Origin of the sequence: Nonomuraea basaltis, assembly GCF_005893125.1 — a bacterium.
Classification (GTDB): domain Bacteria; phylum Actinomycetota; class Actinomycetes; order Streptosporangiales; family Streptosporangiaceae; genus Nonomuraea; species Nonomuraea basaltis.
This window is the reverse complement of the sequence record NZ_VCJS01000016.1, coordinates 1-54,028: the sequence shown is the minus strand read 5'-3', so window position 1 is coordinate 54,028 and position 54,028 is coordinate 1. Positions and strand designations below refer to the sequence as shown.

Annotated in this window: 63 protein-coding genes and 4 tRNA genes (1 of these 67 cut by a window edge); 34 read left to right on the top strand and 33 right to left on the bottom strand. The window is 67.9% G+C overall.

The features are described from left to right. Nucleotides 1-87, bottom strand: the 5' portion of a protein-coding gene (locus EJK15_RS10235; RefSeq protein WP_138710140.1) for a helix-turn-helix transcriptional regulator. 501 nt of this gene lie to the left of the window's left edge; the window shows 87 of its 588 coding nt (coding positions 1-87); the start codon lies at nt 85-87; its stop codon lies off the left edge, out of view. Nucleotides 88-218: 131 nt separating this feature from the next. After that, complete coding sequence (locus EJK15_RS10230) at nt 219-515, bottom strand: DUF3817 domain-containing protein (protein ID WP_138710139.1); 297 nt, start codon at nt 513-515, stop codon at nt 219-221. A gap of 436 nt (nt 516-951) precedes the next feature. Between EJK15_RS10230 and EJK15_RS76225 the strand changes: the two genes are divergently transcribed. Then, on the top strand, nt 952-1,086 hold the full coding sequence (locus tag EJK15_RS76225) for a hypothetical protein (RefSeq protein WP_276615375.1): 135 nt from the start codon (nt 952-954) through the stop codon (nt 1,084-1,086). Between the two features lie 43 nt (nt 1,087-1,129). Continuing rightward, nucleotides 1,130-2,185, top strand: coding sequence for a dihydrodipicolinate synthase family protein (locus tag EJK15_RS10220; RefSeq protein WP_206060759.1), 1,056 nt, complete (start codon nt 1,130-1,132; stop codon nt 2,183-2,185). Nucleotides 2,186-2,260: 75 nt separating this feature from the next. Here the strand turns inward: EJK15_RS10220 and EJK15_RS10215 are convergent, their stop codons facing one another. Continuing rightward, a complete protein-coding gene (locus tag EJK15_RS10215) occupies nt 2,261-3,466 on the bottom strand; it encodes a response regulator (protein ID WP_138710137.1) in 1,206 nt (401 codons plus the stop codon). A gap of 439 nt (nt 3,467-3,905) precedes the next feature. Here EJK15_RS10215 and EJK15_RS10205 point away from each other — a divergent pair, with 439 nt between their 5' ends. From EJK15_RS10205 to EJK15_RS10180, 6 genes are all read left to right on the top strand, one after another. Further along, nucleotides 3,906-5,153 carry an ABC transporter substrate-binding protein gene (locus EJK15_RS10205; RefSeq protein WP_138710136.1) on the top strand — a complete coding sequence of 416 codons (1,248 nt, stop codon included), beginning with the start codon at nt 3,906-3,908 and terminating at the stop codon, nt 5,151-5,153. Nucleotides 5,154-5,211: 58 nt separating this feature from the next. Next, nucleotides 5,212-6,078, top strand: a complete 867-nt coding sequence (locus EJK15_RS10200) for a carbohydrate ABC transporter permease (protein ID WP_138710135.1) — start codon at nt 5,212-5,214, stop codon at nt 6,076-6,078. Next, the gene (locus tag EJK15_RS10195; protein ID WP_138710134.1) at nt 6,075-6,935 is read left to right on the top strand and encodes a carbohydrate ABC transporter permease; all 861 of its coding nucleotides are present in this window, start codon (nt 6,075-6,077) and stop codon (nt 6,933-6,935) included. The genes EJK15_RS10200 and EJK15_RS10195 overlap by 4 nt, the downstream gene beginning before the upstream one ends. Before the next feature lie 107 nt (nt 6,936-7,042). After that, entirely contained in the window at nt 7,043-7,741 is a 699-nt protein-coding gene (locus EJK15_RS10190) for an amidohydrolase family protein (protein ID WP_138710133.1), read from the top strand. Continuing rightward, nucleotides 7,738-8,484: an amidohydrolase family protein gene (locus tag EJK15_RS10185; RefSeq protein ID WP_138710132.1), complete on the top strand. Its 747-nt coding sequence runs from the start codon at nt 7,738-7,740 to the stop codon at nt 8,482-8,484. Before EJK15_RS10190 ends, EJK15_RS10185 begins: the two co-directional genes overlap by 4 nt. Continuing rightward, on the top strand, nt 8,481-9,668 hold the full coding sequence (locus EJK15_RS10180) for a DegT/DnrJ/EryC1/StrS family aminotransferase (RefSeq protein ID WP_138710131.1): 1,188 nt from the start codon (nt 8,481-8,483) through the stop codon (nt 9,666-9,668). The genes EJK15_RS10185 and EJK15_RS10180 overlap by 4 nt, the downstream gene beginning before the upstream one ends. 36 nt (nt 9,669-9,704) lie before the next feature. Here EJK15_RS10180 and EJK15_RS10175 read toward each other — a convergent pair whose 3' ends face one another. From EJK15_RS10175 to EJK15_RS10165, 3 genes are all read right to left on the bottom strand, one after another. Continuing rightward, complete coding sequence (locus EJK15_RS10175; RefSeq protein ID WP_171074211.1) at nt 9,705-11,171, bottom strand: BTAD domain-containing putative transcriptional regulator; 1,467 nt, start codon at nt 11,169-11,171, stop codon at nt 9,705-9,707. Nucleotides 11,172-11,215: 44 nt separating this feature from the next. Continuing rightward, nucleotides 11,216-14,026, bottom strand: a complete 2,811-nt coding sequence (locus tag EJK15_RS10170) for an AfsR/SARP family transcriptional regulator (protein ID WP_171074210.1) — start codon at nt 14,024-14,026, stop codon at nt 11,216-11,218. 300 nt (nt 14,027-14,326) lie between these two features. Continuing rightward, nucleotides 14,327-14,968 carry a class I SAM-dependent methyltransferase gene (locus EJK15_RS10165; protein ID WP_206060758.1) on the bottom strand — a complete coding sequence of 214 codons (642 nt, stop codon included), beginning with the start codon at nt 14,966-14,968 and terminating at the stop codon, nt 14,327-14,329. Between the two features lie 309 nt (nt 14,969-15,277). On the opposite strand from EJK15_RS10165, the gene EJK15_RS10160 reads away from it, so the two are divergent. Beyond that, a complete protein-coding gene (locus EJK15_RS10160) occupies nt 15,278-15,748 on the top strand; it encodes a hypothetical protein (RefSeq protein ID WP_138710127.1) in 471 nt (156 codons plus the stop codon). Nucleotides 15,749-16,088: 340 nt separating this feature from the next. On the opposite strand, the gene EJK15_RS10150 is transcribed toward EJK15_RS10160, so the two are convergent. From EJK15_RS10150 to EJK15_RS10120, 7 genes are all read right to left on the bottom strand, one after another. Beyond that, complete coding sequence (locus EJK15_RS10150) at nt 16,089-16,496, bottom strand: Rossmann-fold NAD(P)-binding domain-containing protein (RefSeq protein WP_138710125.1); 408 nt, start codon at nt 16,494-16,496, stop codon at nt 16,089-16,091. Between the two features lie 5 nt (nt 16,497-16,501). Continuing rightward, nucleotides 16,502-16,663, bottom strand: coding sequence for a transposase (locus tag EJK15_RS77475; protein ID WP_138710124.1), 162 nt, complete (start codon nt 16,661-16,663; stop codon nt 16,502-16,504). A 506-nt stretch (nt 16,664-17,169) separates the two neighbouring features. Beyond that, nucleotides 17,170-17,826 (bottom strand): hypothetical protein, encoded by a 657-nt coding sequence (locus tag EJK15_RS10140; protein WP_138710123.1) that lies wholly within the window; start codon nt 17,824-17,826, stop codon nt 17,170-17,172. A 257-nt stretch (nt 17,827-18,083) separates the two neighbouring features. Next, nucleotides 18,084-18,521: a hypothetical protein gene (locus tag EJK15_RS10135; protein WP_138710122.1), complete on the bottom strand. Its 438-nt coding sequence runs from the start codon at nt 18,519-18,521 to the stop codon at nt 18,084-18,086. A 115-nt stretch (nt 18,522-18,636) separates the two neighbouring features. Further along, nucleotides 18,637-19,083, bottom strand: coding sequence for an SCO4402 family protein (locus tag EJK15_RS10130; RefSeq protein ID WP_138710121.1), 447 nt, complete (start codon nt 19,081-19,083; stop codon nt 18,637-18,639). Nucleotides 19,084-19,394: 311 nt separating this feature from the next. Beyond that, nucleotides 19,395-19,754, bottom strand: coding sequence for a hypothetical protein (locus tag EJK15_RS10125; RefSeq protein WP_206060757.1), 360 nt, complete (start codon nt 19,752-19,754; stop codon nt 19,395-19,397). A 75-nt stretch (nt 19,755-19,829) separates the two neighbouring features. Next, nucleotides 19,830-20,207: a hypothetical protein gene (locus EJK15_RS10120; protein ID WP_138710120.1), complete on the bottom strand. Its 378-nt coding sequence runs from the start codon at nt 20,205-20,207 to the stop codon at nt 19,830-19,832. Nucleotides 20,208-20,435: 228 nt separating this feature from the next. On the opposite strand from EJK15_RS10120, the gene EJK15_RS10115 reads away from it, so the two are divergent. The 12 genes from EJK15_RS10115 (at nt 20,436) to cutA (ending at nt 27,605) form a co-directional block, all read left to right on the top strand. Next, nucleotides 20,436-20,735, top strand: a complete 300-nt coding sequence (locus tag EJK15_RS10115; RefSeq protein WP_138710119.1) for a hypothetical protein — start codon at nt 20,436-20,438, stop codon at nt 20,733-20,735. A 164-nt stretch (nt 20,736-20,899) separates the two neighbouring features. Beyond that, on the top strand, nt 20,900-21,556 hold the full coding sequence (locus EJK15_RS10110; RefSeq protein ID WP_138710118.1) for a GntR family transcriptional regulator: 657 nt from the start codon (nt 20,900-20,902) through the stop codon (nt 21,554-21,556). Between the two features lie 100 nt (nt 21,557-21,656). After that, on the top strand, nt 21,657-22,136 hold the full coding sequence (locus tag EJK15_RS10105) for an NUDIX hydrolase (protein ID WP_138710117.1): 480 nt from the start codon (nt 21,657-21,659) through the stop codon (nt 22,134-22,136). A gap of 272 nt (nt 22,137-22,408) precedes the next feature. Further along, nucleotides 22,409-22,726 (top strand): RNA-binding protein, encoded by a 318-nt coding sequence (locus EJK15_RS10100; RefSeq protein ID WP_206060756.1) that lies wholly within the window; start codon nt 22,409-22,411, stop codon nt 22,724-22,726. Next, nucleotides 22,683-23,210: a DUF6879 family protein gene (locus EJK15_RS77130; protein ID WP_138710116.1), complete on the top strand. Its 528-nt coding sequence runs from the start codon at nt 22,683-22,685 to the stop codon at nt 23,208-23,210. Before EJK15_RS10100 ends, EJK15_RS77130 begins: the two co-directional genes overlap by 44 nt. Before the next feature lie 46 nt (nt 23,211-23,256). Further along, on the top strand, nt 23,257-24,123 hold the full coding sequence (locus tag EJK15_RS10090) for a helix-turn-helix domain-containing protein (RefSeq protein WP_138710115.1): 867 nt from the start codon (nt 23,257-23,259) through the stop codon (nt 24,121-24,123). A 61-nt stretch (nt 24,124-24,184) separates the two neighbouring features. Next, entirely contained in the window at nt 24,185-24,589 is a 405-nt protein-coding gene (locus EJK15_RS10085) for a hypothetical protein (protein WP_138710114.1), read from the top strand. After that, on the top strand, nt 24,586-24,819 hold the full coding sequence (locus tag EJK15_RS10080) for a hypothetical protein (RefSeq protein ID WP_138710113.1): 234 nt from the start codon (nt 24,586-24,588) through the stop codon (nt 24,817-24,819). The genes EJK15_RS10085 and EJK15_RS10080 overlap by 4 nt, the downstream gene beginning before the upstream one ends. Then, nucleotides 24,816-25,109, top strand: a complete 294-nt coding sequence (locus EJK15_RS10075; RefSeq protein WP_138710112.1) for a hypothetical protein — start codon at nt 24,816-24,818, stop codon at nt 25,107-25,109. Before EJK15_RS10080 ends, EJK15_RS10075 begins: the two co-directional genes overlap by 4 nt. A 1,074-nt stretch (nt 25,110-26,183) precedes the next feature. Continuing rightward, complete coding sequence (locus EJK15_RS70390; protein WP_171074209.1) at nt 26,184-26,357, top strand: hypothetical protein; 174 nt, start codon at nt 26,184-26,186, stop codon at nt 26,355-26,357. Between the two features lie 293 nt (nt 26,358-26,650). Continuing rightward, on the top strand, nt 26,651-27,160 hold the full coding sequence (locus EJK15_RS10070) for a hypothetical protein (RefSeq protein WP_138710111.1): 510 nt from the start codon (nt 26,651-26,653) through the stop codon (nt 27,158-27,160). Nucleotides 27,161-27,335: 175 nt separating this feature from the next. After that, the gene (cutA, locus tag EJK15_RS10065; RefSeq protein ID WP_338089857.1) at nt 27,336-27,605 is read left to right on the top strand and encodes a divalent-cation tolerance protein CutA; all 270 of its coding nucleotides are present in this window, start codon (nt 27,336-27,338) and stop codon (nt 27,603-27,605) included. Nucleotides 27,606-27,937: 332 nt separating this feature from the next. Here cutA and EJK15_RS10060 read toward each other — a convergent pair whose 3' ends face one another. From EJK15_RS10060 to EJK15_RS10030, 8 genes are all read right to left on the bottom strand, one after another. Then, nucleotides 27,938-28,132, bottom strand: coding sequence for a hypothetical protein (locus EJK15_RS10060; protein ID WP_206060755.1), 195 nt, complete (start codon nt 28,130-28,132; stop codon nt 27,938-27,940). An 87-nt stretch (nt 28,133-28,219) separates the two neighbouring features. Continuing rightward, nucleotides 28,220-28,609: a type II toxin-antitoxin system VapC family toxin gene (locus EJK15_RS10055; RefSeq protein WP_138710109.1), complete on the bottom strand. Its 390-nt coding sequence runs from the start codon at nt 28,607-28,609 to the stop codon at nt 28,220-28,222. Further along, nucleotides 28,606-28,851, bottom strand: a complete 246-nt coding sequence (locus EJK15_RS10050; RefSeq protein WP_138710108.1) for a hypothetical protein — start codon at nt 28,849-28,851, stop codon at nt 28,606-28,608. Before EJK15_RS10050 ends, EJK15_RS10055 begins: the two co-directional genes overlap by 4 nt. 73 nt (nt 28,852-28,924) lie before the next feature. Continuing rightward, nucleotides 28,925-29,185, bottom strand: a complete 261-nt coding sequence (locus EJK15_RS77470; protein ID WP_206060754.1) for an Lsr2 family DNA-binding protein — start codon at nt 29,183-29,185, stop codon at nt 28,925-28,927. Then, on the bottom strand, nt 29,067-29,738 hold the full coding sequence (locus tag EJK15_RS72680) for a DEAD/DEAH box helicase (protein ID WP_138710107.1): 672 nt from the start codon (nt 29,736-29,738) through the stop codon (nt 29,067-29,069). The genes EJK15_RS77470 and EJK15_RS72680 overlap by 119 nt, the downstream gene beginning before the upstream one ends. Before the next feature lie 8 nt (nt 29,739-29,746). After that, nucleotides 29,747-29,908, bottom strand: coding sequence for a hypothetical protein (locus EJK15_RS70385; RefSeq protein WP_171074208.1), 162 nt, complete (start codon nt 29,906-29,908; stop codon nt 29,747-29,749). Between the two features lie 869 nt (nt 29,909-30,777). Continuing rightward, nucleotides 30,778-32,394: a serine/threonine-protein kinase gene (locus EJK15_RS10035; RefSeq protein ID WP_171074207.1), complete on the bottom strand. Its 1,617-nt coding sequence runs from the start codon at nt 32,392-32,394 to the stop codon at nt 30,778-30,780. 423 nt (nt 32,395-32,817) lie between these two features. Continuing rightward, the gene (locus tag EJK15_RS10030; protein WP_138710105.1) at nt 32,818-33,384 is read right to left on the bottom strand and encodes a DUF4188 domain-containing protein; all 567 of its coding nucleotides are present in this window, start codon (nt 33,382-33,384) and stop codon (nt 32,818-32,820) included. Between the two features lie 62 nt (nt 33,385-33,446). Between EJK15_RS10030 and EJK15_RS10025 the strand changes: the two genes are divergently transcribed. Next, nucleotides 33,447-34,031, top strand: a complete 585-nt coding sequence (locus EJK15_RS10025) for a TetR/AcrR family transcriptional regulator (protein ID WP_138710104.1) — start codon at nt 33,447-33,449, stop codon at nt 34,029-34,031. Nucleotides 34,032-34,361: 330 nt separating this feature from the next. Here EJK15_RS10025 and EJK15_RS70380 read toward each other — a convergent pair whose 3' ends face one another. Then, the gene (locus tag EJK15_RS70380) at nt 34,362-35,324 is read right to left on the bottom strand and encodes a helix-turn-helix transcriptional regulator (protein ID WP_206060753.1); all 963 of its coding nucleotides are present in this window, start codon (nt 35,322-35,324) and stop codon (nt 34,362-34,364) included. On the opposite strand from EJK15_RS70380, the gene EJK15_RS10015 reads away from it, so the two are divergent. Further along, complete coding sequence (locus EJK15_RS10015; protein WP_206060752.1) at nt 35,286-35,918, top strand: phosphotransferase; 633 nt, start codon at nt 35,286-35,288, stop codon at nt 35,916-35,918. The genes EJK15_RS70380 and EJK15_RS10015 overlap by 39 nt on opposite strands. Before the next feature lie 23 nt (nt 35,919-35,941). On the opposite strand, the gene EJK15_RS70375 is transcribed toward EJK15_RS10015, so the two are convergent. Continuing rightward, nucleotides 35,942-36,100 (bottom strand): hypothetical protein, encoded by a 159-nt coding sequence (locus EJK15_RS70375; protein ID WP_171074205.1) that lies wholly within the window; start codon nt 36,098-36,100, stop codon nt 35,942-35,944. A gap of 83 nt (nt 36,101-36,183) precedes the next feature. Here EJK15_RS70375 and EJK15_RS10010 point away from each other — a divergent pair, with 83 nt between their 5' ends. Further along, a complete protein-coding gene (locus EJK15_RS10010; protein ID WP_138710101.1) occupies nt 36,184-36,609 on the top strand; it encodes a hypothetical protein in 426 nt (141 codons plus the stop codon). Between the two features lie 418 nt (nt 36,610-37,027). On the opposite strand, the gene EJK15_RS10005 is transcribed toward EJK15_RS10010, so the two are convergent. Continuing rightward, on the bottom strand, nt 37,028-39,829 hold the full coding sequence (locus tag EJK15_RS10005) for an AfsR/SARP family transcriptional regulator (protein ID WP_138710100.1): 2,802 nt from the start codon (nt 39,827-39,829) through the stop codon (nt 37,028-37,030). 184 nt (nt 39,830-40,013) lie between these two features. Here EJK15_RS10005 and EJK15_RS10000 point away from each other — a divergent pair, with 184 nt between their 5' ends. Together EJK15_RS10000 and EJK15_RS09995 are read left to right on the top strand one after the other, a co-directional pair. Beyond that, a complete protein-coding gene (locus tag EJK15_RS10000) occupies nt 40,014-41,078 on the top strand; it encodes a ThiF family adenylyltransferase (protein WP_138710099.1) in 1,065 nt (354 codons plus the stop codon). Continuing rightward, the gene (locus EJK15_RS09995; protein ID WP_138710193.1) at nt 41,075-42,259 is read left to right on the top strand and encodes a PqqD family protein; all 1,185 of its coding nucleotides are present in this window, start codon (nt 41,075-41,077) and stop codon (nt 42,257-42,259) included. Before EJK15_RS10000 ends, EJK15_RS09995 begins: the two co-directional genes overlap by 4 nt. 37 nt (nt 42,260-42,296) lie before the next feature. Here the strand turns inward: EJK15_RS09995 and EJK15_RS09990 are convergent, their stop codons facing one another. The 3 genes from EJK15_RS09990 to EJK15_RS09980 form a co-directional block, all read right to left on the bottom strand. Then, nucleotides 42,297-42,596 (bottom strand): hypothetical protein, encoded by a 300-nt coding sequence (locus EJK15_RS09990; protein WP_138710098.1) that lies wholly within the window; start codon nt 42,594-42,596, stop codon nt 42,297-42,299. A gap of 209 nt (nt 42,597-42,805) precedes the next feature. Next, nucleotides 42,806-44,407 carry an MDR family MFS transporter gene (locus EJK15_RS09985; RefSeq protein WP_138710097.1) on the bottom strand — a complete coding sequence of 534 codons (1,602 nt, stop codon included), beginning with the start codon at nt 44,405-44,407 and terminating at the stop codon, nt 42,806-42,808. A 2-nt stretch (nt 44,408-44,409) separates the two neighbouring features. Then, nucleotides 44,410-45,354, bottom strand: a complete 945-nt coding sequence (locus EJK15_RS09980) for an NAD(P)/FAD-dependent oxidoreductase (protein WP_138710096.1) — start codon at nt 45,352-45,354, stop codon at nt 44,410-44,412. Nucleotides 45,355-45,415: 61 nt separating this feature from the next. Between EJK15_RS09980 and EJK15_RS09975 the strand changes: the two genes are divergently transcribed. Further along, nucleotides 45,416-45,844 carry a MerR family transcriptional regulator gene (locus EJK15_RS09975; RefSeq protein ID WP_240776874.1) on the top strand — a complete coding sequence of 143 codons (429 nt, stop codon included), beginning with the start codon at nt 45,416-45,418 and terminating at the stop codon, nt 45,842-45,844. 235 nt (nt 45,845-46,079) lie between these two features. On the opposite strand, the gene EJK15_RS09970 is transcribed toward EJK15_RS09975, so the two are convergent. Further along, on the bottom strand, nt 46,080-46,664 hold the full coding sequence (locus tag EJK15_RS09970) for a recombinase family protein (protein ID WP_138710095.1): 585 nt from the start codon (nt 46,662-46,664) through the stop codon (nt 46,080-46,082). Nucleotides 46,665-47,007: 343 nt separating this feature from the next. Here EJK15_RS09970 and EJK15_RS09965 point away from each other — a divergent pair, with 343 nt between their 5' ends. Continuing rightward, nucleotides 47,008-47,403 (top strand): tyrosine-type recombinase/integrase, encoded by a 396-nt coding sequence (locus EJK15_RS09965; protein ID WP_138710094.1) that lies wholly within the window; start codon nt 47,008-47,010, stop codon nt 47,401-47,403. Between the two features lie 109 nt (nt 47,404-47,512). Here EJK15_RS09965 and EJK15_RS09960 read toward each other — a convergent pair. The 3 genes from EJK15_RS09960 to EJK15_RS09950 all read right to left on the bottom strand — a co-directional run bounded on the left by EJK15_RS09960 (nt 47,513) and on the right by EJK15_RS09950 (nt 49,161). After that, a tRNA-Lys gene (locus EJK15_RS09960) sits at nt 47,513-47,588 on the bottom strand. A gap of 56 nt (nt 47,589-47,644) precedes the next feature. Then, nucleotides 47,645-47,935 carry a TOBE domain-containing protein gene (locus tag EJK15_RS77125; RefSeq protein ID WP_138710093.1) on the bottom strand — a complete coding sequence of 97 codons (291 nt, stop codon included), beginning with the start codon at nt 47,933-47,935 and terminating at the stop codon, nt 47,645-47,647. A gap of 71 nt (nt 47,936-48,006) precedes the next feature. After that, the gene (locus EJK15_RS09950) at nt 48,007-49,161 is read right to left on the bottom strand and encodes an acyl-CoA dehydrogenase family protein (RefSeq protein ID WP_138710092.1); all 1,155 of its coding nucleotides are present in this window, start codon (nt 49,159-49,161) and stop codon (nt 48,007-48,009) included. A 91-nt stretch (nt 49,162-49,252) separates the two neighbouring features. Between EJK15_RS09950 and EJK15_RS09945 the strand changes: the two genes are divergently transcribed. Continuing rightward, complete coding sequence (locus EJK15_RS09945) at nt 49,253-49,549, top strand: PspC domain-containing protein (RefSeq protein ID WP_138710091.1); 297 nt, start codon at nt 49,253-49,255, stop codon at nt 49,547-49,549. Here the strand turns inward: EJK15_RS09945 and EJK15_RS09940 are convergent, their stop codons facing one another. Together EJK15_RS09940 and EJK15_RS09935 are read right to left on the bottom strand one after the other, a co-directional pair. Next, a complete protein-coding gene (locus tag EJK15_RS09940) occupies nt 49,550-50,833 on the bottom strand; it encodes an MFS transporter (protein ID WP_338089856.1) in 1,284 nt (427 codons plus the stop codon). Nucleotides 50,834-50,942: 109 nt separating this feature from the next. After that, nucleotides 50,943-51,293 (bottom strand): metallopeptidase family protein, encoded by a 351-nt coding sequence (locus EJK15_RS09935; protein WP_206060751.1) that lies wholly within the window; start codon nt 51,291-51,293, stop codon nt 50,943-50,945. Between the two features lie 87 nt (nt 51,294-51,380). Here EJK15_RS09935 and EJK15_RS09930 point away from each other — a divergent pair, with 87 nt between their 5' ends. The 5 genes from EJK15_RS09930 (at nt 51,381) to EJK15_RS09910 (ending at nt 53,674) form a co-directional block, all read left to right on the top strand. After that, entirely contained in the window at nt 51,381-52,886 is a 1,506-nt protein-coding gene (locus EJK15_RS09930; RefSeq protein WP_240776873.1) for a metallophosphoesterase family protein, read from the top strand. Further along, a tRNA-Glu gene (locus tag EJK15_RS09925) sits at nt 52,887-52,959 on the top strand. A 90-nt stretch (nt 52,960-53,049) separates the two neighbouring features. Next, nucleotides 53,050-53,124: transfer RNA gene (locus tag EJK15_RS09920), tRNA-Asp, on the top strand. Between the two features lie 5 nt (nt 53,125-53,129). Further along, nucleotides 53,130-53,203 (top strand) — tRNA-Phe (locus EJK15_RS09915). Nucleotides 53,204-53,311: 108 nt separating this feature from the next. Then, nucleotides 53,312-53,674 (top strand): hypothetical protein, encoded by a 363-nt coding sequence (locus EJK15_RS09910; RefSeq protein WP_240776872.1) that lies wholly within the window; start codon nt 53,312-53,314, stop codon nt 53,672-53,674. Nucleotides 53,675-54,028: the final 354 nt, after the last annotated feature.

The following is a 54,028-nucleotide window of genomic DNA, read 5'->3' as shown; positions in this document are numbered from 1 at the left end:
CGCCTCGACGACGGCCAGCGGCGGCAGTGCCGCCAGCAGCCGGCCGGGCACGCCGCCGTCCACGGTGTACAAGCCGTTCAGCAGCACCGTGCACTTCTCCGACTACGCCCAGACCGCCGCCGCGCAGGGCGCGTGGGGCACATGACCGTACTCGGGCAGGCTCCGCGAGCTGACTTCCCTCGCTGCTCGCCCGGTGGTGGCCGCAGCGGAGCGCCGGGTCAGGCCAGTTGACCGGCCGCCGTACGCGCCGCCATCCGCCGTTCGAACCACAGCGAGGCGAACGGCGGTACCGCGCACGCCAGGCCCAGCACCACTGCGCCTCGGCTCCAGCCCGCCTCCCGCGCCGAGAGCATCACTCCGACCGCGAACAGCACGAACAGCGCCCCGTGGATCGGCCCGAACACCTTCACCCCGAGCTCACCGGTCGCGGTCACGTACTTGAAGAACATCCCGACCAGCAGGCCCGCCCACGAGCACGCCTCGGCCATCGCCACGACTCGGAACCAGCGCAGCATGCTCCACCCTTCACCCGAATACCGCGCACACTCTACAGGCTGTAGAGGACGACGGCGCAGGAGGAGGGCACGATCACCGACCTCGGCCCGGCCGGCGTCGCCAGCCCCCTGGGCACCGACGTCTAAGTCGGCACCCACTCCAAGTCCGACCTCTACAAGATCGACACGCTCGCAGGATCGACCACCAAGCTCGCCGAGTACCCGGACCACTTCATCTGGACCATGGCCGCCTCGCCTGACGGCAAGATCTACATGGGCATGTCGGAGCGCGGGCGGGTCGTGGAGTACGACCCCGCCTCCGGTGCCAGCCGCGACCTGGGCCATCCTCGACGTCCTCATCTCCGCACGCGAGAGCACCTGAGCGATGCCGTAGCCGTTGACAGCCGAAGTCTCGTCAAGTTACGGTCTGGACCGTAAATGACGGAGGGGAGAGTGCGTGCGCACGACGGCGGAACTCGAGGAGCGGCTGGCGCGGAAGGTCCTGGCGGGGGAGCCCGTCGATCTGGCCACAGGCCAGGTGAACGTGCTCGGCAAGCCGACCAAGTTCGAACGCCGCGACGGGCGCTTCTGATCCGCGTGCCGCACCAATGGCTCAAGAAAAAGGGGGACCTCACGTGCTCAGCACGGCTCCAGAGGCGCAGACGTCCGTGCGCGACCTGTTCAGGCGGGGCCTGGTGATCCCGGCGCACCCGCTGGCCCTGACCGAGGACAGGAAGCTGGACGAACGCCGCCAGCGCGCGCTGACCCGCTACTACGTCGAGGCGGGCGCGGGCGGGCTGGCGGTGGGCGTGCACACCACGCAGTTCGCCATTCACGGCACCGACCTGCTGCCGCCCGTGCTCGAACTGGCCGCCCGCACCGCTCGCGAGGTCGAGCGCGAGGTGGTGCTGGTGGCCGGTGCGACCGGGCCCACGGCGCAGGCGGTGGCGGAGGCGGAGCTGGCCAGGTCGCTCGGCTATCACATGGTGCTGCTCAGCCCGTACCGGGACCTGGACGAGGACGGGCTGATCGATCGGGCACGCGCGGTGGGCGAGGTGCTGCCGGTGATCGGCTTCTACCTGCAGCCCGCAGTGGGCGGGCGCCCCTTGTCACGAAATTTCTGGACAAGGCTGGCTGCCATCGACTCCGTAGTGGGGATCAAGGTCGCCCCTTTCGACCGGTATCGCACCGTCGACGTCCTGCACGGCGTCGTCAGGGCGGGCCGCGCCGGCGAGGTGGCCCTCTACACGGGCAACGACGACCACATCCTGGCCGACCTCATCACCACCCACTGCGTCGTGGTGGACGGGCGCCAGGTGAAGGTCGAGTTCGTCGGCGGCCTGCTCGGACAGTGGGCGGTCTGGGTACGGCGGGCGGTCGAGCTCCTGGAGGAGGCCACGCGGGCCCGCTCGGGCGACGACGCGGCGGTGCGCCGCCTGCTCACCCTGGACGGCCACCTCACGGACGCCAACGCGGCCATCTTCGACTCGGCGAACGGCTTCCACGGCTGCATCCCCGGCATCCATGAGGTGCTCCGGCGCCAGGGCCTGCTGGAGGGACGCTGGTGCCTCGATCGGACCGAGGAGCTGTCGCCGGGGCAACTCGCCGAGATCGACCGCGTCTGGACCGCCTACCCATGGCTCCGAGACGACGACTTCGTCTCGGACGGCCTGAGCCGCTGGCTCTCCTGACAGATGCGCACCCGTCGCCCGCCGGCCCGCGCCCTGCCGGATCCGGTTGCGATCGTCCCTGCTCGGACCCGGCGGTCAGAGGGTGAGCCGGTAGAGGGTGAGAGGGCGGCCGCTGGACCCGCTGGTGAGATTGCCGGTGCGTTCGGCCAGACCGGCGAGCTCCAGCCGGTGGAGCATGCGCCGGGCCGTGCGTTGCTGTACGGCGAGCCGGTCGGCGATCTCCCGGGTGGTCAGGGGTTCGCCTCCGGCAGCGGCCCTGGCCTGGAGCAGCTTCTCCAGCGTGGGGACCGACAGGCCGACGCGGCGGGCGATGACCGAGAGATTCGGGCTGCTCGCCGGGCCGGCGGGCGCCGACTCCAGGACGATGTCGGTGTCGGCGCGCAGCGAGAGGACCGCTGCCACCTCACCGATGCGGCGAGCCCTGCTCAGGGCGCGGCGGGCCAGGCTCTCCGCCTCCGCGGCGCTGCGGCCGACGCCGAAACCGACGCGGACCACCGCGTTCTGGCTTGCCAGCCGCGCCAGCATGGGCAGGCAGGTGAATCCGCCCGTGGCGTCGTTGAGCGGGCCGCGCGTCGTCACGAGCAGGTGGGTGCTGCCTCGGAAGGCCGCCACCGTGCCGCCCAGCGCGGTGGCCTCGCGCAGCAGCCCTTCGGAGTTTTCCACCTCGATGAGGCCGAGCGCGATCTGCGCGTCCTCCTGAGCCTGCCCCTCGGCGGTCAGCAGCAGCTGACGCAGCGCCACCCGGACCGAGTGCACGGACGGCGCCAGGCGCAGCACGTGCATGTCCTCACGCAGCGCCTCGTGCACCGAGCTGAGGCAGGTGATCACCGGATGCCCGGGGCCGCGCCGGTGGAAGGCGATGGCCTTCTTGGAGGTCATCTCCGGGCGGTAGGGGAGTGTGCGCAGGTCGGCGGTGGGCAACCCGGCCTCGGTGAACGTGGCGGTGACGTCGGCGGGGGCGAGAGTGTCGATCGAGAGCCGGGTGACGTCCTGGCCGTCGTGCTGGAGCCGTACCAGGGCGCTGAGGAGGGTCGCGCCCGTGTAGTCGACGAACGCTGCCGGACGGGTCAGCGTCTCGGCGTCACGGGACAGCATGTACGGGACGATGCCCGTGAACAGCCAGCCTTCGACGGCCGCGGCGTGGGCCTCCACGATCTCGGGCGCCTGCGACTCGTGGTCGTAGTCGAGTCGCAGGGCGCCCACGCCGGGCTGCTCCTCGCACGTGGCCGCGACGTCGTCGACCAGGTCGTGCGGACCGACGACCCCGATGACGATTCCCACCCGCGCCTCCTTCACTCATATTTCGGTCAAGACCGAAAGGCCCATCTGTCCGTCGTGGCGGCCGCGCCGGACCCCCGTGGCGAGATCATCACGACGCCGATCACGGACTTCGGGACCGTGGCCCCCCATCTTGGCGCAGAACGCCGTTCCCATTTTCGCCGACGTGGACCCATGGGACGGCAATCTCGATCCGGACGCCGTGGGGGCCCGCGCGGAGCAACCCGGCGGATCCGGCGCGGGCGGCCGGGTGGAGACGCTCCCGAGCTCGCGTCGCCGTTGCAGGCGGCCGGGATTCCGGCATGGGCCGGATCCATGCCATCGCCCGCGAAATCATCAAATATTGCGAGAGGCTCGTTACGTTCATGTATCAGACATTGACCGGCTCCCCCCAGCTTACTAGGTTTCGGTCAGGACCGGTATTCGTGAAAGGAAGCCGCCGATGAGGAAGCTAACGGCAGCCGGAGTCGCGGCCGCCTTGAGCGTCGTGATGGCCGGATGCGGATCCGGGGACTCGGGCTCGGACAAAAGCACGGTGACACTCTGGATGTATCCCGTCATCGGGGACCAAGCCAAGAACCAGGCGTTCTGGAGCAAGGTCGAGAAGGATTTCGAAGCCAAGAACCCTGCGATCGACGTCAAGATCGACCAGCAGCCGTGGGACGGCCGCCAAGAGAAGATCACCACCGCGCTGGCCTCCAAGAAGGGGTTCGACCTGGTGGTGCTCGGCCCCGACCAGATCCCCCAGTACGCCCAGCAGGGCGGGCTCGAGCCCGTCGACGACGTGATCGCCGCGGACAAGGCGGCCTACCTGCCGAACGCGCTCACCGCGCTGACGGTGGACGGCAAGCTCTACGGCGTGCCGATCTACCAGACGATCACCGCGCCCATCTACAACAAGAAGCTCTTCGCCCAGGCCGGTGTCACCAAGGTGCCCGAGACGCTGGCCGAGCTGAAGGAGGCCGCGCCCAAGCTGGCCGCCAAGAAGGTGGCCATCCTCGACTACCCGGGCAAGCCCGAGGTCTCGCTCAACCAGGCCTTCTACCCGATCTTCTGGGCCAACGGCGGCTCCGTCTTCGCCCCCGACGGCAAGAGCGTCGCCTTCAACGGCCCGGAAGGCGTCGAGAGCCTGCAGCTCCTCCTCGACCTGAAGAAGGTCGGCGGCCTTCCGGAGAACACCGCGAGCAAGGGCAACGACGTCGAGGGCGGGCCGCTGGCCGGCGGCAAGACCGCGATGTACCACGCCGCCACGGCGCTCCAGGCCACCCAGCTCGGCGCCGCCATCGGCGAGGAGAACGTGGGCATCGGGCTGCCGCTGGAAGGCAAGAAGCGCATCGCGTTCGGCATCCCCGGCGGGCTGGTCCTGGCCAAGCACGCCGAGAACAAGGACGCGGCCAAAAAGCTCGCGAGCCACCTCGCCTCGCCCGAGGTGGCGGCGGGGCTGGCCAAGGAGTCCGGCTTCTTCTCGGCACGCACCGACGTGACGATCCCCGATCAGTCGGCGGCCTCCAAGGAGTTCGCCAAGTCGCTCGAGTACGCCTTCCCCGGTGACACCCACCCGAAGGCCCGCCAGGTGATGTCCATGGTCGCCTCGCACATCCAGGCGGCGCTGCTCGGCAAGGAGGACGCCAAGACCGCCCTCGACGCCGCGGCGAAGGAAGCCAACGAGCTGCTGGGCAGCGGCGGCTGACACGATTGAGGGCCTTCCCACGGGAAGGCCCTGCTTCTGGAAAGGTGTGAAACCCCCGGTGCGTCATCGCTTGCGTGACCCGATCACAGGGCTGCTGTTCGTTCTCCCGGTGCTCGTGCTCTTCCTGATCTTCCGGATCTTCCCCACGCTGGGTGCGGCGGGCATGAGCCTGACCAACTGGAACATCAGCGGAGAGTGGGACTTCGTCGGCGCGGACAACTACGGCAGGCTGTGGAACGACGCCAACTTCTGGTCCAGCCTGCGCGTCACCCTGGTCTACGCGGCGATCTTCGTCCCGATGACGGTCCTCGTCTCCCTCGGCACGGCGCTGCTGCTCAACGCCGTGGTCTTCATGCGCGGGCTGTTCCGGGGCATGCTGTTCCTGCCGTACGTGACCAGCTTCGTGTTCGCCGGTCTCATCTGGCGCTGGATCTACGAGTTCGACGGGTTGCTCAACGGCCTGCTGGCCAAGGTGGACGTCGGGCCGATCGCGTTCATGGAGCAGTCGGCGCTGGTGCTGCCCGCGCTTGCCGTGGTCTCCTGCTGGAAGGGGTTCGGCTACTCCATGCTGATCCTGCTGGCCGGGCTGAAGGCGATCCCCGGCTCCTACATGGAGGCGGCACGCGTCGATGGCGCGGGCCCCTGGCAGCGTTTCCGCAGCATCACGCTGCCGCTGCTCAAGCCCGCGCTCTTCTTCGTGCTGGTCATCGAGACGATCAGCTCGTTCCAGGTCTTCGACATCGTCTACGTGATGACCGGCGGCGGGCCCGCCAAGGCCAGCTACACGCTCATCTACGGCATCTTCGAGCGCGGCTTCCGGTTCTTCGAGTTCGGTTACGCGGCCACGTGGGGCATGGTGCTGTTCGCCATCGTGCTGGCCATCTCGCTGATCCAGCGCCGTCTGCTCGGCAGGGGGAACACATGACGCTCACGGCCACCCGCCCGGTCACCCGTGCCGCCGCCTCTGCCAAGCCCAGGCGGCCGCGCGCCAGATGGGCACTCGTCGCGCTGCTGGCGGTGATGTCGCTGCTGACTGTCGCCCCGTTCGTGGTGATGATCATCGTGGCGCTCACCCCCAAGGGCAAACCCACCGTGCCGGTGCAGTGGCCCGGCACGCTGACGTTCGACAACATCACCCAGGTGCTGTCGACGTCCGGGTTCGCGCAGTGGACGCTCAACTCGGTGATCTACTCGGTGGTCTCCGTGGTGGTCATCCTGCTCACCGCCTCGATGGCCGGATACGCCTTCGCCAAGAAGCGTTTTCCAGGCCGTGACGTCATGTTGTGGACGTTCCTGGCCACGATGATGGTGCCGTTCCAGGCGACGCTGATCCCGGTGTTCGTGCTCATCTCCGACCTCGGTGGCGTCGACACGTTCTGGGGCCTGATCGTGCCCACCCTGGCGAACTCGCAGGCCGTCTTCCTGATGCGCCAGTTCATCATGGGACTGCCCGATGAGCTGTTCGACGCGGCCAAGGTCGACGGCGCCTCCGAGCTGCGCGTCTACTGGACGATCGTGGTGCCGCTGACCAAGCCCATCCTAGCCACGCTCGGCGTGTTCGTGTTCCTGTGGCACTGGAACGACTTCCTGTGGCCGCTGGTGATCGCGCAGAGCGATGCCACACGGACGCTCACCGTGGGCCTGACCGTCCTGAAGACCGAGGAACTGCAGTGGTCGATGCTGATGTCGTCCGCCGCCATCTCGGCGGTGCCGTGCCTGCTGGTCTTCTTCCTGCTGCAGCGTTACCTGGTCAACAGCATCGCGATGACCGGACTCAAATAGGGCTCTTGGGCGGATGGGTCGGCACAAGCCCCTCCGGGACCGGTGCCGGCCGGCGTGGGCGGCGGCGGCCTTGACTGCGACTCCGTTCCCTCATTAGATTTCGGTCTGTGCCGAAATTAGTGATCGATGCTCATCGGCTGATCGGTCCCGTGCCGTTCGACGACCTGCCGGACGACCCGCGGGGGGAGATGGACCGGCTGGGCATCGAGCGGGCCTGCGTGACTCACACGCTCAGCCTCTACTCCGACCCGGGGACGGGCAACGAGGCCCTGCTGAAGCTGGACGATCCACGGCTGATCCCGGTGCCCGTGGTGGTGCCGGGAGTGCCAGGGGCATCCGTGCCCTCCGGTCCGGAGGAGGTACATGGGTGGCGCGTCCGCATGGTCAGGCTCTGCCCGGAGAGGCATCGCTTCGAGCTGACCGGGCCGATCGCAATGCGCTGGCTGGCCGCGCTCGGCCTCCCCGTCGCGATCGACTGGGAGGAGACCTCACCCGCTCAGCTCCGCACGCTGGCCGAGCGGCTGCCGGAGCAGCGGATCCTGCTGCTCAACCCCGGCTACCGCAGGCTGCGGACACTGGCCGAGCTGATGGCCGAGGCGCCGAACGTCCACGTGGAGATCGGCACCGTCAACACCCAGCGCGGTGTCGAGCGGCTGGCCGAGCAGTTCGGCGCGGACCGGCTCGTCTTCGGCACGGGCGCCCCGGTGGCTGACGACTGCGGTCCCCGGTTCCTGCTCGACCACCTCGACCTGACGCGGGAGGAGATCGACCTGATCGCCGCCGGAGCCTTGGAGAAGTTGCTGTGATCCTCGACGCGCACGGCCATCTCGGCCCATGGCCGGACTTCCTCATTCCCGACAAGTCGGCCGAGGGCATGATCGAGCTGATGGACCGCCTCGGCATCGACGCGATGGGTATCAGTCATCTCCTCGGCGTCGGCCCGGCCGCCGAGGAAGGCAACCGGCAGGCGTTCGCCGCAGCTGAGCGGCATCCGGGACGGTTCGGCGTCTGGCAGGTCTACAACCCCCACCAGCGCAACCCGCTCACCGGCCAGGAGGTCTGGGGCGTCAAGATCCACCCGGATGTGCACCGGTGCCGCCTCGACGACCGCCGCTACGACCCCGTATGGGAGCTCGGCCTGCCCGTGCTGGCCCATGGCCAGACCGACTCGCCGTGGAGCGACCCCGCCCAGTTCGTCACCGTGGCCGAGCGGTACCCCCGCGTGCCGCTGCTTCTCGGACACACCGGGCTCTGGCCGTACGGCTTCGCCCGCGCCGCCGGCCTCATCGGCGAGCACCCGAGCCTCTACCTGGAGATCTGCGGCTCCCGGATGACCGGCCGCTGGATCGCCCGGCTGGCCGCCATGGTCGGCGCCGATCGGGTGGTCTATGGCTCCGACTCCTGCTTCCTCGACCTGCGTGTCGGCTGGGGCCGGGTCGCGCTCGCGCCGCTCGGCGCCGCCGACCGCGCCCTCATCCAGGGCGGGAACCTGGCCCGGCTGCTGGGCGCCCGCCTCCGTCCGAACGATCCACCGAAGGGACCCCCATGACGCTGGCCATCCACGGCGGCCCGCCGGTCCGCTCGACGCCCTGGCCCCCCTGGCCGCCGCCGATCGACCCAGCGCAGCGCAAGCTCGTCACCGAAGTCCTGGACAGCGGCCTGTGGGGGGCCACCCAGGGCGGGCCCGTCGTCGCGGACCTGACCGCCGCGTTCGCGAGCCTGTCCGGGGTCGAGTACGGCGTGGCCGCCGGCAACGCCACGCTCGGCCTGTTCGCCGCGCTCCGCGGCCTGGGCGTCAGGCCGGGAGACGAAGTGATCGTGCCCGCCTACACCTTCGTCGCATCCGCCACCGCCGTCCTGCTGGCCGGAGCCGTTCCGGTCATCGTCGACGTGGACCCGGCCGACCTGCACCTGTCCGCGCCGGCCGTCGAGGCCGCGGTCACCGGGCGCACGGCAGCGATCATGCCGGTGCACCTCGCGGGCAGCCCCGCGGACATGGACGCGCTGAACGCCGTGGCCGTGAAGCATGGTCTGGTGGTGGTCGAGGACGCCGCGCAGGCGCACGGCGCCACCTACCGCGGCCGCCCGATCGGCGGTCTCGGCGACGTCGGTGTGTACAGCTTCCAGGCCGGCAAGGCGATGACGGCGGGGGAAGGCGGCATGATCGTCTGCCGCGACCGGGCCGCCTACGAGGCAATCTGGTCGGTCTGCAACGTGGGCCGCGAGCTCGGCGGCCAGTGGTACGGCCACCCGAACGTCGGCTGGAACCTGCGCCTGACGGAGATCCAGGCCGCGCTGCTGCTGCCCTGGCTGGACCGCCTCGACGAGGAGCTCGACCGCAGGAATTCCTTCTGCGCCGCCGTCGAGCGCGAGCTGGCCGCGATCTCGACGCCCGACGGCCAGGACGGCGCGACGCGGCCGGTCTCCGTGGTCCCGCGGCCGGATGGCACCACCCGCGACTCGCGCCACCTCCTCATGCTCCGCGTTCACGTGCCCTTCGACCGGGACTTCCTGATCGCCGCCATGGCCGCGGAAGGGGTGCCGCTGGATGCCGGGTACCCGCCGCTCGGCACGATGACCGCGCTGACCGGCGCGGGCGCGCGCGCCGAGCCCTGCCCGGCCGCGGCGGAGGCCGCGCGAGACGTGGTCTGGGTACGCCAGTCGATGCTCATGGACGACCCGGCCAACGCCGCCCAGATAGCCGAGGCGCTCGCCAAGGTGATGGCCGGGTAAGCCCGGTCGCCTGCCTCTCGGCCCGGCTCGGCACGATCAGGTCGTCGCTGATGTGCCCTCGGCCGCCTCCGACGTGGCGCCGGTCAGCAGGCCCACCAGCTCTGTCCCGCTGGTCTCCGCGGCACGCCGGCCGGCGATCGCCGTGCCCTGCCTCATCACCCAAATGTGGTCAGCCAGCGCCATGATCTCTTCGAAATTATGGCTAACGAAGATCACGGTGATGCTCTGGGCCTTGAGCCGGCGGATGAGCTGATGGACCTCGGCGCTCTCGTTGACGCCGAGGGCCGCCGTCGGCTCGTCGAGGATGATCACTTTGGCGCCCCAGGCCACCGCCCGGCAGATGGCGACCGCCTGGCGCTGGCCACCGGACATCCATCGGATCAGCCCGTCGACCTCGATCCGGTCGGCGGCGCCGATCTGCGCGAGCATCTCGCGCGCCTGCCGCTTCATCGCCCGCCGGTCGAGCAGCTTCAAGCCCGGCAGCCCGCGTTGCGGTTCGCGGCTGAGAAACAGGTTCTCTGTCACGGTGAGCTCATCGAGCAGCGCGAGATCGCCGTCGCGGAACCGTCCGGCCATCGCGTGCGCGACGTGGACGGCCAGCGCCGACTTGCCGAGGCCGCCTGGCCCGTCGACCACGGCCACGCCCGCGTTCAGCACCGCCTCCCGCAGCCAGCCCACCTCCTCGTGCCGGGCGGTGAACGACCGGGTGTCGGTAGGCAGCTCGGCGGGGACGATCGTGGCGGACTGCGCCGGAGTGGTGAGCTCGAGCACGGGATCCCTCGTGAGGATGGCGTGCTGCAGCCGGCGCAGCCGCGCGCCCGGCTCGACGCCGAGCTCCTCCACCAGGACGGTTCGGCCCTTCTGATAGACCGCGAGCGCTTCGGACGACCGGGCCGCCCGGTAGAGCGCCAGCATCAGCTGCGCGCGCGATCTCTCCCTCAGCGGATGGGCCTGGACGTGCGGGGCGAGGTCTGTCACCGCCGCGTGGTGGTCCCCCGCGGCCAGCCGCAGGTCGATGTGGTCCTCGAAGACGGCCAGGCGCTCCTCCTCCAGGCGTCTGGACTCGATCTGCGCCCACGGGTCGATCAGCTCAGCCAGGGCCGGCCCCCGCCACAGGGCCAGCGCCCGCCGGAACAGCGCGTCGGCGGTGCCCGGCCCGCCCCGCTCGCGGGCCATTCGCGCCTGGCGGGCCAGCAGCGTGAAGTTGTGCGCGTCGACCTGATCGCGGGGCACGTCCAGCACGTAACCGCCGGGCACGGTCGCGATGGACTCGGGTGTGAGCACGTCACGCAGCTTCGACACCACGATGTGGAGTTGCTTGCCGGCCGTGGCGGTCGAGGTCTGCCCCCAGACGTCGGTGACGAGATGACGCGCGGTGACGGGCTGGCCGGCGTCCAGCGCCAGCCGTGTCAGTACGGCGACGCGGCGACGGCCCGCCAGCCGTACCGGTTGCCCGCCCGCCTTGATCTCCCAGGGCCCGAGGAACCCGATCTCCAGTGACATCAGGGAAGAAGTGTACGAAGGAGCCGGTATATCGCCGGTATGTCCTAGAAGTGCTTGATCGGTCCCGGGGGCGGCGGGACGTCCTGGGCCAGGATCCGCTCCAGCTCCTCCTCGGTGAGGAGGTGGACGTCGCGCAGGGTCCGTGCCGACCGGTGCCAGCATGCCCGGGCTTCGGCGAGCCGTCCCAGGTCGTTCAGGGTATCGCCGAGCCCCCACAGGGAGATGGCTTCCACCGCGCGGTGGCCGGCTGCGCGCTGGAGTTCGACGGCCCTCCGGTAGAGGGTCTCGGCTTCGGCGTACCTGCCCGCGCGCCGGTAGGCGTCGGCCAGCGTGTCGCACGTCGCGCCCTCGCCCTGGGGATTGTCGAAGTCCGACCAGATCTCCAGGCTCTTGCGGCCGGCGTCGATCGCCTCGTCCAAGCGGCCCATCCTGATCAGCACCGACGCCCGGCCGTTGAGCATGATCGCCTCGTAGTCGCGCAGGCCGCTCTCCTGGGTCGCCGCGATCGCCTTGACCTGGGTGGCCAGCGCTTCGTCGAAGCGCCCCAGCCTGCCGTACGTCGTGCCGAGGTTGTGCAGCGGCCCCGCGGCCCGGGAGGGCGTGCCCGCCCGTTCCCAGCACAGGACGGCCTGCTCGAGGTGGGCGACTGCAGACTCCAGGCTGCCCCTGTTCTTGTGGATGCAGCCCAGGTAGTTGTGCCCGCGAGCCTGCCCCGCCCAGTCGCCCGCACGGGTGGCGATGTCCAGCGCACGACGCTGGATCTCGATCAGATCGCCGAGCCAGCCTCGATGGCTGAACGGCACGTTGACACAGGCGGCCAAGCCGGTGACGGTCTCGAGATCGTCGGCCTGCCGCACCGCGACGATGAGGTTGTCGCGCTCGGCTTCGGTCCAGGCGATGGCCTCCTGAGGGGTGTTCAGGCGCAGGCCAGGCAGGTCAGCGTGGAGGTCGGCCACGATGGCCTGGGAGGGATTGAGCAGGAGGCTGGCCGTCCTGGCCGTGGCGAGATAGTGGTGCAGCGCCCGGTGCGTGGCGGCGCGGCGCTCAGGTTCGGGAATGTCGCGGGCGGCCTGCTCTCGTGCGTACAGGCGGACCAGGTCATGCATCCGATAGCGGTCTGGACCGGCCGGCTCCAGCAGGCGGGCCGCCAGCAAGTGGTCGAGCACCGCCTCCACGGCGTACGCCGGCCGGTCGGCCAGGGCGGCGGCCGCCGCCGGCGTGTGCTCGGGCGTGTCCAGCAGGCCGAGGAGTGCGAACATCTCGGTCGCCTCCTGGCCCGTCGGTTCCTCGCGCAGGTGGTGCAGGCTGGCGGCCAGGCTGACGCGCACGGCCAGGTCGGCGTGCTCGAGCGTGTCGAGGCGGCGCGTGGCGTCGGCGAGTCGGTCGGCGAGGTAGGACAGCGTCCAGTGAGGGCGGGCGGCCAGGCGCGCCGCCGCGATGTGCAGGGCCAGCGGCAGGCCACCGCACAGCCGGACGATCCGCGCGGCGGCTTCGGGCTCGGCGTGCACCTGGGCGGGACCGGCCATCCGCGCCAGCAGCGTGGTGGAGTCGGCGGGGTCGAGCTCGGCCAGGTGCAGGTGGTTCACGCCGTCGAGCGAGGTGAGCGCCTGCCGGCTGGTGATGATCACCACGCAGTCCGCCCCGGCGGGCAGGAGCGGGCGGACCTGGCGGGCGTCCAGCGCGTTGTCGAGGATGATCAGCAGGCTGCGCCCGGCGGTGAGCGAGCGGTAGCGCGCCGCGGCCTCGTCCCTCACGGTGGGTACGGCGGAGCCGTCCAGTCCCAGCGAGCGCAGCAACCGGCCCAGCGCGTCCAGCGGCTCCAGCGGCTCCAGACCGGCTGTGGCACCGCGCAGGTCGACGTAGAGGACCCCGTCGGTGAAGCGGTGGGCCACGGAGTGGGCGGCATGCACGGCCAGCGCCGACTTGCCGATCCCGCCCGGCCCGTCGATCGCCACGATCGTCGGCGCGCCCGGCGAGGTCTCGGTGAGTGCCTTGCCGAGCCAGGTCAGCTCGAGGTGGCGTGCGGTGAAAACCCCCAAGGCGGGCAGCTCGGCCGGAGCGGGAACCACGCCCGGCGCAGCCTGCTGGAGCGGGGAGGGGAGGTCGAGGACCGGGTCTGCGGCCAGCACCGCCTGCTGCAGGCGCCGCAGCGTGGCGCCCGGCTCGATGCCGAGCTCCTCGACCATGACGCGGCGGGCGTCCTGGTAGGCCGCCAAGGCTTCAGACGGCCGCGATGCCCGATACAGCGCCAGCATCAGCTGCGCCCATGGACGCTCCCGCAGAGGGTGCACCTCGACGTGTGCGGTCAGCTCGGGAACCACGGCGTGGTGGTCGCCCAGAGCCAGCCGCAGGTCGGTGTCGTCCTCGAAGGCGGACAGCCGCTCCTCCTCCAGGCGCGCCGCCTCGATCCGCGCCCAATCCCCTTGCATTTCGGCCAGGGCGTCGCCCCGCCACAGACCCAGGGACCGGCGGAACAGCGCGTGCGCGGCGGCGGTGTCACCACGTGCCCGTGCCGCGCGGGCGTCGCGTACCAGGCGGGCGAACCGGTGCGCGTCGACGTGCTCAACCGGCAGGTCCAGGCGATAGCCGCCGGGCACGGTCACGATGATCTCGCCGGCCAGGTGCGTCGCGAGGGCCTCGCGGAGCTTCGACACCACGATGTGCAGTTGTTTGGCCGCCGTCGCCACCCGGCTCTCGCCCCACACGTCGGCCAGCAGCTGCTCGGCCGTGACCGGCTGGCCGGCGCTCAGCGCCAGCCGGGCCAGCAGGCTGATCCGCCGGCTGCCGGCCAGCGGCAGCGGCGCGCCGTCCGCGGAGGCCTCCCACGGGCCCAAGATCCTGATGTCCAGTCCCATGAGCGGAGCGCTTCCCCTCCGTCCGTCGACACGTACAGGGTCATCTGGTTCTGTGGCATTGATCCTAGAGTGCTGGCACGTCCTTCCCGTGAGAGTCCGCTTGACGGTCATCGTCGTGGTGCGCGAATCAGAGGGGGTGGCAGTCAGCTCTTAGTGGCTCGGCGGGAGGACGTGGACACGGTCGCTGCCACTCTCTCGTCCTTTCCCTGTCTGGATGCGGCGAGCTGATTGTCCTACGTGACTGATCCGCGACAGCAGAACCGTCAATCGCGGCCGATCAGTGAGTCGAGCGGTTTGGCGTCACGACGGGCTTGACCACGTCACGCGAGCCGCGACGAAGCTTCGCCCGTCGAAGAGCACCTCGCCGCCCAGTTCTTCGGCGAGCTGTGCGCTGGTCAGATAGCGCTTGTAGATGCGGTGTCGAGAGCCGTTGTTCAGCATCCGCTCCACCCATTGCTCTGGCTCGACTCCGGGACGGAGGGCAGTATCGATGACAACCAGTTCACCGGCCACGCGCCGCGCCTCGGAGAGAAAGACCGTCCGCTCGTCGAGTGGCAGGTGGCCGTAGAAGTGGCCCGTCAGCACGCGGTCGAATGCTCCGTCGGCAAACGGGAGCTTCAGTGCGTCACCAACGATGGCCACGCCTGCGGGCAGTCGTGATTGGGCTACAGCAACCATCGCAGGGCTCCGGTCCAGCCCGACGGTGACCCCATGAAGGTGACGCGTCAAAAAACCGGTGCCACAGGCGACGTCGAGAGTTCGCGCCGTTGGTAGCCCGCCTACCAGGTCCACCAGGCGCGAAACCTCCAGGTGCCATGCGGGTGGGTTGAGCGACGCGAAGCGACCTTGCGCCAGGTACCACTCGTCGTACTCCTTGGCGCGTTGCTCGTAATAGGCGGCGGTCGCAACATCGCGAGCGAACGCGGGGGCCCGATCCGACACGACCCAAGTGTGACCCATGGAAACCTACAAGAACAATTCCGGCATGCTCTGCCCCGGGTTGGGTGGAGCCGGATTACTGGATTCTTGTGCCATCCGGACGGACGCCCCATAGACGCCGGTGGATACATGAAGCCTCTGGCTCTGAAGGTGATCTCTAGGCAAGACCGCTTCTACCAGAGGCTTTACGCTTTGCTGATCATCGGTTGTGTGGCCTCAAGCCGCTCGGCTGGAAAGCGGCGAAATGGTCACCCGTTAATGATCGGAAGTGGCTGTCGACACCGGGCCCCGCTGCGCGCCTAGTGTCGAGCCATGACGAGTGTTTCCTCTGACTACACGCACGTGCGCAAGCGGCTCTCGGCGGGCGAAGGCCTCGAGCTGCCCGGCGTTCGCTTCAAGTGGTACGACCTCCACCGGGAGGACCGCGAGATCGGCGAGGAAGTACATAAGGAGGCACGCGAGTTCCTCCGGGCAGAGATCAGCGGGATCACTCCCACGGGCGACTTCGGCTTCGTCATCCTGCACCGCGTCGGCGGCGCGTATCTCCTGCTCGTATGCACGTGGCTGAACGACAACGAGTTGTGGGAGACGGCCTATCTCAAGGATGCGGCGGGGTTCGAGCTCATCCCGTTCGGAGAAACAGCCAAGGGGACCTATTGCGTGTGGGAGATGGGCGCCATCCTGCACGAGCAGCAGGCCTGGATCCGCTACCTGTTCTCCCCTCGCGACGCCGAGGCCGGACGTGTCTACCTCGCCGACCGGCACCCCGGCGGCCTGATCTGACGCTCGGCGTAGCCGCTTCGGCATCGACGTGGTCGCCTACCGTTCGCCTGACCAGTGCGGCCTGATCAAGCTGTCTGGAATCGTCGTCCCGCCCAGAGCCGGCAAGCCCTGGCGAGAGAAGCTGAATACCGGCGGTGAACGGCGTCGGTGTGCTGGGTGCGGGAGAACCGCACGCCCAGTTCGATGCGGCGGGAGCGGAAACGGAGTGACCTGATCACGGACATCAGGGAGAGCACAGCCGACCGGAAACCGGCGGAAGACAGGCCCTGGGCCCTACCGTCAACCGTGATCACCACCGCGCCAGCTCCCGACCTATCCGGATTTCCTGTACGCCAACTACTCACACCCGGTTCTGTAACCGTCGGTGGTGACCACGCTGTGTCGTCAGGCGGGTTGCGTGCCGGCCGCGATCGTTTGGAGGAGCTGGGCGATTTCCCCGACAGCGTCCTCGGGGGGTGGTGTAGCCGGTTTCGTCGCGGATTTCGGAGAGATGGTCCCGTACGCTCTCTATGGACAGGTCCGGCTGATAGAAGCCCTTGGTTCTGCCGATGAAGTACCGCGCGACGTGCCCGGCGCCCGCCGTGTAGATCTCGCCGGTGACGGGGCAGTCCTCGTGGGCCAGGAACGCCACGACGGGAGAGGCCAGCGCGGGGTCGAGCTTGCCTGCGAGGGCGTTCATCATGGTCGGGGCGGCGAGGTCGAGTGTGCCGCCGGACTCGTCGCCTTCGGCCCTGGCGTGGGTGAGCATCCGGGTCAGCGCGAGTGGGGCGATGGCATTGACTTTGATGCCAGCGTGGTGTCGTGGATCCCAAACTCCCGGGCCACCTCGACCACGATGCGATCGCCCTCCAACACCATGCGGACGGCCTCGTCCTTGAACTCCTGACTGAACCTTCTCTGGCTACGCTTCGGCACTCTCTAACCCTTCCAGACAGTTTCGGCCCCTAACAGGCTGTCTGTCCGAAACCCTTGAGGCACCCCCGGCCGTACCGGACGGCGCGAGCGACCACACGCCTGACAGCGGGTTCGATTCATCGGGCATACGTTCATGATCCCAGTTCTGCTGCGAAGTCCCAGGCCAACGCACCGTCACGCGGATCATGCAGTTGCGATCCTCGACGGCTCCGGAAGATCAGCGATGGCGCTGCGCTCCTGGATTAGGCGCTGACCCAGCTTCCACCCGTCGCGGCCCCCAGAGCGCCAGCGTTACACCTGGGCAGGCAGCCGATGGTTTACAGCTCGTGACCGATCGGACCGAGAAATGGCTTCCTACCAGCGGCGCAAGCGCGTCTCGCCACCATGTAGTCCATGATCATTGAACGTATATGGCACGGCGACTGGCGGAAATGATCCACAGTGATTTTGGCTGCGTCTATCCCATGTGTGGTGTGCCCCGCGTCACGGAGCAAACCGCACTCGTGTTACTCGAGCGGGTAGCCGATCTCTTGGAGGTCGGCATGGACGTTGCGCAGGCCGATCTCCGGGTTAAGCGCTCTGACGACCTCTTCTGTTAGCGGCCGGAGCGCGAAGATGTGGGCGACCGGCTCCACCGGCACGGGCGGCTCCTCCTCGTCAGTGGCCGCCCATGCCACGTAAGCTGCCGGTGAACGATCGATGAGCAGGTCGAACATCTGGTCCGAGCCGTCCCTCTCGTAGGTGGCGCGCCCAGTGCGCCAGCGGTCGTCCGATGTGGTGCGCCACAGGCAGCAGGTGATGAGCGGGACGTCCTCGAGTGTGAACGCCACCTCGTCGAGCTGCGGTCTGAACACCTCGGGAACGTCGTCGACCACGCCCGGCCAGGGGCGAAGGTCATCGCTGGCGAACGGCGAAACGGGCGACTCGTGGTCAAAACCGCGGATGTAAACGCCAGCAGGGCAGAACACGATGGAATAGTCGTCGCCCGCACCGCTGCGCCACGAGGCCATCTCCTCCCCCGGCGCCCAGCGGGAGTCGAAAGAGTACTCGCGGTACTCCCACTCCGGGATACGTATGGCATCCACCATGGCAAGAGCGCGGCAGTGGTCGCGCAGGACCTCGACGGGAGGGAGGGCGGCGGCCACCTCGTGCACATTCTTCATGCGGAGATGTGTACCGCACGGCACTGACACTGCAAGCGGGGTCGTGCACGGTGGAGAGGTGTTTGGGCTGGTGGGGCGCCCGGGATTCGAACCCGGAACCTACGGATTAAAAGTGGATGTTGCCTTCGTCTGCGGCATGCGTCGTGACCTGCGGGGGAGCACCGGCGTGATCAAGCGCTCCCCCTCCCGTTCCGCGTATGTTCCGGATCTTGTGGGAGGAGCATGGTGCGGTTAGGTGTCGCAGTAGAGCGGTGCGATCAGGTCAGTTCCAGCAGGTGAGTGGTGGGACTGTAGTCGATCTTCCAGTCCGCGTATACGCCTAGGCTTCCGTCCCTCAGGCAGCGCAAGCCAATGCTGACCCAACGCACTTCACCGTCACCGCGGAAGGCGAACCCGACTGCTACAGCGAACTTCTCGCCTCCACATGGGCAAGCACATTCGCCGAGGTCAGCCTCATCCACGTAGTCGGCACTGTCGGCAATATAAGAGGCGTCCCCGCAGGCGACACAGATACGTTGTACGCAACCTTCACCGTCATCGGCCATGACGTTGAAGTGCTTGCCAGCGCATCGGGCGCACACTGCCTCACTCACTTGCTGGACGGCGTAGCCACCCGGCTGGTACTCGCGGAGAAGGTCGGCGAGATCCTCGAAGTCCTCACCCCGCCAGAGATCGCCCGACGTGTCGATCGCCATGGCACACGAGTGTATGGCCGTAGGGTACGGCTTTACAGCGGGCTGACGTTCCTTACCGCATCAGGCCTCTGACCTCGTCATTGGTCTGGTCCCGGGCTGATGCCGCACAGTGCTGTCACGACGGCTCGGGCATGGCCAAGTTGGTTGGTGGCGGCCAGCGATGCCCGGCGTCATGCAGCTCGCTCAAAGCGGTGAGGTCGTTCGTGACCAGCACCTGCGCCAGTCGCGCTGCTGCCGCTACCACAGCCGGCCAACCGGGCGATTCCAAATACGCCTCGTCCCTGGCGGTGGCGCCCACCGACTCCTGTACTTCGGAGTAGGCAGCGCCGAGGTCGGCCATCAACGAGACCTCCTCATCTGTGCGCAGGCTCGTTCCCAACCAGAACTGTGGAGCACGTGCATCGCAGAAATCGTCGAAGAGGACGTGCACCACATAGTCGAGATCTTCGAACTGATCGGGGTTCAGCCACACCTCACGTTGCCAAGACGGGCTCGCAAGGGCGACGACCGCGGGAACAACATGCAGGCGGTACTGAGGAAACTCGATGCCGTGATCGATCACCCGTCGAGGGTACTTAGCAGTTGATCGCCAGGGCATCACCAGCTTGGAGGATTTCGGCGACATCTGCCTTGCGCGCTGCGCCGCAGGTCAAAGCATGTAGTGGTCCGTCCGTAAGGGACTACTACTCCCTGCGGTCCACTGTCTTTACGGCCAGGCCACGGGCATGAGCTGGACTGCTGACGGTTTTACAGCGCGTGACCATTTCCGCTACGGCATAGGGTCTGAGCTGCGGTGTTGGGGTGTCACACCGTTCCCGACACCATGATCATTGCACGCATATTGCACGGCATCTCAAGCCCACATCCCGTCGTCTAGCCGCCTTCACCGCAGACGAACACCTCTTCGAATTGCGGATCATAGACAACCAGGCCATGAAGCGTCGCCAACTCCATGATCTTTTCAAGCACGGGAGTGCTCCGGTCCGAGTGACTCAGGTGCATGATGACATGGTCGATGCCAACGGATAAGGGCATCGACATCCACGGACTCTCGGGTCCGTAAGGCGGGTCGTCGGGGAAATGCGCGCGCAACTCTTCGTAGAAGGCGACGATTCGCTCATCGAGTTCCCCTTCCAGATGGCGTCGTGCAGAATTACAACGATCGAACATCTGACGAGCCGTCTCGGCATCGACAGGACCGCTCATGCCGAGGACGGCGAGGTCGTAGCTCATGGACCATCATCACATTCTTGATCGCTGCGCATATCGGCATCCCGAAGCGACTGGCGTTGCAGCGGACGGCTGTGCTCAGTCGTCTCCCATGGGACCGTCGGCATGAGTGCCAAAGCGTGACAGGCCAGCACTCTCAAGCGCCGCCATGTGGGATGCCTCTGCAACCCCTCGGCGCTCCATGAACCGCCCCGGGCCTTCGTCTGTCAGTTCACCGGTGAGCCGGTCGATCCCGTCGAGATGTCTCGACAAATCGTCGCTGATCCACCCGGACTCCCGGGACATCCACGACACCCCGTACGCATGATCGAAATCAAGGGCCAGTTCGTCAGGGTGCATGACAGATCCGCGCCAGGCGATCTGATCGGCGGCAGGCCAGGCCAGATGCTCAAGAGCGTCACGCAGGAGCCTCCATGCTCCCCTGAGCATCACCTCGTCCTCACTGGGCTGCGCCATGGGTTCATTCTGTCGCGCGACGCGCCGACCCCGTCGGACTGATCATCCCGGAGCCGGAGCGCCCCGCCGGAGGCCTCAGACTGGGCATTGATCGTCTGAAGATCCGCGCCCTAGAGTCCACTCATGGTCAATCCGCGCACCGCAACGGTTCCGCCGAGCGCTTCCGGATCTCGATCTCTGGTTCCAGCGATTGTGGGCGTGGCCGTAGTCTCTGGTGTCCTCTGGGCGATGGACGTCTTCGCATGGATGGCAGTGTCCGTCCTGGAGAACAAAGCATGCGGTCTCGACCCACTGACGGAGTACGAGACCAGGGAATGTGCTCCTGTCAGCGCATTGGGCAGCGTCCTCTTCTATGCATGGATCTTGGCGCCGATCGCATGCGTCCTGCTGGGTGCGATGATCTCGTTCATTCCGCGACGGCGGCGGGGCGCTCGCTTGGTAGCGCTTTGGCTCGTACCGCTCTGGCCGCTGTCGATCGCGGTAGGAGCGGCGCTGGCCTATGAGCTCTATTGGCCGTTGTCCGAGTGACCGTTACTGACGTGGCCCGAGTAGCGGGCGCAGTTATCCCGGAGCCGGAGCGCCCCCGCCGAAGGCTGCTTTAACCAGAGCCTTCGCGCGAGGGAAAGGCGTCTGTAGGACTTGGTGGTCCAGCGTTCATGCCATACGACGGCTGCTGAGCCACCAAGCCGGGCTTGTCAGTACTCGCTGACTTTGCCCTGGCTGAAGCCCTGCTGCCCAGCGAACACCAGCTCATGGCCGAATTCGCGATGGCGCGCCCGACTGTCGTCAAGGCGCTCAGTGTCCTGCGCGATCAGGGCTGGATCGTGACCCATCAGGGCAAGGGGCGGTTCGTGCGCGGTCGCCCCGCGATCCCCACGGGGCAGCAGGTGAGGGCTGGGCGGGAACTCCTTGATCGGAAAGAGGTCCAGGTTTCCAGTCGGCTGCTCTCGGCTGAGGAGGTGCCGGCCCCGAACAGGATCGCCTCCTATCTGGGGATCAAGCCCAAGGCGCCGGTTGTACTGCGGCGTTTCCTGGTCGAGCATGACAACGAGCCGACCGAGATCTCCTCAACCTGGCTGCCGGTTTCCACGGCCCAAGGTACGGCGCTTGCTGGATCGGAAGAGTTGAAGCAGGGCGTTCGCCGGTACGTCGAGGCTGCGACTCGCACCGCGCTCGATCACATCGTTGAGCACATCACCGCGCGCAATCCCACCAAGGAGGAGTGCGCCCCTGCTCGACGTCAAGAGCTCGGCTGCGCTGTTGACCGTCTACGCCGTCGGCTGCGACGCGACGGGCAAGCCCTGGGTCGTGGTCGAATCCGTGCTTCCCGGGGACCGTCACGAGCTTGAGGACGCTTACCCCATTCGTTAGAGCTCGGCGTACAGTTTTTGATCGACGGGCCTGCGGAACTCATCCGGCTCTGCTGGGCCGAATCGTAGGATCCATTTCATGCCGATCCCCCGAGCGGTTGCCGTGGTCGTCGACGGTATCCGAGTCCTGGTCATCAAACGGTTCCTCCGGCGCAGCCCCGGCGTGACCTGCGTCATGTGCGACGCCGGAGGCTGGCGGGGGTCGGCGTGTCCCGGGCACCACTACGCGGTTCTTCCTGGGGGCCATGTGGAGAATGGCGAGTCGTCAGAGAGTGCGGCAGTTCGTGAACTCCGTGAGGAGACGACTCTCACCGGGAAGATCGATCGGTTGCTCTTCGCCAGCTCACACAATGGCCGGCCTGCCTTCTACTTCCTCATGCGTGATGTCATCGGCGTCCCGTCGCTCTCCGGCGAGGAGGCTGTGGAGCACGGGCCGGACAACAGCTTCGAGCTCAAATGGGTGACGGCCGCCGAGTTCGAGCAGCTGAACCTGTATCCCGTTGATGTGCGCGGGCCGCTCGCGGAACTGCTTGGCCGTTGCCCTCCTGCGCCGAGCTAAGTGGTCTTCGCTGGAAGTCCTTCGGGGTTACGCGGCTGGGGCGAGTGCGGCAGGCTGATGGGAGTTGTGCTCTTTCTGTTTCGTGTCGCTCGATCCGGGCCAGCAGGTCCTCGAGGTCGGCCGGGTGAACTTCCATCGGAAGGGCCGAGCGGTCGCGTTGTAACGCCGCCCGAAGGCGATACCGAACTCTTCCCTTGACGCTCCAGTCCCACCGGGCACAGGCTCACCGTGACAGGGCAACATTGGGCAACTCCACCAGTAGGGAGAGGCACATGCGGCTAGAGTTCGTGGGCGTAGACCCGAACAACGCCACCGACGACTGTCCGGCAGTGTTCGTAGATCCGGAGACGGGCAACTTCTATTTCCAGGGCGACCTGGTGACAGATCCTGACATCCTCGCGTGGATCAACTCCGACAGCAGGATCAAGGACACCGAGGCGGTTGTGATGCTTCCGGCCGCCATGGCGGAAATCATCATGGAGGCGGTCAGTGGGAGCTACGAACGCGGAAAGCGCCGGTTCGCCGAAGGGCAGCACCCCCGGCCCGATGAAGATATTCGGACCCATCGAGAAAAAGCCGACGTTCGCTGAGCTGCTCGCAGACTGCACCACGTCAGCCGTACACCTGGAGATCCACGACGCTCACATGACGTCAGATCCAGGGTTCATCGCGTTCAAGGCCGGGCGAGACTTCATCAACCACGCCCAGGCGCATGCATGGGTCGATGTCGTAGCGCCCGCTGTCGCGCGAGGCGTAGCCGTCCGGCGGGCTCGCATCGTCTCGGAGCCTGTGAGCGACTACACCAGGTACATGCACGCGGTTGCGCCCGCGTTCCAACTGGCAGCCGGAGAACAACTGCGCTGGCTGCCCCGGCATCTGTCGTCAGCGCTTGCCCTGCCGGGCAACCCCTACTGGGTGTTCGATAACCGCCTGGTCAGGTTCTCGGTGTTCGACGGTGCCGGGGAAGTGGTGGGGCACCAGTTCAGCGACGATCCCCGCGTGGTCGAGCTGTGTGCGACAGCGTTCGAGGCGGTATGGAATCTCGCCATCCCGCACGACGAATACCGGCTGTGAGCTGCCCCGTGTCGAGTAACCGCGCCGACTCTGCACACTGGTAGCCGTGCCGTCGTCGTCCTCTTCCAGCGCCCAGCAGGCCAGACAGGCGCTTGCCGGTCAGCTCCGCGAGATCCGTGAGGATGCGGGGCTGACTGGTGATGAGCTGGCCGAGGCTGCCGGATGGCACGGGCGATCCAAGGTGTCCAAGATCGAGAGTGGAGCACGCCCGATCTCGGCTGAAGACCTGCGGGCTTGGTGCCGTGCCTGCGGAGTGTCGCCAGAGCGTACGAACGAGCTGCTTGCCGCGCGTCGCGAGGCAGCCGGGATGTGGACCGATTCCCGCCGGATCAACCGCGCCGGGCTGCGCGCCGCCCAAAAGGGCGTGCGCCCGATCTTCGATCGAGCTACATCCGTACGCACGTATCAGCCGAGAATGATCCCCGGGTTACTCCAGACAGCGGACTATGCGACGGCAGTTCTCACGGCCGTACAGCAGCGTCACAATGTCCAGGCCGACGACGTGGCGGCGGCCGTCCAAGAGCGCCTAGCGAGGCAAGCGATTCTCCGGCAGCCGGGACGCACCTTCGCGTTCCTGCTTGAGGAGGCAGCTCTCAGGTATCAGCTGTATGGCCGGGAAATTCTCCAGGCGCAGCTAGCCCACCTTGAAGACGTCACACGCCTGCCGTCTGTATCGCTCGGGATCGTCCCCTTGGGTGCGCCAAGAGCCCATTCGCCACATGCTGCACCCGTTGAAGGGTTCACCATGTTCGATGACGAGATGGTCAGCGTTGAACTGGTGTCCGGCCATCTTCAGCTAACGCAAAAGTGGGAGATCGCCCTCTATGTGGAACGCTTCGCGGCCCTGGCGAATATCGCGGTCTACGGTGCCCAGGCACGGCGACTGATCGCCGCCGCCAAGGGGGCTGACTGATTAGGGGCAACAATGGGCAACATCATTGCCCCTGGAAAACGTCCACTTCTAGCGTCGAACCATGGCGCCCACACACACCACAGGATCGGGTGGCATCCTGCTCCGCCAGCCAATTACCGGGGAGGAAGCCGCCACGCACCACGCGGCCCTTGATCAGGTTCTTGGGCATCTGAAAGCGGCAGGCATCAACGCCCAACTGATCCAGCGGCGTGCCGACCGGTGCGCAATCACGATCGCCGTAACCCGTGAGCCCCTTTGGCATCCTCCGGAACTCATCATCTACGCGAACGCCGGTTGGCGGATCGCCACCGTGACCATTGGAGCCTGCTCAGGTAGCTACATGGTCGAGCTGGCGCGCGTCGGCACGGACGACGAACTGCGAAGGGACCGGATCGAGGTCGTACCGCCGACTATGCCTAGCCGTGTTGCCCGCCTGGTTGCGCAGAACGCGGGAGCAGCAGCATGAGCACCGCCGCCGAGCGGCGTACGGCTGACGAGCGGCAGAAGGCAGACGAGCTGCGGGAGACGTACTGCCGGACTTGGGAAATCTGCACGGACATGGCGATCGGCGTAGCCGCATGGCGGCACACGTACCTCACGCCCGCCCAGCTTGGCCGCCACAAGCTCAACGTGATGTGCGCGGGCGACCTTGACGAACTGGCCAAGAGACTTGCCGACCAGGAGGCAGCGCAATGAGCACCGACACGGGTCGCAAGCGGCCCGTGATCCTGCCCGAGATCGTATGGGTCCGCCGCTCCCGCGATACCGAATACGGCATGATGGGGAACATTAAAGCGTTCTCAATTTGGCTTTCGGGGAACAGCTATCGCTTGAACCCCCGTCTACCCGACCGTACGGGCGTGGCCATCGCTTCCGAAGAGTTCAAGTCGCCTGAGAAGGCGCGGGAGCGAGCGGAGGCGATACGGGAGGAATGGCGGAAGGATCTCGCTACACCCTACGAAGGGCAGTTCAAGCAGGTGTCATAGACGCCCCCGGCTAGTGAGCTTGCCGCCGCTCAGCCGGGGTGCCAACGCTCCCGACCAGACAGCAGACGAATCCCCGCACAATCGGTTTCCTGCCTGACGGATCCGTGGCCCCCACCACGCATCCCCGCCTCTGGTCGGGGGCCCTTGGTCAACGCCGTTCCGAATGACGGCCCACTGCTCCTCAATGCGAGTGCGTCGCAGCGCGGTTGCTTTAACTTGACGAGATCAAGGGCGAGTTGGCGATGACGATGATAACGATCAGGAAGACAGCGCCAAGGGCAAGACCTTTCAGGCGCTGTGTTTGTTGATGAGTAGTTTTGGCGGTGGCGAGGGCTGCAATGGATACACCAAGAAATGGCGATAGGAGGGAGACATAGAATAAGAGGGGCACAGGCGCGATCATAATGGGGATCCAGACGCCTGCGTAGGGCCGATCCTCCTGGAAGGTGCCCGTGTGGAGGCGTGAGCGTGACTACGCGGGCCGGTGCCCGCGTACGTCTCCAATTTCACGTACCTACCTGCGAGGGTAACGTGCAGATGAGACAGGGCCCCCGACTCGCTAGCTGGGGGCCTTGTCCTGCCGGACGCTAGGCCGCTACCTCAGGAGCCTGGAAGAGCGCCTCAGGGGTGCCCTTGGCCCGGCTCCTGCGGGGAGCCTTGGCCTTGGCCGCAGTGACCTCCTGGGGAACGCTGGCGACGTCTTGGTGCGCACCTGCGCCCCGTGATGCCCATCGCGGTACCCTCCCCACCTGATCGTCCCGTCGCCATCGTCCCACCCGGCAGGGAAGCGGGCCAAGGGCCAGGGGTGAAGGTGGAGCTCCCCGCTGGAAGAACGACCTTCGCCCCTGGCCCTTGGTCTGCATGGGCCTGTCCTGGGGCGATGGCGACGGGACGATCAGGCTTCCACGTCAACCTGTGACGACCGCGCGTTGGCCGCGATCATCTCGGAGCCTGAGGCCCCCGCCGGAGGCAGGGAGGGCATCGCGTCGGGAACTGGCCGGCAGCCGATCGTCGGGTGAGGGTGGAGCCGGAGTGCTGCAGCATCCTTGACCTATTAGCCACGGCGGTCAAAGAATGGCGATCGTGATGACCTCCCAGCGCCCGATCTGGACCTCCCGACGTGCCCTGGTGAGAGCGGTCGTTGTCATTCTCTTGCTGGGCATCGCATTGGGCGCGGTTGCCTGGTTGGGACTGGCGATGCTATGGGATGCGGTGTTTGGTGAAGGGCCGGTATTCCTGCCCAGCTAACCGTGAAGATTTCGGCACACGATCTCTGGACTTGCTGCGGTACAGGTCAACGCGGCAGTCATCCTGACTGTGCTTCCCCGTGACTCCCCCTCATTCACTGCCCTGACGGGCACGCAACGGGCACGCGCCCCCACTGGCGACGGATTTAGAGGGCGTCGCGCTCATGCCCGCACTCGCGCGTCGGCCTGCGGCGTGACTCCTCTGCGTTCGCTGTAGCGCTGATCATTTCACGGATATTGCCCGGCGAGTCGATCACGCTGTGAGGCGCCAGTGCGGCGCCCGATAATAGGGACATGAGGCTCCCGGCGGAACTGCGTGACTACCTGGCCACGCTTCGTGGGGACCTGCTGCGTGGGCGGCTTGTCGGCTCTGCCGCAGATGCCGGATGGGTTGCCTGTGACCTGATCGGAACCGGAGTTGACACGCCGACCACGCTTGAGCTGGCTGGACACGCTCTTTCCATCGGCTCCATGTCGGAGATCGAGCCCCTGATCCGTCAGGTACTGTCCGAGTGCGGCATGCCCCCCATAGATACTCAACAAGAGCCCTGGGCCGTCGCTCGTGATATCTCGCTGGCCATGAGGGACGGCACGCTACCCATCTCCCCCGGTGCCGACTTCCTGATCGCTCAGCTCGCGGCGAAGTGCGGTTATCCGCCAGAGATTACCCAGCTCATGATCCTCATCGATGACTGGGAAGCCATACAAATCACGCCCCCAACCGATGACGAGCTCCGTGCTCACGCTGGAAAGATCGCGGAAGTTGCGGAGATGCGCAGCACGCACATGCCTCCACTTGCCTGATCGTCCCGCCGCCGTCCGGGGCCGGCCCCCAGGCCGCATGCCCGGACCGCGGGCGGGCGGGCGGAGGGCCGGGTTGCGGCGGCGCGCCGCGTCGCCGCCCAAGAGGCGTGGCCGACTACATCGAGGTTCATGTAACCGCTGGTGATCGGGCGAGGCGGCGAGGATCTGCCGGGTTGTGGTGGAGCGGCGCTTGGCTGCTTGTGCTCAGGTGGTCGGGCCGATCACATCGACCTACTGGTGGGAGGGCAAGGTCGAAGAGGCTGAGGAGTGGTTGGTGTTGCTCAAGACCACCGCTGATGTCTTCGAGGATCTGGCCGCGAGTGTGCGGGAGGCGCACTCGTACGATGTGCCGGAGATCATCGCTGTTCCGGTACGAGCGGGAAGCGCCGACTATCTGGCGTGGGTTACGCGGGTGACTGGCCCAGGCTTCGATGTGCCGAGTTGATGGCCGGCCAGGAGTTCCCGGGCTGAGGGGTCTCGCTTGCCGGTGAGCGCGTTCTTCACTCCGGCGAGTTGCTGGAAGGCCTAGCGGGATTCGGTGCGTTGGGCGGTTTCCAGGGCCAGGCGTCCGCTTGGCGATGCCTTGGTTCAGGTCGCCGATGCGGAGCTGGGCGGCGGCGATCTTCTTGTGGTCGGTCTCGTGGGACAGGGCGTTGAGGGCTGCTTGGCCTTCGTCGATGACGCGTTGTTCGTCCCCGGGACATCTCGGGGTCCTTCGCCGTTGTGAGCGGCCGGTCGAGGGCCAGGAACTCGTAGTACTAGTACTCGCTCACGCTCTCACCCGGCCCAGCGGCGGAACGCGTGGATCCATTCGGCTCCGGCCGGTGGCGGGTCGGGCAGTGGCAGGTCGAGGATGCCGATCGCTTGCTTGTGCTTGCCATGGCGGCAGATCGCCACGATGCCACTACCCACCAGGAAGTCGATCGCGGTGACAGTGACCTGCAGGCCGAGCACGGTCGTCTCGAACGGCATCGTCAGGAGGGCGGCGAGTCACAGCAGCACACGATACTCCCGTAGGGAACCTCTGTGATCACCCTCGGGCAAGGGATTGCTTGACCGTCAGGGCTGTGCGGGGGCGATGTCGGTGTGCGGGAAATCTTCGCCTTTGAAGAGCAGGGGCTGGTCGAGGTCTTTGGCGAGAGCGTAGGCGAAGCAGTCGCCCATGTTGAGCTTGGCCTTGGAATTGTTGCCCTTGCCGTAGATCTGGTACGCCCGGCGCGCGATCCTGGCCTGATTGGGTGTTACAGGCTCGATGATGAGGCCCATCTCGTTGACGAGTGTGTCGAAGGCGTTGCGCATGGCCTCACCGCGGTTGTCCGCCACGATGGCCGCTTCGACGTAGTTGACAGCCGAGATACGACACACGGCTGCGGCGATGGCGTGGGCGAATTGGGTGGCCTCGGGCTCACCGTTGATGACAGCGATGATGGCGCTGGAATCGATGATCACGCGGGAAGGCCGGTGTCTGGGTCGTACAGGTCTTCAATGGAGAGCCGGTCCTGACCCAGGTGGGTTCGCATGCCGGCGGCGATGCTCAGGATGCGTTCGGCTCTGCCAGCGGCCTCGGATCGGCGTTCCAGCGCTTCCAGACGGCGTTCGAGCACTTGAGCGGCGTGCTGAGTTTCTTCGGCCAACCGGATGACCCGGCGCGCGAGGTCATGAATGGGTTCGTGTTCGAGGTCCACGCTCACCGTCGCTCGACTCCTTCGGTCGCGTCACCTGAGTTGCCCTTTCAGCGTAGCCGGTAGCCAAGCCTGACTCGCTTCAACGAGTGGCATCCGTCCGCGTCACGACGTTTTGTCGAACCGGGTCACGGGTTCTTCTCAGACATGATGCCGACGGCGGCATACAGGCTTCCCAGATCTCGGGACGGAGCCTGCCGCGGTCGGCGACCGGGAATCCTTGTTCACGAGCCCACGCGCGCACCCGCGATACGGTCGGCTGCTGGTCGCTTGGCCGTGCGATCTCTGCTGGCGTCCTTGGTGGGGAAGGGCGCGGGGGAGCGTCGGTGGTCGGTGCGCCCATCTGAGCCGGATGCTGTGGTGGTGAAGCCGAGGCGGGTGAGGGTGCGGCGCCGCTTGCCGTACATGCGTTCCAACTGTGGGACTTGTGCGTCCAGATAGTCATGCACCTCGACGTCGTGCTTGGCGGCGGCTTCTCGCATGATCCGGCCAACGTGCTGGATCACCTTGCCTTTGAACGAGATCGGCATCGCGAGGAACAGGGCGTCCAGCCGGGGCAGGTCGAACCCCTCACCTGCGACCTTGTCGATGGCCAGTAGCACCAGTGGTCCTGCCTCGGTATCGGTCAGGCGGGTGCGGACGTGGTCGCGTTCGGCGGCGCTGAGCTGCCCGTGCAGGAGCGTCGCGGCCACGCCCCGGTCTTCCAGGGCAGCGGCCAGGCATTGGAGGTGTTCCATGCGATTGGTCAAGAGCGGGCTGTTCCTGCCCCGGCTCGCCGCGTCCGCGACGTCGGCGGCGATCTGGGCGGTCCGGGTCTCGTCTGCGGCCAGTTCGCCGTAGATCGCTTGGAAGGAGGCGCCGTCGTTTCCGATCTCCTCGGTGCTGAAGTCGGTCACGTGAACGATCAATCGCCGAGCAGCGGCGCTTTACGATCATCGACTACGTCGGCCGCGCGGCGACCGCCGTCCAGCAACTGGAGGCCGAGGTTGCCGACTACCCGGGCAAGCTGTCTGAGCACCCTTTCGGGAAGCGCGCGGACTGGAAGCTGATGCGGAAGAGGATCCATGATCTGGACGAGTCCTTGATCACGCTCGTACCACCAGCCGACCCCGAGCCGCCTCTGTTCGACGACTCGGAGGAGGCGTGAAAGTTCGGCCGCGTCTGTTGGCGGCGGGCCATCCCACCGCAATCATGTGGCAGCAGCTGCTCGCCTCAACCCCGGTCGCGCGATCGCTGACCAACCCGACCGAAGCGCGAAGCTGGCCCTTGGCATGGCCGCTGCCCGTCATCCTTCCTACGGACATGCCGCATGGGCCGCTGATATACCTGACGCTTGATGGCTTGGGCGGCTTCAGGTATGTCGGGCGTACGGTCCAGCCGCTGGCTCGGCGGATCGCCCGGCACCGGCTGGCTCGGCCGGACGTCGCCAACCGATGGCGGTGGCTTCTTGCCGCGGAGGTTGACCCGACTGCAGCGGCTCCGGCCGAGGAGTGGATACGGGCGGCGCTCCAGCCGCCGGACAACCGAATCCGCGCCGCAGGGTGGGCGGAGGTGGCCTGTTGACCTCCCCTGCCCTGAGTACCCAGCGCGCAGGGCCTCGGAGCTGGAGCCACCCAGAGGAATCGAACCCTTGCACTGGGCATTACGAGCCCTCAGACCAGCTAATTGGCGGTGTCCGTGCGCTTCCGTTGGTGTCCGCATGCACGGGTCAGACGGCGTCGCGGTCATGTGAACATCCCTGATCGCGAACGGAATGCTGGAGCTGCAAAGGGCCGACGAGGCCGTGCATGCTCGGCCCTCGTGAGAGGTGTACTCCAATCCGCGCCGTTTGGCGTTTCTCGCCCGGACGTGCGCGGCACGGGGACACTAAGTCACCTACCGGATTCGGTCATCCTGGTACACCCCTATGGAGATGCCTGATGCACCTGAGCGGCATCACTGGGGCCGGTGGACGCTGAAGTCGTCGAACGACACGGTGACGACCCCACCTCCGGCCTCCGGCGCCCGCGCGACCAGGCCGACCTGACCGGCCGAGCCGTCGGGAAGCTGCTCGGAGTCGACGACGTCGATCGTCTGGGTTCCGTCGATCCACAGCGTCAGGCGGGTTCCCGCGTCGGCCTGCCGGCAGGCGGCCTCGATGCGGACCTTCTGCCCGGCCCGTGGCGCCTCGGCCGGTACTGGAGGCGTCACGTCGAGATTGGTCCCTCGGGCGGTTCTGATGACGCGTGCGGTGCCGTCGAGGCCGAGCATGAACGCGTACCCGTTGGGCACGTCTTCGTCCCACTGGCACAAGAGGCCGAAGCTCGCCCGGCCCGTCGAGCCCTCCCGCACCTCGGCCGTCACGCCGATCATCACCTGGCGTTCGACGGTGGAGGCATTCTTGGCCGGCACGGGAGACAGGGACGCATTGCTGGGGTAGCTCTTGTCGGCCATGAGCGAGTAGACGCCCCGGTCGATCTCGTACCCGCGCATGGTGCGGTTGTCTCCCTCGGCGTCCGGGCTGAAGGTGTAGCCGTCCCAGTTATCCCGATTGCCGAAGTCGTCGCTGTAGAGAAGCGTGCCGCTCGCCGGCGCCTCACGCTGCAGCACGAGGATCACGCCCGTGACGAGCAGCGCCGTAAGACCGGCCGCGACTCCCAGGAGCCACCGCCGCGACTTCGAGGGGATCGAGGTGGACGGTTCTCGGCCGGGCGGCGAGACGGCCGTGACGGTTGGCGTGTCCGCCGAAGATGCGCGGCCGGCATCGTGTGGATCGCTTTCGGTGAAGCTGCGCAGCAGGTCGGCGGCGGTGGGCCGGGCACCGGGGTTCTTGTCCAGGCAGGCGGCCAGCAGCGGGCGGAGCTCGTCCGGCACGCCGGACAGGTCCGGGTCGCGGGCCGTGATGGCGAACATGAGCGCGGGAATCGTCGCGCCGTTGAAGGCCGGGCGTCCGGTGGCGGCGAACGTCATCGTGCAGGCCCAGCCGAACACATCCGACGCCCCACTGGGCGCCTGCCCGATGAACTGCTCGGGGGCCAGGTAGGCGGGGGTGCCCACGAGTCCAGCCGCAGTCGTGGTGTGGTCCACGGTGCGGGCGATGCCGAAGTCGATGACCACCGGACCCTCGGGCCCCAAGATCACGTTGCCGGGTTTGAAGTCGCGGTGCACGACCCCGGCCCGGTGGATCGCGGCCAGGGCCGTCAGCGTGGCGACCACCAGACGGTGCAGTCCGCTGCCGGCACGCGGGCCGTCAGCGGCGACCACCTCGGCCAGAGACCTGCCGGGAATGTACTCGCTGACCACATAGGGGCGGTCATGGAGCGCGCCCACATCGAGCACGCGGGCGGTGCAGAAGAGTGCCACCCGGCGGGCGGTGTCCGCCTCGCGCAGGAACCGGCGACGGCTTTCGGCGTCCATCGCCTCCCTGTGGTGCAGTACCTTGATCGCGACACGGGCGCCCGACGGCGCCTCTGCGAGATACACCACGCCCTGCCCGCCCTCGCCCAGCACGCCGCTCAGCCGATAGTCGCCTATGCGCTCAGGCTCTTCCGGATATAGGGGACGCGGGCTCACGGCCCACCTTCGATCATCTCGATGTCGTAGTGCGGAAGCCAGGATAAGAGCCGTTTCCTTCCCGTACAAGCACGTGCACATCACTACGGCAGACGGCACCACCGGACGCCCCCCGCGCGGCTACGCCGAATGGGCCCGCGATCACGTTGCAGATTTCCGCTGACCGTCCTCGACCGCCCTGGGCGTCCCCCTTCCCCTCGAACGGGACGCCCGCCCTCACCACCTGGGAACCCCTTAATGAGCGACGCCTTGACACTGACGGCGGCACCGCCGTCCCGCCACAGACCTCGCGGGTCACTCGCTGCACCCGAACACCAGCCCTCGGCGGCCCGGCGCGAAAGGCGATTAACGCCCGCGGCGGACCTCGGCTGCGCTCCACACCAACTGCCACCGCTCTCGCCGCGTTGGAAAGGCGGGCCCGCTTCAGTAGGGCTGGACCGGGACCGCGTCCGGGCGGCTGGGATCCAGGCGGTGGCCAGCGCTCTGCCCGACCTTGCCGGCCGGGACCAGCGCCGTCGCCGCCGCCAAGCCGAACGGCGGCATGTTGCCGTAGACGGCCTCGATCGAGCCCGGCTCGACAACGTAGGTCTCGTGCCAGAAGCCGACGTCACCAGAGTTGCGGATCTGCCGGTTCCACCGACGCCACGCGTCCAGATGGGGCACGTCGGGATCACGCGCAAACCGCTCCAGGTGATCGAAGCTGCGCCAGTACTGGACCATCAACGATGTTCGGCCTCGGGTGAACCCCTCCACGTGCAGCAGCCCCAACTCCGGCACCTCGGCAAGCCTGTGAAGCATCCGCGGCATCGCTCGGGTGATCCACCACTGCCGGATCTTCAGCAGCTTGTTGACGCGCATCCCGATCAGGAACACCACCATTGGCTCAGTCACCTCCGCGGTCCAGCGGCCCGGGTGGACCCCGTTGTGCCCGAAGGTCTGCGCCCCACGGTCTGGGGCGGCACCCTGGTCATTGCTCCGGCTTGTGGCCATCTGTGCTCCTCCCTACGATAGAATTGCGTAACATGGTTACATAACAACGTTACGGAGGCAAGGTGGCACGGCCCGCGACCTACGACAAGACGACCCGTGACGCCCTCCTGCTGGCCGCCGGGCGGATCCTCTCCACGGAAGGCGCGGCCGCGCTGACCATGCGCCGACTTGCGTCCGAGGTGGCTGCGACAACACGGGCGATCTACGCGCTGTTCGGCTCGAAACAGGAGGTGCTCCGGGCGATGTACCGGGAGGGCTTCGACGGCCTGGCCCGTCGGCTGGCAGAAGTCGAAGAGGACGACCCCGTCGAGCGAGTCCGGGCGCTGGCATTCGCCTACCGGCGCGCAGCACGCGAACGACCCCACCTCTACCAGGTCATGTTCGCCTGCCCCGTCCCGGAGTTCACCCCCAGCGAGGAGGACGAGGCGCTCGGCCTGGCAACCCTCATGACGCTTCGGGACGCCGTCGCGGCCGCGCTCCACGCCGGAGCCATCCGGGGCGACGCGGACACCATCACGGTCGGGATGTGGGCCGTCATGCACGGCCTGACATCGCTCGAACTCAACGGTTCACTCGACGTCAACACCACCGCCGACGTGGTATGGAACACGACCATGGCCGCCGCACTCGGGGGGTTGCACCCCTGACCCGCCCAGGAGTTCGGCAGCCGCAGCCGCACCGTCGAGCCGTTCGGGGGTGACGGGAATCGAACCCGCACTGTCAGCTTGTGAACTACAAGAATCGCAGCACGTGAAGGCTCTGAGCTGGGCCGAAGCCCGGTCGTGAGTGACCGTGACTGACCCCCGTTACCCTGCCTAATTGCACGCTAATTGCACGGCGATCAGCCAACGACCTGGGTTTTCTCGCGTGACGCGCGCACCCTGCCTCCTGATCATCCGGCCTGCCGTGGCCCGTCCGAAGGGGAAACGGGCCAGCGCCACGGGGACAAGGTAGAGCGCCCCACTGTGCCGTTACCGTTAGGCAGGAGTCTCTGTGGCGTCGTCGGTGCCAGGCGGCGCGGGGAAGAGGGCCAAGGTGCTCGCGTACCAAGTCCGCAAACTCGCCCAGCCCCCAGGGCAGTGGCCCACTTCTGCCTGCGCAACATCGGGCTGCGCGTGGTCCTTGGTCGACGGGCGTCGGCGTGCTGCGCGGGATGAGGCGGCACTGGTGCAGCCCAAGTCCAAGGTCGAGTTGTACGCGGCGATCCGCCGCGATTCTCGAGCGGGGCTGTCCATCCGGGGCGCGGAGCTTGACCTAGTCCAGGACGCCGAGGATGGCGGCCAGATCTTCGCGGTTGTTGACGCCGATTCTCTCGTAGACGGCGACCAGGGTGTTGGCGACGGTCCGGGGGAGAGCACCAGCCGGTCGGCGATCTGCCGGTTGCTCAGGCCGGACGCCGCCAGGTGGGCGATCTCCCGTTGCCTGACGGTCAGTTCGGGGGTGGTCAGGCCGGTCAGCGCGGGGGTACGAGCGCCATCACAGCGGCGGGCGAGCGTCCAGGCCCGAGTCTGGGCCGCCTGCTGGGCCCTGATCAGTCCCATTCGCCGGTAACCCGCGGCGGCTTGGGCGGATGCCTCGGCCGCGTGCAGCAGCAGGCCCAACCCTTCGAAGGCCATCGACACCGCGTTCAGTTCCTTCGGGTCGTCCGCGGCGCGCGCGTGCCGGGCGAACAGCGGCGCCAGTGCCCCGTCGATCTTCTCCTCCAGCCAGGTCAGCCGGTCGGCGACCAGGGCGCTAGCGCCTAGCCTGACCACGTCATGCAGCGCGAACAGCTCATAGGCGCACAGCCCGCGCCCGCGTGCCGCGTCCGCGGTCTCCATCGCGGCCTCGACCGCCCCGGCCACGGTCTCCTCGGCCGCCAGAGCCCACGGCCGGGCGAGCCGGAAGGCGAACTCCACCCGGTGACCGACGTGCAGGGCGAGTTCGCCGACAAGATCCATGGTCGCCCGGACGGCGGCCGCGTCACCGGTCAGTGCATAGGCATGGGCCAGCTCGGCCAGGCACAGGGCGCCATGAATCGTCCGGCCGCGCAGCCGGACCACGGCCTGCCGGCACAGCCGGATCGCTTCGGCGAGCCGGCCCTGGCCCGAAGGATCCCCGCGCTGCTGGAGGCGATCGACCACCTGCCCAAGACGATGGCGCACGGCGACGCCAGCCCGCAGAACCTGCTGGTGCCCGCCGACGCGCCGGACCAGTTTGTGGCCATCGACTGGGGCTGGCAGGACCCGATGCCGGTGGGCTTCGACCTGGGCCAGTTGCTCGTCGGCCTGGCCCAGCAGGGCGCCGTCGAACCCGGCGAACTGCCCGCCATCCACCACACGATCCAGATCGCCTACGCCCACGGCCTCGCCGACCAGGGCATGCCGGACCAGGCGGCGACGACCGGCTACCTCACCACCCTGGTGCTGCGCAGCGCCTTCACCGCCATCCCCCTCGAACGCCTCGGCGAGCCGATCACCCCCGAACTGGACGAGCTTTTCCGCAAGCGCATCGGCCTCGCCAGGTTCATCGCCGACCTTGGCCTCACTTTGTGACTCCAGAGCCGACGGTGACCGCGCTACCGGTCGATCGCCCTGGTCGCCGTCAGTGCTTGCCTGCCCGCAGCGGTGGTCGCCAGGTTGCTGCTGCTCGTCAACGCCGATCGGGGCGGCGAGGCCGTCCCCGGACCAAGGGCGAACGGCTCGGGCAGGCCGCCTCCCGCTCCTGGAAGATCCACCGGCTCCGCCTTACGATAACGAGCAGATTGTCCGCATCAGCGAGCTGACCTGCCTGTGGTACGGCTCGTTCGGGTCACGGACCGTGCGCGTCATCTGGGTCCGCCACCTCGACTCCGACAAGGTCTTCGACCTCGCACTGGTTACCACCGACACCGACACCCCCGCTGAAGATCTTGTGGTCCGCTACTCCTGGAGGTGGAGCATCGAGCATGGCCAGGCCCGCAACCGCACCCCTGCCGCGGTGGCCCGCACCCTGCCCCGAGGGTTGATCATCTACAGTCTGGTCATCGTCTGGTACGCCCGCCACGGTCACACCGCCGACGTCGTGGCCGAGCACCGCCGCCGCGCCCCGTGGTATCGCACAAAGGCCCAGCCCAGCTTCGACGACATGCTCGTCCTGCTCCGCCGCATGATCATCGCTTCACGATTTCTGGCTCTCCGCGCCCAGCAGCCCGACCCCTCGAAAATCAGCGACGACGAGTTGGCCTGGGCCTACGCAATGGGATAACGGCCAAACTCGAGATACTCATCGCCGCTTCCATTCCCGCCATCGTCACCGTGGCGCTACTGCTGGCCGTCCCCAGCTCGTGGCCGGTCGCCTTGCTGGGCGGTGGAGGCGCTTTCGGAGTCGCGCTGCCGCTGTTCAACGGGATCATCCCCCATCGGCGGATCAGCACGGGGCGAAGAATGACTCCAACGACGTCAGCTAAGTCCCCCTCGGTGAGCTATCCACCGGAAGAAGTGCCGCCCTGGCCGCCTGGTCCGTCGTCGACGACGAGGTGCGCTGCGCGGGCGGCCGCCGCGCTGAGCGCGGTCCGGCTTGGCGTTCCATCATTTTTCACGCCAAGGAAATTACATCCTCTTTTTGTCATTAAAACACAAAGTGAAAAATCCATAAGCGGTTATGGGTAACAATCCATAAGCATTTATCGCATGGTTGACAGTTCGTCGATCCGGTCTCCCGCTCTGGCCCGCAGACCGGGCTCGTCGGTCAGATCGCGGCACCGCGTGAAGAACGACAGCGCCTCGTCCGGCCGGCTCTGGCCCAGGCTGAGCTCGCCGAGCGTGTAGGCGGTCAGGGCCTCGCCGTAGGCGTCGCCCGCCCGCGCGAACAGGTCCAGGCAGCGGGCCAGCACCGCCGCCGCCTCTTCGAACCGGCCGAGCCTGCCGTACGCCTCTCCGAGCCTGCGCAGCGTGATCGGTTCGCCTGGGCCCCAGCCGAGCTCCCGGCTGAGCCCGATGCTTTCCTCGTAGTGCCCGATCGCCTCCTCGGTCCGGCCCATCTCGTAGAGGGAGATCCCCAGGCTGCGGTGGAACCGGACCGCGTAGTCGCCGTACCTCCGCTCGTCGGTGAGTCTGAGCCCCCGGTGGCACAGCGCGATCGCCTCGTCGTGCTCCCCGGCCACGATGCGCACATGGACGGCCGTGATCAGCGCGTTGACCAGGCCGCCCCTGTCTCCGAGGGCCTCGAACCCGGCGATGGCGCGGTCAAGGAGGGGCCGGGCGCGTTCCGGCTCCCCTTCCAGGAGGTGACAGATGCCGAGCCCCGTCGACACGTAGAGGTTCGCGTGCCGGTCTCCTTCCGCGGCGAAGTGGCCGGCCAACTCCTCGAGCCAGGGGCGGGCGACGCGCATCCGCCGGTGCTCCAGGGCGATGTCGGCCAGCAGGAGCCGGGTCACCATGGCGGTGCGCCGATCCGGCGCCCGGCGGGCGACACCTTCGAGCATCGCGGTCGCCTCGTCGGCGAACCCGGTGACGACCAGGAACGGCGAGAGAAGGTACGCCAGTTCGGCGGCCGTCCGCGGCTCCGCCAGGGTGACCGCGGTGATCAGCGTCTCCCGCTCCGCGTGCAGCCAGTCGTGCCCGTCGCCCGCGGTCTTCTCCACCGCAGGCCGAGGAGCGGACGGGATCATCGGTGGCGGGTAGTCCTCGGCCGCCTCGCGCAGGCGGCGCAGGCATTCGGCGGTGAAGCGGGCCAGGGCCTCGCCCTGCCGTACGGGATCCTCCTCGGCGTGCGCCCGCTCGCGGGCGTAGGCGGCGAGCAGGTCGTGCATGCGGTAGCGCGACTGGCCGTTCTGATCGGCCTCGCCGGCCGTGACCAGCCCGGCGAGCGTGAGCGTCTCCATGGACTGCTCGGCCTCGCGACGCGGGTCGTCCACGAGGGCGGCCACGGCCCACTCCGCGATGCTGCCCAACCCCGCCAAGCCGAGGAGCCTGAACGCGCGGCGGGCGGCGGCGGGCAGCGCCTCGTAGCTGATCGCGAAGTTGGCGCGTACGTCGTGGCCGCCAAGGGCGAGCTCGTCCAGCTTGCCGACCGAGGCCAGCCGGTCGGCGAGGTCGCGCAGCGGCCATGCCGGCCTGGCGGCCAGACGAGCTCCCGCGATCCTGACGGCCAGCGGCAACCGGCCACACGCGCGCAGGATCGACGCCGCCGCGCCCGGGTCGGCCCGCACCCTGGCCGCGCCCGCAACGCGTTCGAGGAGCGTGCGCGCCTCGTCGAGCGGGGGAGCGGCGAGCTGGACGACGGACGCGCCTGGCAGCGCGGTCAGCGGCCCGCGGCTGGTCACGAGTACGGCGCAGCGCGAGGTGCCCGGCAGCAGCGGAGTCACCTGATGCTCCCCGGCCGCGTCCTCCAGCACGATCAGCATGGACCGGTCGGCCACCAACGACCTGTAGAGCGCGGCCCGTTCCTCAGCCGAGTCGGGGATGACGTGCGCGTTCAGCGCCCGCAGCAGCTCGGCCAGCAGCGCGGCGGGGCCGCGGGGCGAGGGCCCGCCGAGCCGCAGGTAGAGCTGCCCGTCGGGGAAGGCCGCTCGCGCCAGGTGCGCGGCGTGCACGGCCAGCGTGCTCTTGCCCACGCCGGGCGGGCCGGCGATGACCACGACAGGCGGCGCGTGCGCGTCCGGCGAGCACAGGGCGGAGACCCGGGCGAGCTCACCCTCCCTGCCCACGAAGTCGGCGATGTCGGCCGGCAACTGGCAGACGGGCCGCCAAGGCGAGGGCAGCTCGCCCGACAGGATGTCGTACTGGAGCTCACGCAGTGCGGGCCCCGGCTCTATGCCGAGATCGGCGACCAAGGCGGCGCGGGCCTGGCGATAGGCGGACAGGGCTTCGGCCCGGCGCCCGGCCTGCGAGAGGGCCAGGATGAGCTGCTCCCACGCTCGTTCCCACAAGGGATGCTCGGCGACGAACGCGCGCAGCTCGCCGATCACCTCGGCGTGCCGGCCCATCGTCAGCTCGGCCGCGGCCCAATCGCACCGGGCCTCGGCCAACTGCTCGTCCAGCTCCGCCAGCCGGGCGCCCATCACGGCGGACAGCGGCGCGTCCTCGGCGGCGCGCCCGCGCCACAGCCCGATCGCGTGCCGCAGCCGCCCGGCGCGGGCCGCCGGATCGCCCTCCAGCCGGGCCAGCTCCAGCTCGTCGCGGAAGGCGAACAGGTCGACCTCGTCGCGCGCCACCTGCAGCACGTAGCCGGAGCCCATGGTGACCAGGCGAGGGGCGACGGGCCCGATGCGGCGCAGCTGCGCGATGTAGGTCTGGAGGTTGGCGACCGCGGAGATGGGCGGGTCGTCCCACACCGCGGCCTCCAGCCGGTCACGGGAGACGACCGTGTTGGCGTTGAGCAGCAGCGTGGCCAGCACGGCGCGCTGCCTGCCGCTGAGCCGCGCGTACCGCCCGTCGTCCAGCCGCACGAGGACCGGGCCGAGTAACCCAAACCTGTGGTGCATGTGTGGCGATTGTATGGCGTTGCCGCTGCATCGTAGATCGCGCAATCCACGAGAGGAGATGTGCCATGAAGATCGAGATCCGCAAGGTCGAGGCGATCAAGGCCACGGTCAACGGCCCCCACTAGACACACGCGCCGGAGGCGGGGACGTGCATCCGTCCCCGCCTCCACAGTGAGGAGATGCGATGCGGGTTGTGCTGAAGGACTGCCTGTGGGAGTCGAGGGACGACGAACTGCTCGTCCTCTTCGACCCGCGCGAAGTGATCACCCTGGGGGACCCGGACGGCCAGGTGGCCGCCCTGTTCGCCGAGCTGCGCCGGGAACCGCGCAGCCCCGGGGAACTGGCCCGCTCGCTCGCGGTGTCCGAAGCGGACATCGCCGACGCGCTGGACGCACTGGACTCGCTGGGCCTGGTCGAGTACGAGGACCACCGATGGCTGGGCGACCCCGAACTGGACCGGCGCCACCACTCCAACCTCGCCTTCTTCGGCACCTTCTCCGGCCTCGACCGGCCGAGAGCCGAGTACCTACGCCGCCTGCGCGCGGCTCACGTGCTCGTGCTCGGAGTGGGCGGCGGCGGCTCGTCGCTCGTGCAGTCCCTGGCGGGGCTCGGCGTCGGCAGACTCACGCTGGTCGACCGCGACGAGGTCGAACCACGCAACTTCGCCAGGCAGTTCCTCTACCGCCACGCCGACATCGGCCGGTCCAAGGTGGACCGGGCGGCCGAATGGGTACGCGAGTACGACCCGTCCATCGAGGTCCGCGCCGTCGACCGCTGGATCACCGGCCCCGACGACCTCAAGGACCTCCTCGACGGCGTCGATCTCATCGCGGGCGGGCTCGACGGGCACCCCGAGGCGCACCTGTGGGTCAACGAGGCGGCCGTCCGCGCGGGCGTGCCCATCGTGGTGGGCGGCATGACGCGCTCCCAGGTCATGTACTACTCCGTCGACCCGGGCAAGAGCGCCTGCGTGCGGTGCGACTGGGAGAACCGCGCCGACCTCGGGGACGCGTCCGCCGAAGGCTTCTTCGAGCGCAACAGAGCCGCCATCACGGTCACGAACACGCTGATCGGCCCGCTGGCCATGCAGATCGGCTCGCTGGTGGCGTACGAGGCGCTGCGCTACCTCACGGGATTCGAGCCGCCGGTCGCGGCCGGGTGCTTCGTCAAGCTCGACCTGCGCACCGGCCTCCAGCCGGAGCGCCAGCCCTTCGCCACCACGCCCGACTGCCCCGTGTGCGGACCATGACCGTCCGGCTGCGCCCGCTGAGCCTGGTGGACGAGGGCGACGAGGTGCTCCTCGGCGATCCGGCGACGGGCACGTTCATCGCCATCCCACCCGTCGGCGGCGTGGTGATCACCGCCCTGCAGGCCGGTACGAGCGTGGAGGAGGCGGCCAAGCAAGCCGAGGAGTACGCCGGAGAGCCCGTCGACGTGCCCGCGTTCGTGGAGGCGCTGCGGGAGCTGGGATTCGTCGACGACGGCGAACGCGCTCCCGCCCCGACCGCGCCCATCCAGGGCAGGCGCTGGCTGTTCGGGGTTCGGCGGGAACAGGTCGCGCCGCTGTTCGGACGGGTCGCCTGGACCGTGTACGGGCTCGCCGCCGTCTTCAACGTGGGCGTCCTGATCCTCGTCCCCGGGCTGCGGCCCGACCCCGGGCGTGACGTCTTCTTCGCCGACGTGGGCCTCAGCGCCGTCCTGCTCTATCCGATGTTCCTCGCCGTGGCGGCGCTGCACGAATGCTGGCACTGGCTGGCGGCCCGCGCGCTGGGAATCCCGGCGCGGTTCGGCGTGGACAGGCGGATGGTGTTCGTGGTCTTCGAGACCGACCTGTCGCAGTTGTGGTCCGTGCCCCGGCGCCTGCGGTACGGACCGCTCCTGGCCGGGCTCGCCGTCGACTCCCTGCTGCTGGCGATCACCTTCGCGTTGCGGCTGACGTCGGAGCCGCCCGTCCTGGCGGCGCTGACCTACGTGCTGATCTTCCAGATCGCCTGGCAGTGCATGATCTTCCTGCGTACCGACCTCTACGGGGTGCTGATCACCTGGCTGGGCTGCAAGGACCTGTGGCGGGTCCAGACACTGCTGCGCCGTCAGGCCTTGGGACGGCTGGGCCTCCCCTTGGGCGGGCCCTTCAGCGGCCTCAGCCCCGCGCAGACCGCCGAACTGGCCGCCGCCGATCCGCGCGACCTGCGAGCGGGGCGCTGGTTCCGCTGGCTCTGGCTGGCCGGTGTGCTCGTGGTGACCGCCTGGATCGGCCTCTTCGTGCTGCCGGTGCTCACCGGCCTCACGCAGTGGGCCGCCGCGGGGCTGGCCGCCGGGCCGGGTGCGGGGCGCTTCTGGTACGCGCTCGGCTGCCTCGCGATCGTGCTGGCGCCGTGGGCTGTCGCCGCGTGGCTGGCCGTACGGGAGCGGCACGCCAGGCCGGCCTAGATCCAATGCCGTGTAGTTAAGGGGCTGGGGCCATGGGTCAAGGGTCCGTGGTGAGGATGTCGATACTGATGGTGGCTTTGTAGCTGGTCCGGTCGACGGTGCCTTTGGCGTTGTACTTGGAGATCGCGCGTTTGATGACGCGGGGTCGGGTCCGGATGCGCCTGGCCGGCATGAGGGCGGTCAGGACGTGGCTGCCGATGGTGCCGGCCAGGTCGATGACGGCGTCGGCGATGACGCCCGCGGCTTGGATGACCAGGTCGCGGGCGCTGTGCAGGGCGATGGTAAAGCTGGCCCGGTCAGGGTCGATCTCGGGTCGGGTGCCGGTGGCGTCGGCCATCGCCAGGCGCAGGAGCTGGTAGGTGAACAGCAGGGCGTACCTCTCCTGGTCGATGCTCGACTACCGCATCTGCCGCCGCTGCCGCCTGGCGTGGGTGGAACAGCCCTACACCCTGCCCGAATTCTCGATCTCCTCGTCATCGTTCCCGTCAGGTAGATCCACGGACATTCCTGGCGCCATCGCTGCCTGCTCCCCCTTGGCGTGCACTGTCAGAACTTGGAGACTGGCCCGCGCGGGACCGTACGTTTCGCCGGAATCGGCTCTGTCCGTGCCCCTACCCCTGACCGGATGGCCGCACGGCCGCTAGAGATGACCGATCTCGCGACCACGCAGAGTGATGACAGTCGCTCAACGTTACTTTGCGTCTGGTGACACGGACCCGAGCGGGGGCCCCTGTTGACGGTGCGGGGCAGCAGCGCCAGCAACGCCACCAGGACGAGGGCGGCCGGCGCGCCCCAGAACAACACGTCCGGGATGGCAGCGGCGGTCGCCTGCGGGCCCGGGGCCTGCCCTTGGAGTTCGCGGGTGAGGAGGCTGCCGAAGAGGGCCACGCCGAGCGAGAGGCCCAGGCCGCGGACGGACACCGCGGCGGAGGTGGTGGCGGCCAGGTCCGCAGGGGAGACGGCGTTCTGCGCGACGACCACGAGGTTCTGCATCAGCAGCCCGAAGCCGACGCCGAGCACGCCGATCTCTACGGCGAGCAGGGCATAGGGGGTGTCGGGCTGAAGCAGGCTCAGCAGGGCGAATCCCAGGACCGCGATCAGTGAGCCGGCGAGCAGGTAGGGCTTGAACCGGCCGCTGGCGCCGATGCGGGTGCCGGCCAGCGAGGAGACCACCATGAACGTCAGGACGTACGGGTTGAGCGCCAGCCCCGCCTGGGTGGCTCCCATGCCGTAGGTGGCCTGCAGGTAGGTGGGCAGGTAGACGATCGATCCGCCGAGCAGCGCGCCGAGCAGCGCAGTGGCGGGCAGCGCGACGCGCAGGGTGGGGTCGGCGAACAGCCGCAGCGGCAGCAGCGGGTTGGCCGCGCGTCGTTCCCGCCACACGAACAGCGCTCCCAGCACTACCAAGGCAGCGATCAGCGTGAGGATCACGCCGGAGTTCCACGCGTACGTGCGGCCGCCCCATTCGGCCACCAGCAGCAGGCTCACCATCGCGCCCGCGATCAACACGCCCCCGGCGAGGTCGATCCTGCCGTCCCCGCCGGTCTTGGGAAGCCGCAGCGCGAACGCGACCAGCGCCATGGCGAGCAGGCCGAGCGGCAGGTTGATGTAGAAGATCCAGCGCCAGCCCCAGGCGTCGGTGATCGCGCCGCCAGCGAGCGGGCCGCCCACGCTGGCCAGCGCAAAGACGCCACCGGTGAAACCCTGGATCCGGCCGCGCAGACGGGGTGGGTACAGCTCGGACAGCGCGATGGTGGGCAGCACGAACAGCGCTCCGGCCCCGATGCCCTGGAAGGTCCTGGCGGCGATCAGCTGGGGCATCGTCTGGGCCAGGCCGCACAGTGCGGAGCCCGCGACGAAGACGGCGACCGCGGTGAGGAACACCGTACGCCGGCCGAACCGGTCGCTGAGGCGGCCGTACAGGGCTCCGGCCGCAGTCGAGGCCAGCACGTAGGAGGTGACGACCCAGCCGATCGCGTCCATGCCGCCCAGGTCGGCGGCGATGTCGGGCAGGGCGATGGCCACCACCGTCTGGTCCAGCACCGACAGCAGCATGCCGATCAACAGGCCGGCCGTGGCGAGCGGCACATTGCTGCCGCCCTTCGACGGGACGCCGGAGGCGGTCTGCGTGAGATCCGCGGACACCATGATCAGCCCCTTGCCTGCGCGAACGGGCTGGGCAGGTCGAAATCGGCGCTCAGCAGGTCCTGGTCGATGACCGCTGCGGCGACGGTGCCGCCGGCCGCCGCGGCGATGACCGCGGCCATCGGCACCGGCACGCTGGCCCGGCGCGCCATGTCACCTGCGGCGCACACGCCGGGCACGCTGGTCTGGCCGAACTCGTTCACCTCCACGCACCCGTCGGCGAAGGTCGCGCAGCCGAGGCGGGCGGCGAGGTCGGAGCGCTGGCGCGGCACATTGACGACGAACACCGCGTCCCTGACCAGAGATGGGCCGGTCTCGAACACGATCTGTTCCAACCGTCCGTCCGTCCCCTCCAGGCGGGCGACGGCCTCGCAACGCACGCCGACACCGTGCCTTTCCAGCGTCGCCTGCGCCGCGGGGTCGAGCGGCTGGCCGCCGGTGCAGAGCGCGACGTCGGCGGCGAACTGGCTCAGCTGCAGCGCCAGCCGTACTCGGGCCGGATCCGTGCCGAGCACGGCGACCTGCTTGCCGGTGCATTCGTAGCCGTGGCAGTAGGGGCAGTGGAAGGCGGAACGGCCCCACAGCGCTTGCACCCCGCGCGGGCCGGGAAGCTCATCGGTCAGCCCGGTGGCCAACAGCAGCCGCCGCCCCTCCACCGTCCCACCTCCGGACAGATCCAGCTGGAAGCCGTCCCCGTCCAGCACGCGGACGTCGGTGACCGTCCCCGTCCTTGTCTGCACCGCCGGGTACCCGGCCAGTTCCTCACGGCCGAGCTTGCGCAACTCGGCGGGTGGCGTGCCGTCCCGGGTGAGGAAGTTGTGCACGGTCTCGGCGACGATGTTGCGGCCTTCTCCGGCGTCGACCAGTAGCACCGTCCGGTGAACTCGTCCCAGGGCCAGCGCGGCGGCCATGCCGGCCGGGCCTCCCCCGACAATGATGACGTCGAACATCTCTTGCCTCCATAAAGCGTGATCGCTTGACGTGAAGGCAAGTCTGCAAGTTAATGTCAACATGAAGTCAAGCGACTGGATGCAGATCGGGGAACTCGCGGAGCAGTTCGACCTTGCCCCGCATGTCCTGCGCCACTGGGAGGCCATGGGTTTGTTGGCCCCCGCCACCAGAGTCAACGGCCGCCGCCGCTACACCCGCGACCACGTTGTACGCGTCCTGACAATCGTTCGCGCCAAGGCAGCGGGCATGAGCCTGGAGCAAATCCGGGAGATCCTCACCGTCTCCGGCCAGGTCGAGCGCCAGGCCCTCCTCCAGCGGCACCACGCGGAACTGGAACACCGGCTACAGGAGATATCGGCCTCCAAGGCGCTGATCGAGCACCTTATGCAGTGCACCGCAGACGACTTCACCCAATGTCCTGACTACCGGCGGATGGCGGAGAGCGCGGCGGGACTCCACAACCTCGCCAAGGACGGCTGCGCGATCTGAAACACCGCCTTGCCTCCCGCCAGAAGGCCTCGGCGGCCCGCTGCGGAACGTGATCCGCGAGCCACAGCCTGGCTGAGAGCCGCTCCGCGGCAACGGGGTTCGGAGTGTGGCGGTACGAAAACGTACGCTAAGCCCGTTCGCGCAGGTCAGCCGTGGTGCGTGAACGCGGGTGGGTGAGGTCGCTTGGCGTACGTTCCTGTTCCATCGCACAGCGCTGACGCGGCTTCTCGGGTGTTCACGCCTCGGGTGTTCGGGTGCGTTCGAGGACGCGGTAGACGGTGGGGCGGGAGACGGAGAACACCTCGGCGAGGTCGGCGATGGTGTACTCGCCGCCGTCGTGCATGCGGCGGAGTTCGGCCTGCTGGCGGGCCGACAGTTTGGGCTGTTTGCCGCGGAGCTTGCCCTTGGCCTTCGCGATGGCCATGCCCTCGCGGGTTCTCATCCGCAGGAGGTCGACCTCGAACTCGGCGAACACGGCGAGCATGTTGAAGAACATCTTGGACATGGGGTCGCTGGGGTCGTAGATGCTGCCGCCCAGCGACAGCTTCACGCCGCGGGTGACGAGGGTGTCGCCGATGTCGCGGGCGTCGGGGACGGAGCGGGCGAGGCGGTCGAGTTTAGGGACGACGAGGGTGTCGCCGGAGCGGACGGCGGCGAGTGCCTGGTCGAGTCCGGGGCGGTCCCGGTTGGTGCCGGTGAGTCCGTGGTCGAGGTAGATGCGGCCGTCGGGGACGCCGAGGCCTTGGAGGATCTCGCGTTGGGCGGTGAGGTCCTGTTTGTCGAGGCTGCATCTGGCGTAGCCGGTGAGGGTGTCGCTCATGGACCCTGAGTGTAACGTTTAGCCCCCCATCACCGGACAGTTCACCGTACGGCCTTAATGAGACAAGGTTGCGCCAGGTCGGCTCTCTCGATCAGTGATCACCGCGGGTGTCCGGTGGAGGAACCCCTTACGGACACGGCCGCTCCTGGTCCTTGGCTCGTGGACGCGGCTCTCCGGGTGTGTCGGATTCGATTCTGAGCAATGGCCCGGATCGGGTGACTTACAGACTCGATCGCCCTCCACTTCCTCATAGCCGTCGTCGGTCTCTTCGAGGGTGTCGTCGTAGAAGGCCTGTCTAAGCAACAGTTCTTGAGTTGAGGGCGCCGAATCCTCCTCACCCTGCATGCTCACTGCCTGCGAACTGCGTCTTCTCCCGTTTGCCAGATCGATCGGCCAACCAGTACGACCGGACTACCTGACCTACCGGTTCCGGTACTTGGTGGCCGCCAGCGGCCTGCCGCCAGTACGGCTGCACGACCTGCGGCACGGCGCGGCCTCCACAGCGTTGGCCGCGCGCGTGGATCTGCGTACGGTCCAGGGTCAGCTCGGGCATGCCAGTATCGTGCTGACCTCCGACACCTACACCTCGGTCCTGCCCGAGCTCCATCACGCGGCGGCGGAGGCCACGGCACGCCTGGTGCTCACGACAGCGCGAAGAACAGGTCATAGGCTGCAGAAGCAGAAGCAGAAGCGGACGATCCATCTCCGGCGTCGTCCCACGAACCGGCCGCCACGCTGAGCGCTTCGCCGGAAAGGTCTCGTGGTGTCGGTTTGCCCCAGACGTGACCCAGCTATGACCCATCTCTTGATTCTTTGATCAAGGGGGTGGGTGAACCTGCAGGTAGGAGTGGTAGGGCGCCCGGGGCTCGAACCCGGAACCTACGGATTAAAAGTCCGCAGCTCTGCCAATTGAGCTAACGCCCCATGTACAGCAAGGGTACAGAGATTACCGTCCAGTACGCGACGCCGTTTCCCGCCCCTCACACTAACGGATCCAGGAGGGCGCCCGTTTCCGGGTCGAACCAGGACGCGCCGCTCAGGTCCACGTCGACCCTGTATGCGGCGCCTGGAGTGAGGGCGACGCCCCCAGGCATGCGCACGTAGCGGAGATCTGGGGAGCCGCCCAGGGTGAAGGCCACGACGGTTTCGGCGCCGAGATGCTCCACGACCACGATCTGGCCGCGTAGACCTCCGGGGAGAGGCGCTGATGGTGACCCTTTCCGCGCGGACGCCCAGGAGGACCGGGCCGGCGGCGTGCCGTACTTCGTCAAAGCGCGCGGTCGACCGCGCGGCCGGAGGCTCGGCGTCTCCCGGGCGACCGCCTACAACTACCTCGACCAGATCAACGATAGGCGGCGATCCCGGTGAGCGCCTCGCCGAGCACCAGCGTGTGGATTTCCTGCGTGCCCTCGTAGGTCAGCACACTCTCCAGGTTGTTCATGTGCCTGATCACCGGGTATTCCAGCGTGATCCCGTTGCCGCCCAGGATCGAGCGGGCCTGGCGGGCGATGTCCAGCGCCGCCCGTACGTTGGCCAGCTTGCCGAAGCTGATCTGCCGGGGCTCCAGCCGCCCCGCGTCCTTCAGTTCGCCGAGATGCAGCGCGGTGAGGCCGGCCTGGGCGACGCCGACGTACATCCAGGCCAGCTTCTCCTGCGTCAGCTGGAACGCGCCGATCGGCTTGTCGAACTGGACCCGCGTCTTCGCGTACTCCACGGCGGCCTCGAGGCAGGCGCGGGCGGCGCCCACGACGCCCCAGACGATGCCGAAGCGGGCCTCCGACAGGCACGACAGCGGCCCCTTCAGGCCGGCGACGCCCGGGAGGACGGCCGACGCGGGCAGGCGGAGGTCGTCGAAGTAGAGAGAAGAGGTGACGGAGGCCCTTAGGGAGAGCTTCTTGTGGATCTCAGGGGCGGAGAAGCCGGGGGAGGAGGTCGGTACGACGAAGCCGCGGATGCCCTCGTCGGTCTGGGCCCAGACGACGGCCACGTCGGCGATCGAGCCGTTGGTGATCCACATCTTGGAGCCGTTCAGGATCCAGTCAGATCCATCCTTCTTGGCGTATGTCCGCATGTTCGCGGGATCGGACCCATGATCCGGCTCCGTCAGGCCGAAGCAGCCGATCGCCTCACCGGCCGACATCCGGGGCAGCCACTCCTCCTTCTGCTCATCCGAGCCGTATCGCCAGATGGGGTACATGGCCAGCGAACCCTGGACGGATACGAACGACCGCAGCCCCGAATCGGCGGCCTCCAGCTCCCGGCACGCGACGCCGTACGAGGTCGCGTCCGTCCCGGCGCAGCCGTACCCCTCCAGGTGCATGCCGAGGAGCCCGAGCGAGCCGAGCGCGGGCGCGAGCTCCCGCGCCGGGAAGACACCCTCCTCGAACCAGTCCCCCACGTACGGGAGGACGCGGTCGGAGACGAAGGAGCTGACCGTGTCGCGGATCAGGCGCTGGTCGGCGTTGAGCCGCTCGTCCAGGCGAAGCAGGTCGTCCATCGTGGGTCCTCTCGTCGCATAGGGGGTTACCAGGGTTCTACCAGGGGGAATCCTGATGTGCTAACACCGGGTGCGGGGGCAGTCTTGAGACATGAGCGAATACCAGGAGTACAACGTCAAGAAGCTGCGCCGGACCCACAAGGGCAGGATCGTCGCGGGTGTCTGCTCCGGCATCGGCGAGTACGTCGGCATCGACGCCAACATGATCCGGATCGCGATGGCGATCGCGACGCTGTTCGGCGGCCTGGGCGTCGGCGTCTACGCGATCGGCTGGCTGCTCATGCCGGACGAGAACAGCGACACCTCCATCGTCCAGGACCTGATCAGCAAGCAGCAGAACCGCAGCACGCCGACCGACTGGAGCGGCGAGCACAAGCCCCAGTCGTGATCAGGCGGCGGCCCGGGCCCGTACCCGGGCGGCCCTGTCTCCCCGAGACTCGGTCCAGATCATGGCGAGCACGGCCGCGCAGGTGACCCCGGTGATCCCGGCCAGCGCGACCACCGGCTCAGGACCGAGTCTCTCCGCCGCGAACCCGCCCGCCAGGATCCCGATCCCCTGGACGGCCATCAGCCCCGACTGCACGAGGCCGAACGCCTGGGCGCGACGTTCGGCCGGTACGGTCTGGACGAAGGCGGCATTGGCCGCGAGCTGGTAAGCCCCGCCGATCCCCGACAGGACCCACGCCGCCAGCACCACGGCGAGCGGCGGCCGCATCGCGGTCACGACCAGGGGCGCGCAGCTCAGCATGGCCATCCAGCCCATGAGCCGCAGCCGCCGAGGCGGTGACACGAACCTGCTGAACAGGAACGCCCCCACCACCGTCCCGGTCGGCATCGCGGCCATCAGCAGCCCGGTGATCACGGGAACCGGCAGCGTACCTGTGTAGAGCTTGGCCGCGTACGGCACGGCGATGCCCTCGGGAAGCACATAGAAGCCGCACAACCAGGCGAACAGGACGAGCGTCCGCAGCTTCTTCGAGCCGAACACCAGCCGGGCCCCGGCCCGGGTCATCGTCCACATGGACGGCTTGGTCGCGTCGCCATTGGCGGCCGGACGCCGGCGCACGCCGGAGATCAGGATCAACGCGGAGCCGAGGAACGTCGCCGCGTCGAGGGCGAGAGCGCGGTACGGGCCCATCGTGGCGATCATCGCTCCGCCCGCCGCGAAACCGAGCATCTGCACGGCCTGGTTCGTCATGTTCTGCAGCGCCGAGCCGATGACGTACTTGTCGCCTGCGAGCACCTCCGGCAACAGCGCCGCCCGTGCGGCCGAGAACGGCGCGCTGAGCAGCACCACGAGGAAGACGAGGGAGCACAGCGCCCAGAACGGCATGCCCGGCAGCGCCATGGCGGCCACGAGCGCGGCCCTGATCAGGTCGCACGTCAGCATGACGCTCCGCCGCGCGAACCGGTCCGCCAGCCCCGCCAGCAGCGGCCCGCCGACGATCGACGGGAGATACGTCAGCGCGTACACCGACGCCGTGGCCAGCGCCGAGTGCGTGCGGTTGTAGACGAGCACGGCGAGGGCGACCTGCGCGAGCTGGTCGCCGAGGAGTGACAGGCCCTGGCCGTACCAGAGTGCCCGGAACTCCCTGATGGCGATGACTTCCCGATATGTGGCTTGCTGTGTTTCCGCACGTCGATGCCGTCCCGGCGGCCGTCGCGCCCGCATGGCCCCCATTGGACTCCGCTGTGCCTGACTCACGGTGTTCGCTATGTCACCTAAGGTGCCCGATCACTTGGCAAGCCGCAACCCAAAGAAGCGAACCCAAAGCAAAGGGTTACCATCCCAGCTCGTGGAGCCTGGCGTCGTCGATGCCGAAGTGGTGCCCGACTTCGTGGACAACCGTGATGCGCACCTCGTCGATCACGTCCTCTTCCGTCTCGCAAATCTGGCAGATCGGATTGCGGTAGATCTCGATCCGGTCGGGCAGGACACCTGAGTACCAGTCGCCGCGTTCCGTGAGGGGGACACCGGTGTACAAGCCGAGCAGGTGGGGCTCTGGCGGATCATCGACGACAACGACGACGACATTGCTCATAGCGCGCGCGAGATCGGCGGGAATCGTGTCCAACGCCTCTGCCACGAGTTCCTCGAACTTGTCCCGCGATACCTCGATCACGCTTGCCATTCTGCCCCCGCAGTCGGGTAAGCAAGAAACTGTATGAAGTTCCTCCACAGGTCAAAGGCAATCATCCGGTCACGGGCGTCAAAGGCGGTGGCGGTTCTCCTCGTCGCCGCCGCGGGCGCCTGGCTGGGCATCTTCTTCAGCGGCACCGTACGAGCCCAGGTCGGCCCGGTCGAGACCGGCATGTCACTCCGGCCTGCCTGGAACGGCGAGACGGTCGTGGACGCCAGCCCGCTCGGCACGCTCACGTTCCGTACGCACGACGCTCCGCTCAGGCTCCGCATCACGCTCGAGAACATCGACCAGGATCGCGCCAGGGCCTTCCTCGAGGACCCGCGCCTGGCCGACCGGCTCCCCGGGCTCATCGAGAACGACCTCCTCGACGGCGTACGGGCCCTCGTGCTCCGCTCGCTCCTGTGTGCCGGCGCCGGGGCGCTCATCGCGGGCCTGCTCGTCTTCAGGCGTCCTCGCGTGGGTCTGCTCGGCCTCCTGGCCGCCTCTGTGGCCCTCGCCGGGACCGGCGTGCTCGCCGCGCTCACCTTCCGCCCGAGCTCGCTCGTCGAGCCGCGCTACTCGGGCCTGGTCGCCGCCGCGCCGTCCCTGGTGGGCAGCGCGGAGTCGATCGTGACGAGGTTCGAGTCGTACCGGTCGCAGCTCACCAAACTCGTCACGAACGTCTCGAAGCTGTACGACACCGTCTCCACCCTGCCGCTGTACGACGCCGACCCCAAATCCATCCGGGTCCTCCATGTCTCCGACATCCACATCAACCCGATCGCCTGGAACGTCATCAGCTCCCTCAAGGACCAGTTCGCCGTGGACCTGATCGTCGACACGGGCGACATTTCCGACCACGGCACCAAGGCCGAGAACAAGTTCGTCGACGAGATCGGCCGCCTCGGGGTTCCGTACGTGTACGTACGCGGCAATCACGACTCCATGACCACCCAGAAGGCCGTCGCGAAGCAGAAGAACGCCGTCGTCCTCGACAACCAGTCGCGGGAGGTGGCCGGCCTGACGATCTACGGCCTGGGCGACCCCCGCTTCACCCCGGACCTGTCCGTTCCGGTCAACTCGGACCCGGCGGTTCTCGCGCAATTCGCCCGGTCCCATCTCGGCAGCGTCGGCAAGCCGGACCTGATCGCCGTACACGATCCGGACATCGCCAAGGGCTTCACCGGCGCGACGCCCATGATCCTCACCGGCCACACCCACGACCGCAAGACGACCATGTTCCCGACGGGCACCCGCATGCTCATCCAGGGGTCCACGGGCGGCGCCGGCCTGCGCGCCCTCGAACATTCCCAGCCCACCCCGGTCCAGGCCTCGGTCTTGTACTTCGACCGGGAGACCAAACGCCTGCAGGCCTGGGACGACATCACGCTGGGCGGCCTGGGGGAGCAGTCGGTGTACATCCAGCGTCACGTGGAGCCCGACCCACAACGTATGATTTCCCCAGAGCCAACGAGCGCCCCGTCGCCAACGGGATCGGTCACTGGCACTGCGTCGCCGGCCGCCGGTCCGCCACTTTGGCATCAAGGGCGATCGTCCCCTATGCTTCAGAGGTCTCCGACGGAAGGCGACAGGGAATCCTGAGCCCCCATCGTCTAGCGGCCTAGGACACCGCCCTTTCAAGGCGGCGGCACGGGTTCGAATCCCGTTGGGGGCACTGCGAGCGTCTGGCGTACTGGAAAAACGGCTGGTCGAAGACCACCGGAGAGCTGGTAAGCTAAGCGAGCGCAAACAGCAAGAAACGCAAGGTCCTGTAGAGCAGTTTGGAGTGCTCGCCACCCTGTCAAGGTGGAGGTCGCGGGTTCAAGTCCCGTCAGGACCGCTCTGGGTCAGGTAGCTCAGTTGGTACGAGCGTCCGCCTGAAAAGCGGAAGGTCGGCGGTTCGACCCCGCCCCTGACCACAGCAACTGACCAGCCAAGATGCCCCGAAGCGAAGATCGCTCCGGGGCGTTTTTGTTGTTCTGACGACAGCGCTGACGACAATAGAGCCACCCGTATCCAGCATGTGGGTGACCGTGGATCTGGCAGGGATGAGTGAGCGTGAGTACTTCACTCACGTGGCCAAGCGGCTGGGCATGTTCGTAGGAGGCTCGAGGCTTGCCGGGCTCGAAGGGTTCCTCGATGGCTACGACCAGCACGCGCGGCGCCATGGAGGCCCAGGACTGCAGGGGTGGCGAGAATGGCTGGTGGCTCGGCGGGGCCAGGACTGCAACCATGGCTGGCATGGGCAGGTGCGCCATATCGCCCTTCCCGATGGCTGGAAGAAGTGGGAGCTAACCCCGGAAGAGGAGTCTCGGGTCATCGAGGTTCTCTTTGAACTGCTCGACGAGTTCCTCGCTGAGCGAGAACGCCTAGAGGCCCGGTCGCAATAGGCATCCGCCTCCACAGGCTTACGCCGAGCAGCACGCAGGGTGCTGCTGGAGTCCTCAGGACAGGGCATCACCGAGCTTGCCGAGGGCTCTGCGCTTCTCGTCGAGGGAGGCATGCGCGTAGATGGCTTCGCATCGAAGGGGTCAGGGGTCCGAATCCCCTCATCTCCAGTAGGTGGGAAGGCCCGGTTCCAGAACATGGAGCCGGGCCTTTCGTTATGCCACTGATTAGTTCCCCTGTCCCTGCCGGGACGCCGCTCAGGCGGGAAAATGGGTGCGGGTTGCCCGCCGACGTCGGTTCTTCTATGGCGCGGGTGAGGCCGTTGATTAGTTTGATCGCTGGGAGCTGCTTCAGGG

What these genes read in the sequence shown, in the direction of transcription:
- EJK15_RS10230 (WP_138710139.1), bottom strand. Translation starts at nt 515, where the DNA reads ATGCTGCGCTGGTTCCGAGTCGTGGCGATGGCCGAGGCGTGCTCGTGG.
- EJK15_RS10205 (WP_138710136.1), top strand. Translation starts at nt 3,906, where the DNA reads ATGAGGAAGCTAACGGCAGCCGGAGTCGCGGCCGCCTTGAGCGTCGTG.
- EJK15_RS10195 (WP_138710134.1), top strand. Translation starts at nt 6,075, where the DNA reads ATGACGCTCACGGCCACCCGCCCGGTCACCCGTGCCGCCGCCTCTGCC.
- EJK15_RS10180 (WP_138710131.1), top strand. Translation starts at nt 8,481, where the DNA reads ATGACGCTGGCCATCCACGGCGGCCCGCCGGTCCGCTCGACGCCCTGG.
- EJK15_RS10175 (WP_171074211.1), bottom strand. Translation starts at nt 11,171, where the DNA reads ATGTCACTGGAGATCGGGTTCCTCGGGCCCTGGGAGATCAAGGCGGGC.
- EJK15_RS10170 (WP_171074210.1), bottom strand. Translation starts at nt 14,026, where the DNA reads ATGGGACTGGACATCAGGATCTTGGGCCCGTGGGAGGCCTCCGCGGAC.
- EJK15_RS10160 (WP_138710127.1), top strand. Translation starts at nt 15,278, where the DNA reads ATGACGAGTGTTTCCTCTGACTACACGCACGTGCGCAAGCGGCTCTCG.
- EJK15_RS10150 (WP_138710125.1), bottom strand. Translation starts at nt 16,496, where the DNA reads ATGCTCACCCACGCCAGGGCCGAAGGCGACGAGTCCGGCGGCACACTC.
- EJK15_RS10140 (WP_138710123.1), bottom strand. Translation starts at nt 17,826, where the DNA reads ATGAAGAATGTGCACGAGGTGGCCGCCGCCCTCCCTCCCGTCGAGGTC.
- EJK15_RS10135 (WP_138710122.1), bottom strand. Translation starts at nt 18,521, where the DNA reads ATGGCGATCGACACGTCGGGCGATCTCTGGCGGGGTGAGGACTTCGAG.
- EJK15_RS10125 (WP_206060757.1), bottom strand. Translation starts at nt 19,754, where the DNA reads ATGAGCTACGACCTCGCCGTCCTCGGCATGAGCGGTCCTGTCGATGCC.
- EJK15_RS10120 (WP_138710120.1), bottom strand. Translation starts at nt 20,207, where the DNA reads ATGGCGCAGCCCAGTGAGGACGAGGTGATGCTCAGGGGAGCATGGAGG.
- EJK15_RS10115 (WP_138710119.1), top strand. Translation starts at nt 20,436, where the DNA reads ATGGACGTCTTCGCATGGATGGCAGTGTCCGTCCTGGAGAACAAAGCA.
- EJK15_RS10105 (WP_138710117.1), top strand. Translation starts at nt 21,657, where the DNA reads ATGCCGATCCCCCGAGCGGTTGCCGTGGTCGTCGACGGTATCCGAGTC.
- EJK15_RS10100 (WP_206060756.1), top strand. Translation starts at nt 22,409, where the DNA reads ATGCGGCTAGAGTTCGTGGGCGTAGACCCGAACAACGCCACCGACGAC.
- EJK15_RS77130 (WP_138710116.1), top strand. Translation starts at nt 22,683, where the DNA reads ATGAAGATATTCGGACCCATCGAGAAAAAGCCGACGTTCGCTGAGCTG.
- EJK15_RS10085 (WP_138710114.1), top strand. Translation starts at nt 24,185, where the DNA reads ATGGCGCCCACACACACCACAGGATCGGGTGGCATCCTGCTCCGCCAG.
- EJK15_RS10080 (WP_138710113.1), top strand. Translation starts at nt 24,586, where the DNA reads ATGAGCACCGCCGCCGAGCGGCGTACGGCTGACGAGCGGCAGAAGGCA.
- EJK15_RS10075 (WP_138710112.1), top strand. Translation starts at nt 24,816, where the DNA reads ATGAGCACCGACACGGGTCGCAAGCGGCCCGTGATCCTGCCCGAGATC.
- EJK15_RS70390 (WP_171074209.1), top strand. Translation starts at nt 26,184, where the DNA reads ATGGCGATCGTGATGACCTCCCAGCGCCCGATCTGGACCTCCCGACGT.
- EJK15_RS10070 (WP_138710111.1), top strand. Translation starts at nt 26,651, where the DNA reads ATGAGGCTCCCGGCGGAACTGCGTGACTACCTGGCCACGCTTCGTGGG.
- EJK15_RS10060 (WP_206060755.1), bottom strand. Translation starts at nt 28,132, where the DNA reads ATGCCGTTCGAGACGACCGTGCTCGGCCTGCAGGTCACTGTCACCGCG.
- EJK15_RS77470 (WP_206060754.1), bottom strand. Translation starts at nt 29,185, where the DNA reads ATGGGCGCACCGACCACCGACGCTCCCCCGCGCCCTTCCCCACCAAGG.
- EJK15_RS70385 (WP_171074208.1), bottom strand. Translation starts at nt 29,908, where the DNA reads ATGGATCCTCTTCCGCATCAGCTTCCAGTCCGCGCGCTTCCCGAAAGG.
- EJK15_RS10030 (WP_138710105.1), bottom strand. Translation starts at nt 33,384, where the DNA reads ATGGCCACAAGCCGGAGCAATGACCAGGGTGCCGCCCCAGACCGTGGG.
- EJK15_RS70380 (WP_206060753.1), bottom strand. Translation starts at nt 35,324, where the DNA reads ATGGATCTTGTCGGCGAACTCGCCCTGCACGTCGGTCACCGGGTGGAG.
- EJK15_RS10005 (WP_138710100.1), bottom strand. Translation starts at nt 39,829, where the DNA reads ATGCACCACAGGTTTGGGTTACTCGGCCCGGTCCTCGTGCGGCTGGAC.
- EJK15_RS10000 (WP_138710099.1), top strand. Translation starts at nt 40,014, where the DNA reads ATGCGGGTTGTGCTGAAGGACTGCCTGTGGGAGTCGAGGGACGACGAA.
- EJK15_RS09995 (WP_138710193.1), top strand. Translation starts at nt 41,075, where the DNA reads ATGACCGTCCGGCTGCGCCCGCTGAGCCTGGTGGACGAGGGCGACGAG.
- EJK15_RS09990 (WP_138710098.1), bottom strand. Translation starts at nt 42,596, where the DNA reads ATGGCCGACGCCACCGGCACCCGACCCGAGATCGACCCTGACCGGGCC.
- EJK15_RS09985 (WP_138710097.1), bottom strand. Translation starts at nt 44,407, where the DNA reads ATGGTGTCCGCGGATCTCACGCAGACCGCCTCCGGCGTCCCGTCGAAG.
- EJK15_RS09980 (WP_138710096.1), bottom strand. Translation starts at nt 45,354, where the DNA reads ATGTTCGACGTCATCATTGTCGGGGGAGGCCCGGCCGGCATGGCCGCC.
- EJK15_RS09975 (WP_240776874.1), top strand. Translation starts at nt 45,416, where the DNA reads ATGAAGTCAAGCGACTGGATGCAGATCGGGGAACTCGCGGAGCAGTTC.
- EJK15_RS09970 (WP_138710095.1), bottom strand. Translation starts at nt 46,664, where the DNA reads ATGAGCGACACCCTCACCGGCTACGCCAGATGCAGCCTCGACAAACAG.
- EJK15_RS09965 (WP_138710094.1), top strand. Translation starts at nt 47,008, where the DNA reads ATGCTCACTGCCTGCGAACTGCGTCTTCTCCCGTTTGCCAGATCGATC.
- EJK15_RS09950 (WP_138710092.1), bottom strand. Translation starts at nt 49,161, where the DNA reads ATGGACGACCTGCTTCGCCTGGACGAGCGGCTCAACGCCGACCAGCGC.
- EJK15_RS09945 (WP_138710091.1), top strand. Translation starts at nt 49,253, where the DNA reads ATGAGCGAATACCAGGAGTACAACGTCAAGAAGCTGCGCCGGACCCAC.
- EJK15_RS09940 (WP_338089856.1), bottom strand. Translation starts at nt 50,833, where the DNA reads ATGCGGGCGCGACGGCCGCCGGGACGGCATCGACGTGCGGAAACACAG.
- EJK15_RS09935 (WP_206060751.1), bottom strand. Translation starts at nt 51,293, where the DNA reads ATGGCAAGCGTGATCGAGGTATCGCGGGACAAGTTCGAGGAACTCGTG.